At 44.9% G+C, this 49,372-nt stretch carries 27 protein-coding genes and 1 pseudogene; 11 read left to right on the forward strand and 17 right to left on the reverse strand.

Annotated elements, in window-relative coordinates; all coding sequences use genetic code 11:
- Positions 1-23: 23 nt before the first annotated feature.
- Positions 24-338 (reverse strand): hypothetical protein, encoded by a 315-nt coding sequence (locus tag AB4493_RS02565; protein ID WP_372154464.1) that lies wholly within the window; start codon positions 336-338, stop codon positions 24-26.
- Between the two features lie 363 nt (positions 339-701).
- On the opposite strand from AB4493_RS02565, the gene AB4493_RS02570 reads away from it, so the two are divergent.
- A complete protein-coding gene (locus AB4493_RS02570) occupies positions 702-2,084 on the forward strand; it encodes an MATE family efflux transporter (RefSeq protein ID WP_371980136.1) in 1,383 nt (460 codons plus the stop codon).
- Between the two features lie 353 nt (positions 2,085-2,437).
- Here the strand turns inward: AB4493_RS02570 and AB4493_RS02575 are convergent, their stop codons facing one another.
- The 11 genes and pseudogenes from AB4493_RS02575 to AB4493_RS02625 all read right to left on the reverse strand — a co-directional run bounded on the left by AB4493_RS02575 (position 2,438) and on the right by AB4493_RS02625 (position 16,359).
- The gene (locus AB4493_RS02575; protein ID WP_017079164.1) at positions 2,438-3,964 is read right to left on the reverse strand and encodes a methyl-accepting chemotaxis protein; all 1,527 of its coding nucleotides are present in this window, start codon (positions 3,962-3,964) and stop codon (positions 2,438-2,440) included.
- Positions 3,965-4,382: 418 nt separating this feature from the next.
- Positions 4,383-5,438 (reverse strand): DUF1254 domain-containing protein, encoded by a 1,056-nt coding sequence (locus AB4493_RS02580; RefSeq protein WP_017082308.1) that lies wholly within the window; start codon positions 5,436-5,438, stop codon positions 4,383-4,385.
- 440 nt (positions 5,439-5,878) lie between these two features.
- Complete coding sequence (locus AB4493_RS02585; protein WP_372122755.1) at positions 5,879-6,829, reverse strand: LysR family transcriptional regulator; 951 nt, start codon at positions 6,827-6,829, stop codon at positions 5,879-5,881.
- 141 nt (positions 6,830-6,970) lie between these two features.
- Positions 6,971-7,596 (reverse strand): annotated as a pseudogene (locus AB4493_RS02590) (LysE family translocator).
- Positions 7,597-7,831: 235 nt separating this feature from the next.
- Positions 7,832-8,695: a delta-class carbonic anhydrase gene (locus AB4493_RS02595; protein ID WP_372154465.1), complete on the reverse strand. Its 864-nt coding sequence runs from the start codon at positions 8,693-8,695 to the stop codon at positions 7,832-7,834.
- 357 nt (positions 8,696-9,052) lie between these two features.
- Entirely contained in the window at positions 9,053-9,514 is a 462-nt protein-coding gene (locus AB4493_RS02600) for a hypothetical protein (RefSeq protein ID WP_029235242.1), read from the reverse strand.
- Between the two features lie 136 nt (positions 9,515-9,650).
- Complete coding sequence (locus tag AB4493_RS02605; RefSeq protein ID WP_371705855.1) at positions 9,651-10,028, reverse strand: VOC family protein; 378 nt, start codon at positions 10,026-10,028, stop codon at positions 9,651-9,653.
- A gap of 191 nt (positions 10,029-10,219) precedes the next feature.
- On the reverse strand, positions 10,220-12,250 hold the full coding sequence (locus AB4493_RS02610) for a M4 family metallopeptidase (RefSeq protein ID WP_372154466.1): 2,031 nt from the start codon (positions 12,248-12,250) through the stop codon (positions 10,220-10,222).
- A 397-nt stretch (positions 12,251-12,647) separates the two neighbouring features.
- Positions 12,648-13,709, reverse strand: a complete 1,062-nt coding sequence (trpS, locus tag AB4493_RS02615; RefSeq protein ID WP_372154467.1) for a tryptophan--tRNA ligase — start codon at positions 13,707-13,709, stop codon at positions 12,648-12,650.
- Positions 13,710-13,959: 250 nt separating this feature from the next.
- Positions 13,960-14,760, reverse strand: a complete 801-nt coding sequence (locus tag AB4493_RS02620) for a hypothetical protein (RefSeq protein ID WP_017079146.1) — start codon at positions 14,758-14,760, stop codon at positions 13,960-13,962.
- A gap of 267 nt (positions 14,761-15,027) precedes the next feature.
- On the reverse strand, positions 15,028-16,359 hold the full coding sequence (locus AB4493_RS02625; RefSeq protein WP_372154476.1) for a D-serine ammonia-lyase: 1,332 nt from the start codon (positions 16,357-16,359) through the stop codon (positions 15,028-15,030).
- Between the two features lie 133 nt (positions 16,360-16,492).
- Between AB4493_RS02625 and AB4493_RS02630 the strand changes: the two genes are divergently transcribed.
- Positions 16,493-17,686 (forward strand): CynX/NimT family MFS transporter, encoded by a 1,194-nt coding sequence (locus AB4493_RS02630; RefSeq protein ID WP_372055142.1) that lies wholly within the window; start codon positions 16,493-16,495, stop codon positions 17,684-17,686.
- 14 nt (positions 17,687-17,700) lie between these two features.
- Here AB4493_RS02630 and AB4493_RS02635 read toward each other — a convergent pair whose 3' ends face one another.
- A complete protein-coding gene (locus AB4493_RS02635) occupies positions 17,701-18,498 on the reverse strand; it encodes a helix-turn-helix transcriptional regulator (RefSeq protein ID WP_102320430.1) in 798 nt (265 codons plus the stop codon).
- A 56-nt stretch (positions 18,499-18,554) separates the two neighbouring features.
- Entirely contained in the window at positions 18,555-19,088 is a 534-nt protein-coding gene (locus AB4493_RS02640; protein ID WP_372154468.1) for a YbhB/YbcL family Raf kinase inhibitor-like protein, read from the reverse strand.
- Between the two features lie 242 nt (positions 19,089-19,330).
- Here AB4493_RS02640 and AB4493_RS02645 point away from each other — a divergent pair, with 242 nt between their 5' ends.
- From AB4493_RS02645 to AB4493_RS02660, 4 genes are all read left to right on the forward strand, one after another.
- Positions 19,331-20,740 (forward strand): DUF3404 domain-containing protein, encoded by a 1,410-nt coding sequence (locus tag AB4493_RS02645; RefSeq protein WP_372154469.1) that lies wholly within the window; start codon positions 19,331-19,333, stop codon positions 20,738-20,740.
- Positions 20,718-21,365 (forward strand): response regulator transcription factor, encoded by a 648-nt coding sequence (locus AB4493_RS02650; RefSeq protein ID WP_017066451.1) that lies wholly within the window; start codon positions 20,718-20,720, stop codon positions 21,363-21,365. The genes AB4493_RS02645 and AB4493_RS02650 overlap by 23 nt, the downstream gene beginning before the upstream one ends.
- Complete coding sequence (locus AB4493_RS02655; protein WP_372154470.1) at positions 21,365-22,177, forward strand: DUF2861 family protein; 813 nt, start codon at positions 21,365-21,367, stop codon at positions 22,175-22,177. Before AB4493_RS02650 ends, AB4493_RS02655 begins: the two co-directional genes overlap by 1 nt.
- Before the next feature lie 103 nt (positions 22,178-22,280).
- Complete coding sequence (locus AB4493_RS02660) at positions 22,281-24,677, forward strand: glycoside hydrolase (RefSeq protein ID WP_372154471.1); 2,397 nt, start codon at positions 22,281-22,283, stop codon at positions 24,675-24,677.
- A gap of 68 nt (positions 24,678-24,745) precedes the next feature.
- Here the strand turns inward: AB4493_RS02660 and AB4493_RS02665 are convergent, their stop codons facing one another.
- Positions 24,746-25,648 (reverse strand): LysR substrate-binding domain-containing protein, encoded by a 903-nt coding sequence (locus tag AB4493_RS02665; protein ID WP_372154472.1) that lies wholly within the window; start codon positions 25,646-25,648, stop codon positions 24,746-24,748.
- 128 nt (positions 25,649-25,776) lie between these two features.
- Between AB4493_RS02665 and AB4493_RS02670 the strand changes: the two genes are divergently transcribed.
- The 5 genes from AB4493_RS02670 (at position 25,777) to AB4493_RS02690 (ending at position 31,911) form a co-directional block, all read left to right on the forward strand.
- Positions 25,777-26,841 (forward strand): HlyD family secretion protein, encoded by a 1,065-nt coding sequence (locus AB4493_RS02670; protein ID WP_017066726.1) that lies wholly within the window; start codon positions 25,777-25,779, stop codon positions 26,839-26,841.
- 3 nt (positions 26,842-26,844) lie between these two features.
- On the forward strand, positions 26,845-28,395 hold the full coding sequence (locus AB4493_RS02675; protein ID WP_372154473.1) for a DHA2 family efflux MFS transporter permease subunit: 1,551 nt from the start codon (positions 26,845-26,847) through the stop codon (positions 28,393-28,395).
- Between the two features lie 289 nt (positions 28,396-28,684).
- On the forward strand, positions 28,685-30,274 hold the full coding sequence (locus AB4493_RS02680) for a response regulator (RefSeq protein WP_017064673.1): 1,590 nt from the start codon (positions 28,685-28,687) through the stop codon (positions 30,272-30,274).
- Complete coding sequence (locus AB4493_RS02685; protein WP_017060508.1) at positions 30,268-30,600, forward strand: Hpt domain-containing protein; 333 nt, start codon at positions 30,268-30,270, stop codon at positions 30,598-30,600. The genes AB4493_RS02680 and AB4493_RS02685 overlap by 7 nt, the downstream gene beginning before the upstream one ends.
- A 414-nt stretch (positions 30,601-31,014) precedes the next feature.
- On the forward strand, positions 31,015-31,911 hold the full coding sequence (locus AB4493_RS02690; protein WP_372154474.1) for an RNA polymerase sigma factor RpoD/SigA: 897 nt from the start codon (positions 31,015-31,017) through the stop codon (positions 31,909-31,911).
- A 215-nt stretch (positions 31,912-32,126) separates the two neighbouring features.
- On the opposite strand, the gene AB4493_RS02695 is transcribed toward AB4493_RS02690, so the two are convergent.
- Positions 32,127-32,480 (reverse strand): hypothetical protein, encoded by a 354-nt coding sequence (locus AB4493_RS02695; RefSeq protein ID WP_017060510.1) that lies wholly within the window; start codon positions 32,478-32,480, stop codon positions 32,127-32,129.
- Between the two features lie 206 nt (positions 32,481-32,686).
- Positions 32,687-49,372: tandem-95 repeat protein (locus AB4493_RS02700; RefSeq protein WP_372154475.1), on the reverse strand; the 16,686-nt coding region annotated here is incomplete at its 5' end.

Raw genomic sequence — 49,372 nt, forward strand, 5'->3', positions numbered from 1 at the left:
ATCCTTATTTGTTATACAAGTGGTTAATTGTGCTCTGCAGTTTCTTTAAAGAGCAGGTTCAGAGGTTTAACCAAAGAGTAAATCCACAAGCCAAATGCTACAAAGCACCACATAAATAATGTTAGAATCAAACTAAATATTGGCCACATAGCCAAGGCGAGCAGCAGGCCTGATATGCCCGTTACTGGTGTTTCATCCCACTTTACAGTCTCCGCACCAAATATAGATGCGATACCACATACTAAAAAGAAGACAAAGAAGCTCAGGCTAAAGCCGATAAAGAGCATTTTGAAAAGAGACCTTTTCGATATTTTCTTAACTGTAATTTCCATTTTCATCCCTGTATTTGTATAACAGCTGTGCTACAGAAAATTCTGCCTAGTTCATTAGTCACCAATTGTACTAGCCTTTGTCTTTCCATAACAATCACTTATACCACAACCTTAGTGATTAGCGTGGCAAATATAGAAATTATCCAACTAGCATGATTCCCACGAAATCATGAACTTACGCGCGTTAAACCCGTGTTGTAACCATCAGAACCTATCCGTACCTCGGAGCAAGTGAAACTCTATAAATCCAAAGCTTGACCCTATACGGTAAGGTGTTTATATTGTCGCCCGCCCAACGGGGCACATCCTAAAATGCACACCGGCCATCCTGCCATCATTCGTGTATTTATATTGGTGTTGTGAACTTCCATGCTAACGAAATTTCGTCCTTTTACTCGTGAATCGGGTGCGCTTATGCATCTTTCGGTTCCAATCATTTTGACTCAAATAGCTACCCAAGCGATGGGATTTGTCGATACGACAATGGCTGGCCAAGTAAGCCCTGCCGACCTCGCCGCTATTGCACTCGGCACAAGCCTTTGGATTCCTGTATTGCTGCTACTACGTGGTGTGATTATGGCCTTAACACCCGTTGTTGCTTACCACCGCGGTGCACGCGACTTTCAAAGTATCTCTGTTGAATTCTTCCAGATGGTTTGGTTGGCATTAATTGCTAGCGTATTACTTATCGCTTATTTAGTGAGTGCGAAACCGATCTTAGAATGGATTGGTGTTGCCGCTGAGATCATTCCAATTGGCAGTGATTATGCGTTCGCCCTCGCCTTTGGTGTGCCGGGTATTGCCCTGTTCTACACCTTGAATGGCTTCTGTGAGGGTATGAACAACACCAAAGTGCCGATGATCATTTCTGTGGTTGGTTTGTTGGTGAATATTCCGGTCAACTACGTGCTTATTTACGGTAAGTTTGGCTTCCCTGAAATGGGCGCTGTGGGTTGTGGCTGGGCGACAAGCTTGGTTTATTGGTTAATGTCAGGAATGCTGTATTCCTACATTAAAGGTCATCACCACTACAAAACCATTATTAGTTTTGCAGACGCTAAACCAAAAGCAAAAGAGATGCTTCACCTTCTAAGATTAGGTTTACCTATCGGGATGAACATCGCGGTGTGTGGCAGTATCTTTGCGGTAATCGCACTGATGATTGGTCGTATTGGTGCAGAGAACGTGGCAGCGGCACAAATTGCACTTAACATCTCAAGCCTAACTTACGTGATTCCTATGAGTATCTCATTTGGCATTACGATTCGTGTTGGACATGCATTAGGCGAGAAAGACGAACTCGGAGCGATTGAGCGCAGCAAAGTCGGTATCTTGGTTGCAGCGTTAATTTCATTGCTTTCGGTTGCGATGTTCCTGCTGTTCCCTGAGTGGATCATTAGACTTTACACGACCGACCCTGCAATAAGCGCTACGGCAGCGGTATTGTTGACCTTTACGGCGATGTATCAATTCAGCGATGCATTGCAAACGTCTGCTAACGGCGCACTACGTGGCTATAAAGACACTAAGATCCCGATGATCTTAGCTATCGCTTCATACTGGGGCTTAGCACTACCACTCGGCATGGTGTTGGGCTTAACAGACCACATTGTTCCTGCAATGGGTGAAGAAGGCTTTTGGATTGGTATCCTAACGGGCTTGAGCGTTTCAGCGACGTTGATGTTAATTCGCTTGCGATACGTGATTAAGAAGCGTGACTTGCCACCAGCAAGTGCTCCATTGGTAAACTAAGATAGAACATTAAACTAAGACAAATCATTAAGCTAAGACAAATCATTAAGCTAAGACAAAATAGCGCGTTATTGCTACTCGGCAATAACGCGATTTTTTATTGAATTTCTATAAACCAGATGATGTGCTTGGTTTAACACTCATCGTTCACAACGCGAATAGTACATTCATAACTTGTGTAGCGCATTATTGCTACATCTACTACAAATATAGTCTCATCTACGATGAATCGTTTAAACCAATGGTGGATTTCGGCGTCGGCATATCACAAAAAAATAGCGCTCATGTATGACATAAGCGCTATTAAATTACTGGAGGCTCAACACATCTCTTAATGAGATATGTTGGGAGTTCTAGATTTTAAATGAACCGACATAACGATCGAGAACTTGTGATAACTCTGCCAACTGCTGGCTTGATTGCTCTAACTTCTCACTGGCGCTCAAACCATTTTTGACTGAGCTATTAACCGTATCCATGTTCATATTAATTTCATTCGCTACCGCTGACTGCTGCTCCGTTGCCGTTGCGACTTGCGTATTAATATCGAGAATAGCCAAAACTTGCGTTGAAATCTTTTCCAAAGCTTGGCGAGCCATTTCAGTTTCAGTCGTACCCTCTTCAATTAGGTTCTTACTATTACTCATCGAGCTAACAGCGTTCTTAGCTTCGGTTTGAAGTTGGTTGATCATAGTGTCAATTTCATCGGTCGACTGTGCTGTTTTTGTCGCAAGGTTACGAACTTCATCAGCAACAACCGCAAAGCCTCGACCAGCTTCACCAGCACGTGCAGCTTCAATCGCAGCGTTGAGTGCAAGCAAGTTTGTTTGCTCAGAGATACCTCGAATAACGTCAAGAATAGTACCGATCGACTGAGTATTATCAGCAAGGCTCACGATGATGTTAGAAGCACTATTCATTTCGGCTTCAAGGTTTGCAATCGAATTTGTGGTCTTCTCGATCGTCTTATGACCTTCTTGAGTTTCACTTGCCGCCATGTTTGCCGCGCTTGCAGCACCAGCCGCGCTAGACGCAATTTCATTAACCGTGGCGATCATTTCATTCATAGATGTCACGACCAACATGGTTTGTTCGTTCTGCTCTTGTCCTCTTTGCAATGCTTGCTGCGACTGTTCACGAAGCCCAATAGCGGTGCTATTTAATTCAACACCCGTATTCACTGTTTGAGTAATAATCTCGTGCACCTTGCCAACGAACACATTGAAAGCCGATGAGATTTGAGCAACTTCGTCATTCCCTTTGATAGGCAAACGTACCGATAGGTCACCATCACCTTCAGAAATATCGTGTAATGTGTTTTTCAATACTAAGAGAGGCTGCATCAGTTTGCTAAGAAGAAGCGATAGAACAACGAGACAAACAACAAAAATGAAAACCATTGAAGCTAGCTGGTAGCTAATAATACCGTTCGTTGCTTGGCTAACCTCTGTGATAGGAATGCCGATATCAAAGGTGCCGTACAGCTCACCGTTGACGTAGATAGGTGCCATGATGTCAAACACCCATACTTTTTGAACATCAGCGTACCATTTTGAATACTGTTGTACGCCTTGGGTTGCACCTTTAACGGTATAGCTATCTTCGTAAACCTTATTAAGTTTATTTTTATCGCTGTGAGCAATAGCACTTACGTTACTATCAATAACAATGGCATAAGTGACATCAGATCGCTGTTTCAGCTCACCCACCAGCTTTTGTAAATCTTGAACTGGGTTGTCTGAATTCTCTAAGATATACCCAGCATTTCCAGCCAAGAATTCGGCTTGAACTTGAGATTTGTTCAATATTATCTCATCGATTTTTTCACTTGAAATGAAATAGGTTGACGCCATACTCGCAGCGACTGCAATGCCAAACATAATAAAAACGGCAAATAGGATTGTTTTCTTCATTTAGGTTGTCTCGACGCAAGTTTGTTAAAAATTCTCTGAAGGTTTCAATAACTGAAACCAAAGCTCGCACGTTCTGTCTCGTGTTAGAGCTCCCACTAATCCTTTATCTGTCAAAATCTCGATAACTTTAGCTAAATTATATGAAAAGCATATGTTAGTCACACTTGCATAACATATGGCGTATCTAACGCGGAATCTACACTGGGAAATCTGATTAACAACTAATAAAGTCGTTTAGAAAAACATGCGCGAATACACAGCAATAGGCCAGAGACACTGCTATCGAACAAATAAAAAAGCGCGTTACTGCCAGTGGCAATAACGCGCTTCATGAATCGATATTTTGCGATATCGTTTTAAGCTATTCCGTTTAAGCTATATCGTTTTAATTAATCACTTTCACATAAGGAAGCACTCGGAATCCATCACGTACTTTTTGGCTCGGAATGTAATGGCGGAAAGCCAAGTTAAACACACCAGAGTCGTTCGCTGTTTTGATGTTGTTCACCGCATCATCGCCACAACCAAAGCTAACAGTGTAAGTACCGTCTGCATTTTTCTCAGCCGTGTTTGAGCTTACGTTCGCCACTTCACCAAACATAAAACCTTGTTTGTTGTAGACAGTTACCGACCAAAACGCTTGGTTTTTAGGGTCATCAAAGGTTGCCTGATGACAAGTGTCTGCTGGGAAGTTGCCAGAGACTTCGTAGATATTGTCATCTAACTGCGCGCCACCCCAACCGATAGCCGCACCCACCGCGTACTTCTCTTTGGTAAACATCTCTTTTGAAGCATCTTCAGGGCTGGTAAACATACCAAACGTCGCCTGAGCACCATCGCGTTTCAGTAGTTTTGGCATTTCCATCTTAAGGTTTTTCTCGACCTTCTCGAATGATTTCTCATCCACTTGCATTGCCATGAATTCGGCGTCTGCTTTTGCATCTATGCTCATCTGATCTTGGATTTTATGAACTTCATCTTTGGTGAACGTCGCGTCGGTACGAACGATTACATACACGTGGTCACCACTGTGAGTAGAAAGATCAAACGTACCAGGACCGTATTGCATTGGCTGAATGCGGTGGTCTTCTGTAATCACTTCCATCGACATGTATTTGCCTTCAGGAATCTCAGGTAGCGTAATCGTCGCGCCCTGTGAAACGTTAATCACAGCCATTGAGTAGTAAGTGTCTCGGTTCATTCGAACCACAGGCTGTTTATCAGTTGGCGTTAGCTCGCGTTTGTGTAGGAATTTATTAACGCCAACAAGCTCTTGGTTTTTCAAATATTGGCGTGACGTTTCGTACACCGCGTAATTGTCGACGGTAGTAACTTCACCATCGGCATTGAAGAACTCTGTCAGAGTTGAAACTTCTTCAGCTGCGTAAGAAGAAAGAGAAACTGCGCTTAAACCTAAAACTACTAATGCTAATTTTTTCATTGTTGACCTCTAATAAAATCGATAACGCTAAATCAATACATAGTCCATTTGTTTTTGTTCGAACAGTTAGTTCGTTAACCGCTCAACTTGTGAACAATGTTATCAAGGCAGCATAAATTCACAAATGACATCGCCGTATAAGAGATATGCATGAAAGTTATGTCACCACTATCGATTTATTCTTAAGATGAACGATTACCTTCAACAGGCTCACTGCTTAACAATAGACAGGTAGGGTAATTAATCCAGTTTAGGGCTGTCGTTGAAATTGGCTGAGCGCAAACCAACTGATGATTAGAAATAATAAAGCTGGAAAGGAAGACGTCATGTTATGAATCACAGGCGCTGAAGTATCTAAACCAGATCCATATGAAAACTGGAGGTCGGTTATTGCTCTAGCTGGTTATTGCTTAGGCCAGCTCTAAAGTCCGTAGCCTTAATCAACTGTCACAAACAACGTCTTCAATCACCGACACGACTAAGTTCTTGAACCATTGATGGGCTGGGCTAGTAACAGTTCTTTTATGCTCAATTAAAAACAGCTCGAACATTAACTCGGGAACATTATCTAGAGAGAATATCGGCACTATCTTGTCGCTTATTCCCTCTAGTTCCGTCAATTTGTGGGTCGCAACCAAAATTGTATTCGAACTCTGCATCACTTCCACTAACGTAAGAAGCTGTCCGCTTTTAAAAGCAATGTCTCTTTGCATTCCATTCTTAGCTAAAAAAGAGTCTACAGGGTGTTGCAGTCCGTAATTCGAGCGAATATCGAGCGTGAGATCGACAAAGCGAGATTCAAGGCACTGCTCAAGTGTGACATTTTCAGCTTTGGCTAAAGGGTGATGTTCAGAAACGTAAAATACTGGATAGATCTGCCCAAGACTCACGTATGGAAATTCGATTGGATTGCTCGGGGCTTCGATGTGAATCGTAAAATCCACATCTCGTGATAACAGCTGGCTAGTAGGCGTTTTTGCAATCGGATATTCGATAAGACTGGCGTTTGGAGCATCGTGCATGAACCGTTCAGCAAGGGGCACAGAAAGCATCCGACTCATTAATGGCGGTACAGAAACAACAAAGGTTTGAACACACTCAGCAGGATCAAACGCAGATTTCGTTACTAGGCTTCGCATCGCCAATAGCAACTCTTCTAAAGGTGCTTGCAGTTCTAACGCTTTTTGCGTGGGCACTAAGCCATTAGACTCTCGATAGAACAGTGGGTCATCAAACAACTCTCGCAAGCGACTTAAGGTACGACTCATCGCAGGCTGAGACAGATACAAGGTATTGGCAGCTCGCGTTACGTTCCTCTCTTTGATTAAAACACTTAACGACACCAATAAGTTTAGATCCAGCCGAGAAAGCTGTTGTTCGATAGTCATCATAAGACATGCATCTGAGTAATATCACTCGTTAAATAATTGCACCATTGTGACTAACAAACAAGTCTCTGTTTAAACGATGGCATTTATATCCAACTAAAAAGGCGAACCCATCGGTTCGCCTTTTTGTTTAAAGATTCGTATTTATCGATTGATCGCCAAATATGAGCCAGCAGCAATCATTATTCCACCAGCACTTTGGTTTAACCTTTTATGTGCGCGTGGCGTTTTTAACAAACCTGCCATTCTGCCCGCACCCATCGCAATCAGCATTACACCAGACATCAAAGCAACAAATGCTAAAACGGAAACCAAGACGATATCTTGTGAGCGTAAACCGTCAAATCAATGAAAGTCGGCAAGAACGAAATATAAAACAGAATCACTTTAGGGTTTGATGCTGAAATCAAAAAGCCTTGCGCGAAACTCGCGAGTTCGGATTTCTGACTCTGTTTGGCGGCGAGTTCAGCTGAGCCTTGCACTTCAGGTAAGATCTTAAACATCTTATAGCCCAAGTAAATCAAATAAGCTGCACCAACGTAGCGAATCACCTCAAACGCAATCGACCAATTCTCGGCAATCGTTGCTAGACCGAAACAGGCAAGCGCAAGGTAAATAAGATCACTGCATATCATACCTAACGAAAGCGTGACGCACTTTCGCCATCCTTGAACCATAGCACGAGCTAAAATGGCAAAGACGCCAGGCCCCGGAGTAATACCAAATACAAACATGGCAATAAAGAATGTAATCGCACTTTCTAATGACATTGGACTGTCCTTTTCTATAACCCAACATAATTGATCATGAACGTATCATGGAGCTTCGATTCTGGTAAAGAACGTTTTTGACTAAGTTCTATTTACACAACTCATGTTTTGAATAAGTGTCGCACGTAATTTACCCACCAGACTTAATTAAACCTAAAACCTAAGTGCTTTTCGTTAGGGCATAAAAAAGGCGAACCTATTGGCTCGCCTTGATCATTTTATTCGTCAGAACCGTTTAGTCATTACGAATAGGTGATAACAGCTCAGGGTTAACCACCAAGTTTCTCACACCGTGGGCGTGATCTTCGTTAAAGTCATTGCCTTCACACCAGCTACCTACTGTCGCGATATTTACTTTCGCGACTTGTGGTCTAACGCTCCATGTTACTTGGAAAGGTGAACCTTGCTCATTGTAACCAGGGCCCGTTGTAGAGCCTGCGTATTGGATCGCTGAGCCAGTATCTTGTGGGATGTTTGGTGCTTGGTGTAAGCCGTTCACTTTTGAATGTTTAGCGAGCGCTTCAAAGTCGAGTGCTCTGTCGTCATTCACTAATACGTAAACTTGGGTTTCTACACGCAGTTGCGGGTTGGTAATTGCGTCGTTAAAACAAGCACCCAATGTTTCACCCGGTTCAACTTGCGCCGTTGAATAAACATAGTGAACTTCAATGGTGTCACCCGAATGCAAAGAACCATGCTCGCTCGGACAAACCTTGCTCTCAAATGGTTTCAGCTCAGCAGAACTCAGCTTGCCTGTGTATTTAAAGCCACTCTGGAATCCCTTACCATCACCGTTACCAGCGTATTGAGTAAACTCGCCGCCTTTATGCTCAGCATTTTTATGGAAGTGAATATTACATAAGTTCATCGCTGTTGAATCAGGGGCATCCGAGAACAGCCTGGTATTGGTTCCTTCTAATGAACCCAAATCTCGTGGGGCTTGCGGGCCAAAACCTTTTCCTTGGGTATTTTCAGAAAGCTTAGCTCTTTGTTCTGCGATAACACCATCTGATACAGACTCATGGCTCGCGTCTGATGCATTTGCATGAGCTGACAACATCACCAATGCGGCACTTAAAAACACACTCTTATTCTTCATTTTTCTTCCCTAGAATATTGATAACTAAACCCAAACCGACTTAACAGCAAACATCTTACTATGCTCGTAAGTGAATATAAGACTTGTCTTTGTAAGATTAGATTTCATTACTTACTTTGGGATGAGTATTAGAACCCTTGATACATATAACAAGTCAAACAGGGTAAATTCGGCGACTCCCTTCCAGAACTAATAATTTCCTATTTTCGTTAACCGTCGCCTGACTCAGCGCTCAGATAAGTGTGCATGATTCTTAGGAACAACGGTGGCCAGATTTAGAAGATCAAAAAAGGCGAACCATCTGGCTCGCCTTCACGTTTCATTCTATCTATTAGGTTGTGGTTCTAAGTTAACGATTTAACCGTTACCGGTGGCAAATATCCCAAACGTCATGACGTTCAATGCATCTGTCACGCCCTCTAGTGATTTAATCACCGTCTTAGTCGGTTTATTATGACGAATAAAATAGCTTCCGATGCCTTTTTCACCGCCACTCTTAGCATCGCTTTCAGTTGTTTCTGTCGCTTCTATTTGAGAAGGCTCCACTGATTCTGGCTCTGCATTGGCGTGAGCTATCGTGTCTTTATTTGAATCAAGGTTAGTGAGTGGTTGATGATTAACGATTGAATCATGGGAAGAATCAACGCTGGTCTCAGCGTTTGTATCCTTTGAAGTCTCGAGATTACTCTCTCCCTCTATACTTTTCGACATAGCGTCTTCGTTGCTCAATGTCTCGTCGTCTAGCTGATGATTACTCGTTGAAGAACAGGCTGTTAAGAAGAACAGGCTAACGATGAATATGAGTAAGTTTCTCATTATAATGATAAAGCACGAATTAATAAAACATTGTTCGATTGTATTTTATTTGGCTGACGACATCCAGCACCAAGCAGCGTAAAAGTGAAATGTCATGTACTTGAAGAGTAAAGAAAAGCGTACGATTGTAGGTCTAAAACTAATAATTCGAGACTTCAATGAGGTTGCCATCAGGATCTCGAATATAAACAGAGACAATTTTTCCCGTCGCACCGGTTCGCTGTACTGGTCCCTCTTCTATGACGACGCCTTGTGCTTTGATATGTTCAGTGGCTTCAGCAATTGGCATATTGGTAATAAAGCAGAGATCTGCACTACCGACCTGCACACGCCTTGCCTTTGGCTCGAACTCGCTACCTCTGAGGTGTAAATTGATCTTCTGCGTTCCAAATGACAACGCCAACCTGCCCTCGCCAAATTCGATAGGCTTCATTCCAAGTACCCGTTGGTAAAAGTCGACCGTAACTTGTAAATCTTTCACGGTTAATACCAAATGATCTAAATGACTGATTTCCAATTTAATCGTCCTTGTCTCGTCGTTACTAAATGTTGAATATTAAATGCTGAATAACGCTAAGTTACATACTCTAATGTTAGATTTACTAACACAAGATAAGCGTACATCTTCACTTCTCACTTTGAACGAATAAAGGGAGCACTGACTGCGCTCCCTTATCATAGGTATTACGTCACTTTAAACCGTTTTAACTAGTAACAAGCACCTTCAAATACCCAATACCAATAATTATCGAACGGATCTGCACCCCAATTGTCCGCCGATGCGGTGAATCGGTGGCCATAATATTGAACAGCCGCACCAGTAGGATAGTAGTAGTTTGGATTCCACTCTTGAAGGTTGTCACACAAGGCTTGTGGTTCTGGTTCTGGCTCAGGCTGAGGAGTTTCTAAGTCAGCACTCACAGCAACATACGCATCCATCGAACCTTGAGTCCCAGCAGCCATCACGTATACGTCACTTCCCTGTATCCCACTAAAACCACAGTATTCGCGGTTACCCTGATTGGTCGAAGAACAATCATAGTCATTGATCGTTGCTGGTCGACCGATTGCAACGTACATATCTACATCGCCGTAGCCATTATAAGTCTGAATCCACACTTCATCAGCCGGCGCGTTCTTAAGCACAAATTGTTGTTGATTCTCACTTTCGCCTTGTATAGGCGTTGGTGTATTGATCTCTAGCTCTACAACACCCGGAGTTGGCGGGTTAGGATTTGGATTTGGCTGGCCCGCACCACAGTTTTGAACATCAATACCTACCTGACTAAACGCTGAACTTACAGCTGAGGTTTCATAACCAAGATCTTTAGCGGCTTTGCAGACACCGTCAGCACCTTGTTGAAAATCCGAGTTAGGTGTCCAGTAAAGCTGGTTAGCCGTCGCGTAGGCCTTAAACGCTTTTTTAATACCCCAGTTATTACTTGTCGACAAATGGTAGAACGCTTTATTAAAGACCCCTGAACTGTGGTGTACATCAATGCCGCTATAGTATTGGTTGACGTGGTCAATAGATATACCATCTTGGCTTGGTTGAATGAAGTAACGCATTGCATCACTATTTTTCATTACATGCTCGCCCATCTTCCAATTGAAGCTACCGTGCACAAATTCACTTAATGCGGCAGCGGCCACATCTGAGAAAGATTCATTCATACCGCCTGACATTCCACGGTACTCAAGTCCGGAGTTTTGTTCAGTAAAACCGTGGCTCACCTCATGGGCAATTACATCCCATGTCGCTAACGGGTACATAGATTGGTCGCCATCACCAAATGTCATTTGGCGACCATCCCAAAATGCGTTCCCATAGTTTGAACCATAGTGAACACGCATCGTGAGTTTTTGCTTAATCGGACGTGTATTTAGCCAATCTTGGTACATGTCGAATACACGTTGTCCAAAATAATGAGCGTCATTCATAGGCGCATAAGCACCATTCACTGCGCGATAATTGTTAACGTTCACGCCATTGTTACCGTTACAACTAAACCGATGTATTTGTCCTGAACTCTGCTGATTGTTCATGTTCAGAGTGACAACATTCTGGCTGTCCATTTGGCAATTAGAGTTAACTTGAAATCCTCCAAATCCCGTATTTGAACCAAAATAGTAACGACCGCTTTTCTCGTTTCCACCAGGCCCCTCAGCTTCAATGAAAGCAATGCCTTCCCACTGATCGAGTAACTCTCCCGATTTCGCATCAACAAGCGTAATTGGTCTTGAAGGCCCCATTCCTTTGGTTTGTAAGAAATCAATCTTGTAGATGAGGCGTGCTTGTTCCTGTTGATCAAGCCAGATAACAAGCTCGGTATTAGGGTCACGAATGGTCGCTGCTGCAATACCTTTGTACTTTGATTTCGCAATTTCAACGGCTTGTTTAGCGTTAATCAGCGGTAGTGTTGAACCAATATCAGACTCGATGCCTGTTAAGACTTGGCCATCAACGGCTGTTGCAATACCTTGCCTAGAAAGATCCACGACCACAGATTGTCCGTAAACAGGTACTCCATAATGGAATTGCTTCTTACGTAACAGCGTTGTTGTATCTATGTTGACTTGGGTTATATCTTGATAAGAAAGCGGCTCACTTACGGCTGTAAACCCTTGTTTTGTATTATTAAGTACTTTAGACAAGTCAAGTTTTGAATAGTCGACAACGTTGGCAGCTTGAGACGTGAAAGCTATCGGAAATAGCATTAGTAAATGTGTACTACGCATACATCACCTTTATAATTATGTTTTATAAATTCATCAAATCGATGAGCGCACATCTTAACGATAGATATTACACATAAAGAAACCAACTAAGTTGCATATGTGAGATTAATTCAAAACATAATTAATGATGTATTTCGAACTGAGATATACAGCCAAAATTTATTTAAAATCTTATAGTTAGCTAAATATTGAAGTGTTATTTCTATAAATAGGGAGTGATAAATCGCACAGTAACAAGCATTAAAACCAATCCAAAGAAGTCACGTAAACGATAGCCTCTTTGGTGGTTTCACACAGGTCGAGTATCCGATGGCGAAATCAGATCGCTATCGGGCACTCGACCGATGAATAGGTGAGCATGAAAGGGGGAAAGATGAATAATAATCGCTGAAGAGACCTACAAGATGTTCAGGCCAAATAGTTCTTTAACATCAAACAACACGGTTTCTGTTCTTTCTCTCGATACTTGTGTGCCTTGGCGCAAAATATCGATGAGTTGCGCTTTATCATCCAGTAACTCAGATCTTCTTTCACGAATAGGACGAAGCATCTCTTGCAGGCACTCTTCCAACACTTTCTTAGTTTGTCCATCACCTAGCCCACCTCTTTGGTAATGCTCTTTTAGTTGACTGACATAGTTAGCGTCACTGTGAAAAGCATCAAGATAAGTGAACACGATATTCCCTTCTACCTTGCCTGGCTCTTCAATTCGAAGATGATTTGGATCGGTATACATGGATTTAACGGAAGCTCTGATCTCTTTCTCTGTTGCACCCAAATTAATGGCGTTGCCCATCGATTTAGACATCTTACTTTTACCATCGGTACTAGGGAGGCGAGATGCATTGCTGAGAAGCGGCCTGCATTCATTCAAGATTGGTTTGCCAGCGAGCGAATTCACTTTCCTTACTATCTCATTGGTTTGTTCTAACATCGGCAATTGATCATCGCCAACAGGCACTAAAGTCGCGTTAAAAGCAGTGATGTCTGCCGCCTGTGAGATTGGATAAGTGAGGAAGCCTGCTGGAATTGAACGTCCAAACTCTTTGTTCTGAATTTCGCTTTTGACTGTTGGATTCCGTTCTAAGCGAGCGATAGAAACAAGATTGCTGTAGAACATGGTGAGCTCAGCTAACACCGGCAACTGTGATTGCAGACAAATCGTGGTCTTGGTCGGGTCGATACCCACCGCAAGATAGTCAGCGACTACATTGAGAATGTTGGAAGAAACCTTCGAAGGATTATGGGCGTTGTCGGTAAGCCCTTGCATGTCAGCGACCAATATCGTTTGGTCGTGAATATGCTGCAAAGAGACTCTTTGTTTAAGTGAACCGACGTAATGACCCAAGTGCAAAGGCCCAGTAGCTCTATCGCCAGTCAGAATGATTTCAGGCTTGTTGGTATTGTTCTTACTGCCAATATTATTGCTGTCGGTATGGCTGTTTGAGTTGGTATTCATGGTGTATCTCCAAGTTAAAAAGGCTACTGGAGATAAAAAGAGGCGACATTTTTGATGACATTCTTAGCTACCGTCCAGCAGCTAAAGAATGTAAGTATTCCGTGCTGCTCTATTGAGAGCACCACCAAAAGAAAATTGAAGTTGAAGCAGAATTAAATTTCATGGTTAAAACCTATCAACAATACAGACGAGCGACAACTGTTATTTACGCACACCAAGAAAATAGGTTTAAGATTAACAGTTTATAGGCTTAATCTTTACTGGAACACAGTTCAGTGATTCGGTCACACATGGCTTGGTTGACTGTGAAGTGGGTGTTGAGAAACACTAGTTGGGCAAGTGCCGATTCAGCCGTGCGCTCGTAACCTTGGGTAAAGGTTGGTAGCAATTGAGCAAACTTAGGAAAGCGCGCTTCTAGTCTTCTATCCGACATAAATTCATCAACGAATTCAGGCTCAGAATGCTCAGTTTGATCCACAAGATCGATCAAACGATCAAGTGCGTAAGATTGAACGAACCGACTGCCCGACAGCTTTTCGCCTCGATTATAACGAGACATACCCACATAAAGATTGGTTAATGCTTCGCCTATGATCCACTCTTCGGAGTTAGTATCTGCCTCCCCTTTTACTGGTGGGATACAGCACTGAGTATCAAATTCAGGTTGCTGCCAAACAATGCGCCCTTCAGCAAATGGAATATGCGCTAACTCGTGGGATTCAAACACCGCAAATTCGCAAAAGATTCCGTCAGCGTATAAGACTTTATAGCCATCGACGGTGTTTCTCACCGCGTAGTCGATTGGGTGAATATCAGATAGCCAATGCAAGCTGTCTAAGAAATACTGCTTATGCCCCGTTTGTACTATCGCGAAAAAATCGACATCTGAATACTGATCAAGTCGTTCTGTTTCAATACCTACCGAGCCCAATCCCAGTAAAGCATGAGCCTTACCCGATGCTTCCAAAGACTCCCCAATCGCATCTAAACGCTGGAGTAATTTTTCTGGTGTATTTATGTGTCTTGTCTGCATCACTTTATCCGTTTGCATTGCTCAATCCCTATCAAGTTGAATGCCACTCAACCTAACTGATAGTTAGAACATCTAAGAAGCTTAATTTATAAAATGTGTGTTTCGGATAACGATCTGCGCAAGTTATTGTTTGAATAACGACTGGATTTAGGAGTAAAAAAGAGTGCGTTCAACCGATAAACAACACTCTTCTATCATGACTTATCTTTTTAACGCTGATATTTACAACAGCTTATACTTGTAAACACCTAGTTTACAAACAGCTAGCTTATAAACGCTTTAAGGTTAAAACGACGATTTTTCCAAGTAAGCGGCCATTTCTTCTTTCGGCACCATGCCTCCGCCAGTCGCCCACACAAGATGCGTTGCATTCGCTAGCGTCGACTCATCAATATCTAGGCGATCAAGATATTCTCTATTCTGCTCAACATGAATCACACCCGGCATACCTGCGAGTGCTGAAGGCTCAAGTTGAATACCCTCAGCTTGGTTCAGTTCGCCTAGCAATTGATACATGCGTTCATCAGTTAATGTGTAATAACCATCAAGCAAGCGCTCCATCGCGCGACCCACGAAACCAGAAGCCCGACCAACCGCCAAGCCATCCGCAGCTGTTAAGTTGTCGATACCAAGATCTTGTACCGCAATCTCATCATGCAACCCCGTATGAACACCGAGCAACATGCAAGGCGAATGGGTCGGCTCAGCAAAAATACAGTGCACGTGATCACCAAAGGCCATCTTCAAGCCAAATGCTACACCACCGGGGCCGCCACCCACACCACAAGGCAAGTAAACAAACAAAGGATGCTGTTCATTAACCACAATCCCCTGTTGCTCGAATTGCTTCTTGAGCCTTTCTCCAGCCACAGAGTAACCAAGGAACAGCGTTTGCGAGTTTTCATCATCAATGAAAAAACAACGCGGGTCTTGCTCTGCCTCTTTACGTCCTTGTTCTACTGCAACGCCATAATCTTGTTCATATTCAACAACGTTGACGCCATGCTCACGAAGTTTGCTTTTCTTCCAAGCTCTCGCGTCTGCCGACATATGAACAGAGACCGTAAAGCCTAATTTTGCACTCATGATACCGATCGACATACCTAGGTTACCCGTTGAACCTACCGCAATGCTGTATTGTTGGAAGAAGTTACGAAACTCAGGTTCGAGCAGCTTGCTGTAGTCATCGCTCTCACACAGTAACCCCGCTTCAATCGCAAGCTTCTCGGCATGTGTTAGTACTTCATAAATACCACCACGCGCTTTGATTGAACCTGAAATCGGCAAATGGCTGTCTTTCTTCATCATCAAACGCCCTTTTATTGGCTGCTGATAATGTGCTCCCAATGCTGATTTCATAGATGGAATGTCAACAAGCTCAGACTCGATGATGCCATTGGTCGCTTGAGTTTCAGGAAACGCCTTGGCTAGATAAGGAGCAAACCTTTGCAGCCTCATGCTCGCATCGTGAATATCTTGTTCGCCTAAACCCACATAAAGCAAACCGCGCTCCAGAGTCGTCACATTTGGGTTAAACCAAACCACTTCTTCCAATGCAATCAATTGTTGAAGCAGTGGGAAGTCCGAGATGAGCTTGTCGATATTTAATACAATCATGGGTGACCTTTTCTGGCTAAGCGCGTACTGCGCAGGTTCAATCATTAGTAAACCTATTTAAACGGTATTTGTGTAATCATTCAATGATCTGTAGGCTAGCCTGTCTTCTCATAAGCAAACAGTAGAACAACCTATGAGCGCCTCTCTTCGTAATAGCATTTTCGTCATGTTAGGGATTCTATTCCTAGCACTTAACCTTCGTGGGCCTTTTACGAGCTTGGCTCCTGTGCTTTCTCAGGTTATGGAAGGCCTCAACCTTACGTCGTCGGCTGCTGGCTTCTTAACAGCTTTGCCACTGTTAACTTTTGCCTTATTTTCACCATTAGTCACCAAGATATCCCAACGAATTGGTCTAGAACCAAGCTTGCTTTTAGGCTTAGTTTTGATCACTACGGGTATTACACTGCGCTCTGCTGGGTTAACCCCAACCTTGTATATCGGCACGGTGATGATCGGGCTTGGTATCGCGATTGGTAATGTGTTGTTGCCTGTAGTAGTGAAAGTTAGCTTCCCGACACGCATCGCTACTGTGACTTCTCTGTACATCTTTACGATGGGCATCGGGTCGACGTTAGGCTCAAGTTTGATGGTGCCGTTTTCAAATCTAACCTTATTTACGATCACGGGTTGGCAATTAGCACTGTTAATGAACCTAATATTCCCAATATTAGCTTTGATGATCTGGTTGCCTAAAATCAGAAAACGCTCACCTTCAGCCAACAATAACAAGCAACAAGACAAACCTCTGCCGATGAAACAGATGATTAAAAGCGGCGTAGCGTGGCAAGTAACGTTAGCGCTTGGGCTTAACTCATTTACCTTCTACTCTTTGGCTGGCTGGTTGCCACAGATATTGAACGATCTTGGCTACAGCGAAATCGACGCGGGCTACATTTATGGATTTCTGCAATTTTCGACTATGGTTCCGGGGCTGCTGTTACTGCCGTTCTTAGCCAAAAGTGACAATCAACAATGGCTCATCACTCTATGTGCATCGAGTGTATTTGTTGGATTGATTGGTCTTCTGTATTTGCCTGAGTTTGCGATCTTTTGGGTGGGACTGTTTGGATTAGCCAACTGCTCGACATTTATTATCGCGCTCTCTTTTGTTGGCTTGCGTACATCGAATAGCAGCCAAGCCGCATCATTGTCGGGTATGGCTCAGGGAATCGGTTATGCGTTGGCAGCCACTGGTCCAACGCTGGTGGGTAAGCTTCATGCTCAGACAGATTCTTGGAGTGTGCCGATTCTGTTGATCGCATCTGTTGCCTTTGCGTGCACGATTTTCGCGGCATTGGCAGCACGAGATAAGAAAGTGAGCGTTTAAGCCAAACATAATGACTATGGCGTCGCGACTCTATGGCTGACGACGGTTTTGATGTATTCACTTGGCGACAAACCAAATTTGCCTTTAAAGCGCTGACTAAAACGCCCTTCCGATTGGTAACCGCAAGACTGAGCCAACATCGCCACATTCTGCTGTCCGTTTTGCATCAGATAAAGCGCGTGACTCAAGCGAACTTCAGCCAGTACCTCTCGATATTGCATGCCTTCCAGTTTGAGCTTCCGAATCAATGTGGCTCGGCTCATCGCAAAACGCTCCGCCACCGACTCTAATGGATGTTTCTCATCTGGTGAATGTGAAAGGTAATGGCTGAGCTTTTGGCTAAACGAGACGTTGGCACTGACAAACAATAGATGCAACACCCCTTTTTCAGCTAATTGCTGGTACAAGCCCTGCAACCAAAACTGTTGAGTCTCTTTGCTCATGCTCTGTGTATCAAAAGAGAACAGAGCATTGAGTGAGTCTTGTAAGTTTCGATCCACTTTTACTGTAGGCAGTCCCAGATCATTCGACCGTTCCTCACTTAAATCAAGCATCGCCTGAGAAGGTTGGAATTGAAAGCTGAACACTCGCGACAAGAAGCGCCCTTTGTGGGGCATGTTCTCAAAACTTAGTGAAGCTGATGCCTCACAAAACAACAGCTCAGAATGTGAGAGCTCTGCCGCTGAATCTTTCCAAAACAGGCGCTTACTGCCTGTAATAATCTGAATGATACTAGGGGATAGAATCCTCACATTACGCAGTTTTTGTAACTGCTCTGCACGAAAGATCGTCACTTGATATTGATGATTCATCTCATCCCCTTGTTTACTTATTATGTACGTGTATAAGCTTTAACGTACATAAGCTATTAACGTGTATAAGTTGCGGTCAGTTTAGCTTTGTCTAAAGCCATGCTGTTCAACGTGAATCCAACCACAGCCGACGGCGTATTTTCGTCGAGGTTAAGTTTGTCCGTTGGTAATGCCCAAACCGTGAACTGGTAACGGTGCATACCATCTTTTTCTGGAGGACAAACGCCACCGTAGCCAACTGTACCGTAATCAATGCGACCTTCTTTGCCACCGACTTTAGAGATGTCGACACCGCGAGGTAGCTCGTTCACAGTTGCAGGGATATCAAACGCAACCCAATGCCAGAAGCCACTTTCAGTCGGTGCATCTGGATCATAAGCTGTGATAGCAAAGCTTTTGATACCTGCTGGTGCATCTTTCCACATCAATTGTGGTGATTGATTATCGCCGTCACAACCCCAACTAGAGTATTCAAAAGTCTTTGCCATTGGGTGACCTTCTTGAATATCGTTGCTGGTTAATTCGAACGCATGAGCAGAGCCTGTAGCCAAAATACTGATTGCCAATACTGATTTGATGATGAGTTTCATGATGGTTCCTCTTATTAGGTATGAGCCCAGTATAGTCCCCTCACTTCGCCCAATAATGACAGTAAGTACACAATTATCTATTTTATTCAAATAAATGATACTTACTGTATTTGTACTTTATTATTTAAAAGCATGACCCACTCGACAATTTGTTGTTAAAAGAACACTTGTTGACATTCAGGTTACAAATCGCGCCCAAAACTCTTTAGACTCGCCCCACGACTTTTAACGAGAATGATTGGATGCGCAGGTTTACATTAGCTCTTTGCTTGATCTTTTGGCTCCCAACCCTAGTCAATGCCCAAAGTTTGCAAGATAAGTGGCAAACTCTGTATCAACTGAGCTGGCAATCATCCCCACTCTTAGTATCTCAACAAGAGTTGGCTCAGTATCCGAAAGTTCTGCTCCATGAAAATAGCCGCTATCCTGATTTCAACCAATTCAGTTGGGACGACATCGCAGCGTTAGCGTCAATACAAGATCACTGCCAAGCGATTGAAAGCAGTAACCCTTCATTACATGAAGCCATCGAGTTCGAGCTCGCTCTGTGTCAGCAACAAACATTGGATTCGATTTGGTTTGCAGCACACTCCAAACGTCACCCTGCCGGTGGCAGCTTTGCTGGTCGTTATTTAGCCGCTTACCCAGATGTGACCGAGCAGATACGCCCATTTTTGAGTCTTACCAACCCTCAGCACCCTTTATATAACAAACTAGAAAGCCTAAGTGCACAAGGCAGAGAAGCACTGCTCAATGGATACCGCGCTTGGCAACAAGATGATGTGCTTTGGTTAAGTGGCGAACAAGGCTGGAAAGCTATTCCCTTAGATGTTTGGCAACCTATCGCAGAGCAGCAAGAGGTATCTTTGGCAGGTGAAACCTGTACTTTTTGTTACAGTAACGTGTGCTTAAACGAGCCTAGCAATGACAATCTGATCATGAAAACGTTGATCTTTACATTGCTGCTAACGTTGCTTCCCGGGCTCGCTAGAGTCTTATACCTAAGAACAAAACAACGAAAAGAGAGGCAGTTCGTTTTACAGCTTCTTACTCATGAACTGCGCACGCCTATTACTAGCCTAGGCTTAACCGTCGAAATGTTTAGAAATCGCTACGATGACTTTTCTGATGAAACTCAAAGTGCGGTTTGGCGTTTAATATCTGACTATCAAAGGCTTTCTCAGCTCACCGAAAACAGCAAAGTGTACCTAAGTTCGGATCAGTCAGAGCCTTTGTTGAAGCAAAACGCTTCATTAGAAGAGTGGCTCGATCATGTCTGTGAAAAGCACAATATTTCTTATCAATGTGAAGCGCGTGAAGTTGAACTGAACCTTCCCTATTACTGGCTAACCATCTGCTTGGATAATCTAATCAAGAATGCCAAACAACATGGTAAAGGTGAGGTTTTGGTAAAGGTCGAACTCGGTGACAAGCTGACGATTGAGGTACAAGACGAGGGGCACTTCCCTTCACCGATACAACGGCTCATGTCTGGTGTCACGCCAAGTGAAACGCACGAACTGGATAACATGGGCATTGGCCTGACTATTGTCGAGCACTTGATGAAGCAAGCGAATGGCCGCCTCATTATTCTTCGTAACCCAACCCGATGTATTTTGGAAATTGCTTATGAACACCCTACTGCTGATTGAAGACGACCAACTGCTTGGACAAGGCCTCGTCAGCTTCTTTGAATCCAATGGTTACCAATGCCTTTGGGCGAAGGATTCAGAGAATGCCAGTAAGAAATGGTTTCGAGCCGATCTTGTGATACTGGATCGACAGCTTGAAGATGGGGACAGCTTGCAACACCTTCCAAACTGGTTGCTCCTCAAAGCGCTGCCTGTGATTGTGTTGACCGCTAAAGTAGAAGTTCAACAACGTGTTGAAGGTTTAATGGCGGGTGCCAATGACTATGTGACTAAACCATTTTCGAACGACGAATTACTCGCTCGAGTCATTACCCAGCTACGTCCGTTAGGTGTGAGCCTCTTAACTTACGCAAATATCCAAATCAACTTGTCGGAACGGATCGCTTATCTGGATGAAAGCCCTGTAACACTAAAACCTAAAGAGTTTCAGCTATTGGTACTGTTTGTTCAGAACCAAAGTCGTGTGTTTCACCGAGATGAATTACTCAATAAGATTTGGGGATATCAGGCTTTTCCTAGTACCCGAACTATTGATAATCACATACTGCGCTTACGCCAGAAGCTGCCAACATTGAATATAGAAACACATCGTGGCGTTGATTACCGCTTGGCCGGGGAATCATAATGAAAGTTACTTCGTTAACCGCACTGATCTACACATTGCCGCTCGCAAGTCATGCGGCATGGTTTACCGACACGCCATTGCAGCACACCTATCAATCTCTACTTGATGACCAACCTCAAGTTGCGTGGCAAGAGCTGCAAATCGCACTCGATCACAAATCACTCGATAGTGAGCTTTGGCTGCCAGTCAAACAAGAGATCCTGAGCCAGACTCAATGTGGAACCTTACTCAAACAAAGTGCTGAGCCAAAACACCACATCCAAGTCAGCTTCATTCGACGCTATGGCCTGTCGTCGCACGGTTATCAAATCAAAGTCTCTGCCGAGCAACTCAGCAAAGGCTCAGAAACTCAAACTCTTTCTTTGGTATCGCCTAAAGGTAAAGTCCTTCTCGATGGACAACTCGCTTCCAATAATGAGTATCAAGAGATTGAAACCAATGAAATGTTCATCAAACCCGAATCTGGTGTTTATCAACTAAAGATAGGTTCAAATCACTACCCTATTATTGTCGCTTTAAATAACAGTAATCGATGGCTGACGCTCGAAAGTAAACTCAGCGAACCACATATCGTGCTCTCGCCTCCAAAGGTGATCGACAACTGCCCTGACGCTAATGTGAGTTGGCAATGGTTTGATGAAAACTACAACCTGCTGGGTTACAAAGTGCCAATCAAAACAGCGCAAGCACCCGTTCCCACAGAAAGTCCACAGGGAATTAAAGCCAAGCACTTGAGTGCTTCGGTTGAAATGCTTGAATACCAAGGCACAATTGAAGTCCAATATGTGCAACGCGTCGCCGTGCCTTTCTAATGGAACACCACTAAAGCCAAACAGAAAATAGAGACATATAGGTGACAAAGCACTAGCGCTGCTTAGGTGTAATAACTGTACTTACCCTTTACGGAATCTAGATATGCTCAGCGTACGTTACCCACTCAATCTTTTCACTTGTGCCATTGTGGCTTTAGCAACCGCTTGTCTGTTTTCATCCAATGCACAAGCGAGCCAAATAACGCTCACAAGTAATAGCAGCGTTAGCGGCAGCAGTATTCGCGACAACGCTAACGCCACTACCAGCAATGCCATCTCTATATCGTCGAATACTCTAGAGATAGATTGGAACGGCTTAAGCGTTAACAGCGGTACTCTCACCGTTGATAGCCAACCACAGAAAACGACCAATCTGGTTATTGGCTTTTCCGATAAAGCTGACTCAGTAAAAATCGCCACTTGGACCTTAGTGCCCAGTGGGATAAACCTTGAGGCAGAGCTTAATCAAGACCAGCTCACTTTTCAGTTCAGCTTACCTTCAAATATACAGGTGAAACGAAACAAACCCATCGAATTGACGTGGTTTGATCTTGCCGAACAACAAACTCAGACACTATTTCTTCCGTTTAGTGAAGGTATGCGCGTGCCTACTGACAACAAGCTTTGGGCAAGTTATCTCGTCGGTAACCATTCTGGAAGTAACACTACTCAAGACTTGAAGATGCCTTTTTGGACAGTACAGCAAAACAATCATTTCATTAGCTATCAAATGGTTAATGCAACCAACAATCAACTGCTCTTTTCAGATGCATCCTCTAATGCTTCCTCAAATACAAAAACCAAAATTGATATGAAGGCAGCACACCAATTTACGATGCTCAATCAGTCACAGCCTTTTATTGTTCGTATCACCCTCGGAGACTCGTGGTTAGATGGTGCCAAACAATACCGAGATTGGCGCATCAATAATGACCAGTCTGAAACGCTTGTAGCAAAGCAAAAGCGCAATCCAGATGTGACTAAGTTGATCGGCGCGAGCCACGTTTACCTATTTGGCAAAGACCCATTAAGCATCCAAGATGTGAGTGACTGGTGGGGATTGAAAACATGGTATCTAGAGGGCTCTAAACTCAGTGTTTCTGCGGAAGCGAAAAGAGAGCTATCATCACTCTCCAAGGGGAAAGATTGGTTCAGTCAGTACCACAAACAACTATTGTTGGACTCTATTAGCCAGTCATTGCAGGTGTTATATCCTGTTGGTAATCCGACACTCGAAGACAACACGATTAAAGCGCAATATAAAGCAGCACAGGATAAGAAGAACTGGTTGCTAGAGCACGCTTCCCCTTACCTAAACTCGTCAGAGACTTGGGGACAAGCGTTGTCTTCAGACATGGTCGCTAATCTAAATAAGGCAGGCTTAAACAAACTGTGGCTTGGATTCGATAATTGGATGCCAGCATTCTATCAACCTAACGCTGTGGGTCTGGCAAAACAGTCCGGATATCTGGTCGGTACTTACGATTCCTACAACACCGCAATTCCTGCGAAGCTCAATGACAACTGGCTAACCGCTCAATTACCAGAGCCGATGCGTCAAAGTTGTGCGATTGAACTAGCGGATGGGAGTTTGAAAAAAGGATTTCGTGGAAACGGCTTTTACTTAAACCCGAACTGCCATTTAGAATACGTAAAACAGCGTGCTCAAGACATTATGAGATTCGGCAACTTCAACAGCTTGTTCTTAGATGTTGATGCAACCGCCATGGCACGTGAAGATTACCGCGTCTCTATAGACAGTAATGGCAATACAAACGACGAATCAGACATGCTTTCTGCGTTCAACAACCGAATGAAGTGGCTTAGCGAGCAACCTTCGTTAGTATTAGGCTCTGAAGACGGCAACAGCCTAACAACAAAAGGCATCGCGTTTGCACACGGCTTAGAAACGGTTGGTTTTGGTTGGACAGACAAAGACATGAAAGAGAACCGCCAATCTCCCTATTACTTAGGTCGTTGGTACCCAGACCAAAAGCCCGACTTCTTCTTTAAGCCGGCCGAGGTTAAAGAGCCCTATAAGTCGCTACTATTTTCGCCACAATATCGAATTCCACTTTACCAAGCCGTTTTCCATGATGAAGTAATCAATACGCACCATTGGCATTCAGACAGCCTTAAGTTCACTAATGTACAAACAGAACGTGACTTAACCGCCATGCTGTACAACACACCACCGATGGTTCACTTGACCAGAGATGAAGCTTTATCAAGTTCAAGCCAGAGAATCAAAGCACTCAAACACTATCAAGATGGCTTTGAACCAATGCACGAACAGTTATGGGATAAACAGTTAGTCGATTCCGAATGGTTAGATAAGAGCGGCGATGTTCAACAAACTGAGTTCAGTGACGGGAGTAAGATCATTGCTAACTTTTCTAACAAGGCATTTCGTTACAACGGTGTCGATATTGCTGCCCTATCGGTCAAAGCTATATTGGCGAATGGGCAAGTCGTCGACTGGCAGCCCGATCATAGTTAGCTTCGATACGGTTTAGACAATAACGAATAATAGGAAGCCTAAGCACTTAACCGCTAAGGTTTTCCCCGTTACTTTTGCTTCCTATTTTGAAAGGCAGTCAGTAGATAGTCGATAAAGACCTTTTTACGTTTCGGCATCAACTGCCTGTCTGCATACACTAGGCTTACTGAAACTTCTGGCATCTCATATTCAGGTAACAGACGAATCAGCTTACCTGTCTTAAAGTGTTCCCGACAAATGAATTCAGGAAGCACCGCCAAGCCGAGCCCATCCACACACGCTGTTAGGCATGCCGTGATGGTATTCACCCGCAACTGACACGGCAGATCGATCAAAATCGACTCTCCGCCTTCTAATTGTAAATGCCACTTGGGTAGACGCGCGGCCTTGTTCACCACCTCAATCATTCTGAATGGCGGTTCAAGATCATCGGGTGAAGAGACGTCATCGAACTGCTCTAAATACTCAGGGCTGGCTGCCAATACACGCTTTGATGTTGTGAGGTAGCGAGAAACCAAGCTCGAGTCCACTAGCTCACCAATTTGTGCGTAAAGATCGATCCCCTCCGCAATGATGTCGACTTCTCGATTCGACAGTTCTAAGTTCAAAGTCACGTTTGGGTGCTCTTTTAGGAAGCTGTGGATGTATTTGGCTAATACTTGATGCCCCAATTCGACAGGCAACACAACATTCAACTGCCCTCGGATCAAATCCTGATTGGCTGAAACCTCTAGCTCAGCTTGGTTCATGATCTCTTGCATCTGCATGCTCGACTGATAAAAGCGCTCACCCTCTGGCGTTAAGACTAAACTTCGTGTCGAACGAGTGATCAACCTCACACCTAGATGCTGTTCCAGCTCGTCTAGCTTTCGGCTGACGGTCGACTTGGTCATGTTCAATGCTTCAGCTGCGTGCGTGAAACTCCCACAATCAACAGCTTGTGTAAAAACAGTCACAGCATTTAAATCCATCGTACTTCTCCCAAAGCGCCATTAGTTAGATTTTTGCAACAGTATTTCCCTTTTTTCCTATCTTATCAATCAATCGAATTCATTTACAATTCGTTACATCTAAATAAAAACAAAATGAGAAAGAAAAAATGACAGAGAACAACAACGCTTCGCAAACAGTAAGCACCAAAAAACGTAAAAAAGCTCCGCTTATTGCTACTGCGATCATGCTGTCATTGGGTTTAGCCGGTGCTGGATACTGGTACGGCTATGGCCAGTACTTTGAATCTACCGACAATGCCTACCTACAAGGCGACATCACGAATATTAGCCCTAAGGTCTCTGGCTATATTGTTAAGTCTTATGTGAGTGATAACCAATCGGTTAAAGAAGGTGATTTGCTGGTTCAAATCGATGACCGTGATTACCAGTCAGCACTCGCTCAAGCAAACGCCCATTTAAGCGTCGTGCAATCAGACGTCAAAAATCTAGTGGCACAACAAACGTTACAACGTAGCAAGATCAATCAAGCAGAAAGCCGCGTTGATTCTGCACAAGCTGAATACGAACGCGCGATTCAACAAGTGGTACGTTCTCGTAGCTTACTAAAGCGTAACTACGCGTCTCAAGATGAAGTCGATAGCATGGTTGCACAACAAAAAGTAACTCAGGCAGATTTAGAAGAAGCAAAAGCAAACCTCGTTGCAACCAATGACCAATTAACCGTTATCGCTAGTGAGATTGAGCAAGCAAATGCATCCGTGACCGAAGCTCAAGCCCAGAGAGATCAAGCACAGCTTAACCTTGATTACACCAAAGTTTACGCGCCAGCAGATGGCGTGATTGGTAAACGCAGCGTACGTGAAGGCTTGCTGATTCAAGCAGGCGCACCACTGATGAGCTTGGTACCAAACAACCAAGTGTGGATTGAAGCCAACTTCAAAGAGACACAGCTAAGTGGTATTCACAAAGGTCAGACGGTTGAAGTAGAGCTGGATGCGTTCCCGGGGCAGCCTCTTGAAGGTGTGGTAGACAGTTTCTCCCCTGCGACTGGCGCTAAATTTGCGCTCCTACCACCAGAAAACGCGACCGGTAACTTCACTAAAATCGTTCAACGTGTACCGGTTAAAATTACTATTCCAGATCAGCAAGAGTTGAAAGGTCGACTGCTTCCTGGTTTGTCTGTGGTAGCGACCATCGATAAACGAGGCTAGACCATGAGTAACGCTGGTGTTGTCACCCAAACAAATGATGATGACGAGGTTTCGAGACGCCATTGGATCGCCCTATTTGGCGGCTTGATTGGCGCGTTTATGGCGATCTTGGATATTCAGATCACCAACTCGTCTCTCAAAGATATTCAAGGTGCGCTATCAGCCACCTTGGATGAAAGCTCGTGGATCTCTACGTCTTACCTAGTCGCAGAGATGATCGCTATCCCACTCAGTGGTTGGCTTTCTAAAGCGCTCGGTAAACGCCGTTATATCACGTGGACGACAGCCATTTTCACCATTTCATCTTTGTTGTGTTCGTTCTCTTGGAACATGACCTCGATGATCGTGTTCCGCGCGATGCAAGGCTTCAGTGGTGGTGCTCTAATCCCGCTTGCTTTCTCGCTGGTGATTCAGTTATTGCCGGTCAACAAGCGTGCTGTGGGTATGGCACTGTTTGGTGTAACCGCGACCTTTGCTCCATCGATTGGCCCTACCTTTGGTGGCTGGCTGACGGAGAACTTCTCGTGGCACTATATTTTCTACATCAATATTCCGCCAGCTTTGCTTGTGATCACCATGATCCGATATGGCTTGGACGATGAAAAACTCGACCTTGGCACGCTGAAAAAAGCCGATTGGTTTGGTATCGCCACCATGGCATTAGGGCTAGGTTGTTTGGAAGTGGTGTTAGAAGAAGGTAACCGTGAAGAGTGGTTCAGTTCGAGCTTTATTATTGGCTTGAGTATTCTGTCGGCGGTGAGTTTGGTTTACTTCGTGATAAACGAACTCCAACACAAGAAGCCATTGGTTAACCTGCGGCTATTGCGGGATGGGCAATTTGCGATGTCTTGTATCGCCTATTTGATTCTAGGAATGGCATTGCTCGGCTCTATCTATGTTCTACCGATGTATCTCACTCAAATTCAGCAATATAACGCGATGGAAATTGGTGAAGTGCTAATGTGGATGGGTTTCCCACAGCTTCTGATATTCCCAATTGTGCCAAAGCTAACACAGATCATTAAGCCTAAGTACTTGGTTACCTTTGGCTTCGCGATGTTCGGTTTTAGTTGTTACGTAAATACACACATGACAACCGATTTTGGCGGGCAACAGCTGATTTTATCTATGGTTCTGCGTGCTATTGGTAGTCCGTTCATCATGGTTCCGCTGTCTTTGGTTGCCATGAAGAACATCAGCAAAATGGACACGCCAGACGCATCAACGTTAACCAACGTAATGCGGAACTTAGGGGGCGCTTTCAGCATCGCGATTATCGCTACGCTATTGGATAACAAAACCCGTGAGCACTTAGCACACATCAAGGAGTCGCTACCTTCAGTGAGTCAACTTGGTTGGCAGACGCTTCAGCAACAACAAGCGTTTTTCATTCAGTCAGGAAGTGATGCCGCAACTGCGATGCAACAAGCACAAGCAAGTTTGCTCGGCACAATGCAACGTGACGCAGCCATCATGGCTTACAACGATGTGTTCTTAATGATGACGGCGTTCTTGGCTCTAGCGGCAGTATTGATTCTAAACATGCGTGATTAACGCTAGAGTTTCGGTAAATAAAACTTCAAGCAAAGAACAACATTTCGAATAAAAACTCGAACAATAAAACAGAGAGGTGAGCTTATCGGCTTGCCTCTTTTTTATTTCTAAAACACGTATAACCCCACTAAAATCAGGTAAAAGTCACCTGCGTTTGAAGGCTTTCATAAATGTTATCTAATACTCTTTAATTACCAATAGTTTATTGAGTGTTTGTATGTGATATAGGCACCTTGACAATGTGCAACTTGACACCTAAATTAAAAAATAACATTTGGTATTAAGGAAAATGGATTTGACCTTACCAACAGACCTTCGAATTTTGATCGTCGACGACTCTAAAAGTGCAACAATACTTATTAAGCAGCAACTGGCTAGTTTGGGAGTTTCGCGCGACTGTATTTTTATTGCGACCGACTATCGAAAAGCAATTAAAGCGGTCGAGACACACTCTTTTCATGTACTCCTCATTGACTACCACTTAGAACAGTCTTTTACTGGCTTTGAGCTGTTGGGCATTCTGTATCGAAATCGCCTCATCGATCATACTGTGGCGACAATCTTGCTCTCTGGGGATATGCGTCAGGAAACAGTATTAACCGCCCTTTCAGGTGAAGCACACCACTTCGTTTCTAAACCGATTAATACTCAAACGTTGGGTAAAAAGATCCAAAGTGCCGTGTCCGTTTCAAAGAAACTCACCCAACTGAATGATTTGTATCCCATTGCCAGTCAAGAGAGATTAGCTCAAGCTTTGGCGATCTCCCCTAATGGTACTAGCGTTCAGTTCGAAGCGACATTGATTGAACATTTAATTGCAGGTAAGAAATGGCAGTTACTCTCTAGCGTCATTAACAACTCCAAAACCAACATGCACCCAACCAAATTGGTGGCTGAGGCGCTGATTCTCGACAGCTTAGGCAAGCCAAATTTAGCCATAGATAAGCTCCACAATTTTCTAATAGCACAGCCACTCTCATTGAGCGTGATTGACTGCTTAAGCTGTATCTATGAAAAACATAAAATGCTGCTGCCTGCTCTTAAATTAGCGATTCGTGCATTTGAGATGACTCCCAGCATCAGCCATCGTGCAATCAGGGCCATCGACTTAGCTGAGAACGCAGATAACACACATATGATCATAAAGTTAGGTGAGATGTATGCAACCCACATTTCAGCTGCTGACATTGATGTCATCCATTCCATTGGTGCGCACTTTAATTCCTTAAAAGCAACGTATCAGCGCGAGACGCAACTAAAGTACAAACGTATTTTGCTTGAGCACGCCAACCAATTCACCGAGTTGGTAAACCTGAAACTTCCGGTAAAACAACAGCAGCAAGTTTTGGCCAGCCTTGCCCTATTTCAGAGCAGCATATTGCTCATCGAAAATAGCCCTCAGATTGCCCACAAAAAAGTGATTAGAGCTTCGACACTGTTAGCGAACAATTTCCACAGCCAACCGACTTATTTGCTCACTCAGTTATTACCCATGCTCGCCCACTTTGGTGAGTACTCTCTTTATCATTTAACAGTGGAATGTCTCAAATCTCGTGGAGAAGCCATAAATCACCAACTTGAGTCCAAAAATGTCGACCCTTCAACGTGTATAAACATTGAAAATTTGGGTTCGATCCAAGAAATAAAGGACTACATTCACAGTTACCCATATTCAGTTGCCGCCAAACTTGACTATATATACGCCGTCAATAAAGCTCATATAGATGAGAAACTTAGCGACGACTATCTAGAAGAAATCTTACAGTTAGAACTTCCTCCAAAATGGAATCAATGGATTAGTGATTCATCAAGGTATGGTTTTTCCACTAAGCCGCCTAGCCCATTTTCAACATTCAGCCGACAGGAGTCCACATGCTAGACTTTGATGCTTTAAACGCCTATTTAGACAATGACAGAGACGTCATTTACGCCGTTTTGTCTACATATCAAGAAGACCATGGCAATTCGCTACAAGAGATCGAAGAGTTGGTTCAACAACAAGATTGGGGCAAGCTTCATTTTACCGTGCACACCTTAAAAGGCATTTTAGCCAGCTTTGGTGAAGAAACGGCCACAGTTGCATTGGAAAGAGTAGAACAAAACACACTCAATAAGCTTGCGCCGCAAGATGATGATCTTTCGGTTATCTACAGCGAAATGAAGATCATTAATCAGCAAATCGATGAGGTTCTTAGCACTTATTAGTCGATAGAATTAAAACGTGCATGGCGATACTTAACAGCCGACACAGCTAAAAGAGTTGAGGTGCTTGGAAACATTGAACCTCGACTCTTAACATTTTTCTCATCATTTCTCCTCTCAATTATAGTTCTAACCCACACCTATAAATTCACGTCATTTATCTAGATAAACCGATGTATAACACATGCTTTATAAACTATCCGTCTTAATGTTTTAAACGAAAAACCAACACACTTGATGAGATGCAAAATAGTTAAATATTTGTAGATCTTTTTGTGACATAAACATACGAAATTGCATTTTATTTATTGGTAAAGAAGAAATTGTTACCTACACTCTAATGAAACCAAGCGTTAATCACTTGGTGGCATAATAAAAAAAACTAAAACGTTCAGTCGGCTAGATAAGGACAAGGAAATGAACAACGATAGTTTTGCTGCGTTTCAGGGGCTCACGGATGAAACACCCATTACCGAATCATTTTCTACCAGTGCAGACCCTTATGCTCATTATCTGAAAGATATTGTTGGCATTGATCTGCTGTCGCGTGAAGATGAGGTGTATTACGCAAAATTGAATCGCGCGGGTGATAAAAAAGCGCGTGATGTCATGATCGAATCAAACCTGCGCCTTGTTGTGAAAATCGCAAAGAGTTACCTAAAACGTAAAGGCAATAATTTCACCCTGCTCGACCTGATCGAGGAAGGCAACATTGGCTTGATTAAGGCCATCGACAAATACGATCCAGAACCAGGCTATCGTTTTTCAACCTATGCTGTTTGGTGGATCCGCGAAAACATTGAAGCCGCACTCATGAACACGGGTCGAACCGTTCGATTGCCAGCTCACGTGTGTAAAGAAATAAACAGCCTCGCCTCAAAAAAGCTCGATGCAAGCAAAAAAATGAGTAAAGAGGTTTCAATTTCTGAGCTATCAGACAGTTCAGGTGTAAGGGCCGAACGCGTCGATCAACTGGTGGCGTTAAGCGGGTTTATTGACGTGACGACAACGGTTGGAACTAGCCATGCGCCTATGGTGCTTGATCAATGCGAAAGTGAATATATCCCAGACCCTCAACAAGATTGTGAGGATCAATCCTTTACCCAAGCTCTAGAACAAATCATCTATACACTTCCTCCAAAATTACAAAAGGTGCTCATCCACCGTTTTGGTTTCTTTGATAACAAGGTGAAAACGCTGTCTGAGGTCGGACAAATGTTGGATGTGAATGTTTCTAATGAACGTGTTAGACAAATGCAGAAAGAAGCGGTCGAAAGAATTCAAAAACGACTCAAATTTGATGGTTGGGTGTAAGTCGTAGCCCAGTTGAGAATTAGTTGAAAATAACGTTAAGCCAAAACAAAGACCTTTAGGGTGAGCCTCCAAGCTTGCCCTTTTTGTTTGCTGATTCGTTAGAAAAATAAAAAAATCGTAAGCACACGAACCCTAAGTCGCTAATGCCTAATGCCTAATGCCTAATGCCTAATGCCTAATGACAAATGACAAATGACAAATGCCACACCATTAACTTACCTTAAAGAAGTGACTCGCTCACTGCGCAAAATGAGATAATTGATATAAGTGGTTTCAAGACAATCTTGTTCCCACACTGATAAAATCCGTTTAGCCGCAAAATAATAATCTTTGTTTCTCAACAACATCCCAACGGTGCGGCTAAGCTTTTCAAATCGAACGTGATCGCTCGCAGAGATGTAGTCATCGTCACTTTCAATAATGGGCGCTAAACCATCAGCAAACCAATTATTCAATATTTCTCGCATCTCTAATTCAGACTCAGGCACATCCACACTCGACAACTCTCGATGTTGAGGCGGTGGCACTATGTACTTCGACGCTTGCGGTGAACTGACATAACGATACATGTCGTCCCTCCTGTCTAACGGACCCTTCTAATAATTAAGGACATATTTACCTGTTCTCAAGTTTATTTAGCGAAACAAAAAAATAAATAAAAAAAAGCCATGTATCAATAACTCTACATGGCTTTAATGAGGGCAACTTTACGCTGCCCTATCTACTTGTCGGTTTAGACTAAATGTCGGTTCAGACTAAAACCAAGCCCTCTCGATTAAATCGAGCTTTGGTCGAAGTCGTTGCCTTGATCGGTTCCAGTTTGAGAATCTGAATCGAAACTTCCAGAGTCGTCCGTGAAGTCGACACCTTGGTCTTGACCTCCCGCACTTGTCCAGTCGCTGCCACCAGATTCCATACCTGCCATGTCCGGTTGCTGTTCTTGCGTAGAGCCTTGCATGGTGTATTGATCATCGACCTCAACTTCAACAGAACCGCTAGCACCGTCTATTGAGCTACCCAATTCGTCGTAACCTTGGAATTGGATCTCGCTAGTACCTTCGTAACCTTCTGGAAGTTCAACAGATACAGGCTGCTCTAAGTTGCCACTGATTGTGAAGCTACCATCACCGTTATCCAGTGCGTTACTTACAGTAGCGCCCTCAGGTAAGCCAGACATATCAGCGTAATCAACCGATTCGTTACCACTCACCTCATCTGGAATCGAGATAGAGATAGTATCGCCCGGCGCCGCAGTTACATCTGCTGCGCTGTCTTCAGTTTCAGCATCTTGTGCTTGGTCATCAGCTTGTTGAGCCACTTCCACTTGTTGCTCTTCTGTTGCTTGAGCAGCTTGGACTTGTGGTTCATCACTTTGTACTGAATCATCTTCAACTTGGATGCTTAAGCTGTGACTTGATACTTCACCGCCGTCGTTAACTTCAACATTCATCGCTAAATTGCCACCGAAGTCTTCGTTCGGCCAGTAAGTCCACTCACCTTCACCTGATTCGGCAAAGAAGCCAGCATCGTTCGCGTCTGCAACATCAACAACTTGTGCAGAATCACTGACGCCTAACTCATCCACCAGCTGTGCATCCGTGATAGTTAGTGAACCATCATCAGCTAAGGTATAACCTTCGCTCGCCGCTGCTTCATCGCCACTTTGGATATCCACATTGAAGAAGCTTTCGATGCGATTTTCGCCATCGGTCGCTATAAACCCAACTTGAACATCGCCGGTGTAGTCTTCAGCAGGAGTGAATTGATAGTTACCTTGGTTATCGCTCTCAATTACGCCCTGACCTTCCATCAAACTTACTGACTCAATGCTCAAGCTGTCGCCTTCTGCATCGCTCAGATTCGCTAACATGTCTTCATCAGTGAACGACAAGGTGGCATCCGCTGCGATTTCCGTCGTTGTGATGCTGTTAACTTCTGGTGCTGCATTCCCTTGCGCGTCACCTTCTTTCACGACTACGCCAGTTTGCTCATCATGAAGCACGCCATCTTTATCAACCACGTAAGCTATATCTGCTTCGCCAGTGAAGCCTGGTGCTGGTGTGAAGGTCCAAGTGCCATCGCCATTATCGACAATCTCACCTTGGCTGCGGTCGGCAAGATGAACCAGTTTCACTTCATCATCACTGTCAGCATCCACATTCTCAGCCAAACCGATTAGGTCGTCCGCCGTTAGGATGATGGAATCACCCGCTACGGTTTCGAAATCACCAGAATCGATGCCATCTTCAAACGCTTCCGGCTCATCTCCGTAATCAACCGTTGTTGCGCTAACCGTTACGAAGAACTCACCATGGAAGTCTTCAGGAGGCGTCATTTGAATGTTTGAGATATCCCAGTCGAACAGGTCGATGTATTGACCCGGCTCGGTGATCATCACGGTATTCACACCATCTGTTACCTCGAATCCAACAGGGAAACCTGTCATCACTAGGTTACTCAGTGTCTCTGAGTCATCGACTAGGCCAACATTCAGTCCTAAGTGACCGGTTTCATCCTCACCGAACACCAATGGACCGTCATGGTCAGTTGAAATAACCGCGCCATCTGCGACAGGACGTACGAACACAGGAACATCGAGAACGGTTTCAAACTCACCGTCACTCACGACAACTTGTAGGTCAGAAACACCCGCAAAGTCGCCTGTTGGTGTGAATGTCCAAGTACCATCACCGTTGTCTGTAACTTCTCCGCCATCTTCACCGTCTGCGGTGATAATGCGAGAAACAACAAGGTCTGCGGTATCAATGTCACCGAACAAGTTCATCAAGTCGCCAGCATCGAAGGTGAACGCGCCATCTTCGTCTGTGGTCATCATTGCGTTGCCGACATTGAATGGTGCGTCGTTAACCGGAATGACATCCACATTCAGCGAGCCATCAACCACTTCTTCACCGTCAGTAGCTTGATAACCCAGTTCCACTAAGCCATTGAAGTCTTGAGTAGTCACTAAGTGATACATGCCGTCTGGTTGCTGAGTTAAGGTCGCGTTCGCTGGAGCTCGAACTGTGATGCTCTCAATGCTGATCTCGTCGCCATCAAGGTCTGTCACTTGATCCGCGATGTAAGCTGGGTCAATCACCATGACCACATCTTCTTCGCCTTGCATCTCAATCATTGGCGCTTCAGGTGCATCATTCACTGGCGTAACATCGATGTTGCCGTCGACTGAAATTGTCTCTTGGCCATCGCTAACGTTAAACGTCATTGGCACATCGCCGTTGAAGTTTTCGTTTGGCGTAAATGACCAAGTACCATCTTCGTTATCTAGCAACTCACCTAAGCTAGGGTCGATTTGTAGACCCGAAGCTGACAGCTCATCTGCGGTGTTATCGATGTCGGTAGCTTGAGCTAACAACATGTCTTGTGTGATAAGGATGGTGCTGTCTTCGGCTGTGGTTAGTTTCACTTCCTCAGATTCTGGTCCATCGTTCACAGCCAGAACTTCGATTCCTGCCGTTGTTGTTGCAGTTGCACCGTCATCATCGGTCACAACCACATCTAGGCTGATATCACCATTAAAGTTCTCGCTTGGCGTGAAGGTCACAGACCCATTATCGTTTTGAATCAAGGTGCCGTCAGAGCCTGAGTAAGTCACGCTTTCAAGCGACACTTCGCCATCAACGTCAGAGCTATTAGCAATTAACTGCTCAGGGCTGATTGTGATGGTGCCATCTTCGTTCATTTGGTAAGACGTAGAACCCGCTACTGGCGCATCGTTAACATCCGTTACCGTCACACCAATATTCGCATCGACTGTCTCAGTGCCATCAGTCACTGTGAAGCCAAGGTTTACATCGCCATTGAAGTTCTCGTTCGGAGCAAAGCTATAAGTGCCGTCACCGTTGTCAGTGAACACACCCTCTGCACCCGTGTAAGACACATCCGAGATAGACAAGTCATCGCCGTCAATGTCTGCAGCGCCTGCTAGTAGGTCTGCATCCGTGAAGATTAGCGTTCCATCTTCCTCAACGGTAAAGTTTTGGTCTTCTGCTGTTGGTAGGTCATTGACTGGGTTAACCGTTAGGTCGACGCCAGCTTGAACAGTTTCAAGGCCATCTGAAACATCGAAGCTTAGGTCTATGTCTCCGTTGAAGTCAGCATCCGGAGTGATAGTAAATGAACCATCTTCGTTCGCTGTTACAGTCGCATTGTCACCTGCAGATAGGTTGCTTGCGGTCAGTGCATCACCATCAACATCGGATGCGTTAGCCAGCAACTGCTCTTGAGATAGCGTAATTGAACCATCTTCATCAACCGAGTAAGCCACGTTTCCGGCCACTGGTGCGTCGTTAACTGCAATGACTTCAATACCAGCAGTAGTCTGAGCCGTTGCACCGTCGTCATCAATAACTGTCACATCAAGGTTGATGTCGCCGTTAAAGTTTTCGTTTGGTGCGAACGTTACCGAACCATCTTCATTTTGAACCAATATACCGTCTGCACCTGAGTAGCTCACGCTATCAAGCGACACTTCACCGTCCACATCGGAGCTGTTAGCAATCAACTGCTCAGGGCTCAATGTGATGGTGCCATCTTCGTTCATTTGGTAAGACGTTGCGCCTGCGACTGGTGCATCGTTAACGTCTGTTACCGTTACGTCGATATTTGCGTCAACCGTATCTGTACCATCAGATACTGAGAAGTCCAGACTTACGTCACCATTGAAGTTCTCGTTCGGTGCAAAGGTGTAAGTGCCATCGCCATTGTCAGTGAACACACCTTCTGCGCCAGTGTAAGACACATCAGCAACTGAAAGTTCGTCACCATCAATATCAGAGGCACCCGCTAGCAGTTGCTCGTCTGTAAAGGTAAGTGAACCATCTTCTTCAATGGTGTAAGCGACATCTTCTACAACCGCGATGTCATTCACTGGATTCACAGTAAGGTCGGCCGTTGCGACAACCGTTTCAGTACCATCAGAAAGGTCGAAGCTTAGGTCAATATCGCCATTAAAGTCGGCATCTGGGGTAATGGTAAATGAACCATCATCGTTTGCCGTAACTGTAGCGTTATCACCCGCGGTTAGGTTGGCAGCGCTAAGATCATCGCCGTCCACATCCGATGCTTGAGATAGCAACTGCTCTTGAGTCAGAGTAATGGAACCATCTTCATCAATGCTGTATGCCAAATCACCCGATACAGGTGGATCGTTAATTGGAAGAACATCAATACTTGCGCTAGTGGCTACTGTCGCACCTTCTTCATCTGTCACCACTACATCTAGGCTAACATCGCCATCGAAGTTTGCGTTCGGTGCAAAGCTGAATGTGCCGTTGCCGTTGTCAGTAAAGATACCGTCAGCGCCTGTGTAAGTAACACTATCAATCGCCACTTCACCTTCAATATCAGAAGAGTTCGCCAACAGTTGCTCTGCACTGATGGTGATAACTTCATCTTCGTTGACTGAGTAACTGGTTGAGCCTGCGATTGGCGGATCGTTCACCTCAAGTACAGTGATTCCCGCGGTAGTCGCTTCTGTTGCCCCTTCTTCATCGGTAACAACAACCGCTAAACTCACATCTCCATTGAAGTTCTCGTTTGGAGAGAAGGTGTAAGTGCCGTCACCGTTGTCTTCGAACACACCATCACTGCCAGTGTAAGTCACGCTATCAATCGCAACCTCACCTTCAATATCTGAAGAGTTGGCTAATAGCTGTTCGTTACTGATCGTGATTGAGTTGTCTTCATGCACAGTGTAAGACGTGCTACCCGCCACTGGTGGATCGTTCTCAGGCGTCACGCTCACATCAATGTTGGCTTGAACCGTATCCGTGCCATCTGACACATCAAAGCTGAAGTTCACATCACCATTGAAGTTCTCGTTTGGCGCAAAGCTGTAGCTTCCGTCACCATTGTCGGTAAGCACACCATCAGCACCAGTGTATGTCACACCTTCGACTGTTAGGTCGTCACCTTCAACATCCGTTGCACCCGTTAACAGGTCTGCGTCAGTGAAGTTAAGAACCCCATCTTCACCAATAGTGAATGCTTGATCTTGTGGCTCTGGCGCATCATTGACAGGTGTTACCGTCAAGTCTAGGCCAGCAGCGACCATGTCCTCTCCATCGGTGACATCGTAACTAAATTCGATATTACCGTTGAAGTTTTCACTCGGTGTAATGGTGAAACTGCCATCGTCGTTCATTTGAACGGTCGCATTTTCATCATTGGTGGTTAGGTTGATTGCGGATAGGTCATCCCCATCAATGTCAACAGCGTGCTCTAGCAACTGCTCTTGAGTTAGCGTGATGCTGTTATCTTCGGCTGTAACGGCACTAATATCACCGTCAACTTCTGGAGCATCGTTCGCAGGTGAGATGTGAATCGTCACGTCTTGCGTAGCTGTTGCGGTTGTACCGGTATCAACATCTGTTGATGTTGCATTCACAGTTAGAACCACATCACCATTGAAGTCACCTGAAGGGATAAACTCTAGCCCTTCTAGCTCGCCTGGTTGCAATGACCAAGTGCCATCACCGTTATCGGTACCTGCAGAAAGCGAGCTGCCTTCTGGCACGTCTTCAATCAAGATAGCAAGGTTTTCTGAGCCATCGGTATCTGTTAGAGCTGCATCAATATCAAGTGGTACAGGTGTGTCTTCAGTACCAATGATTTGGTAATCCGCGTCAGACACTGTGATTTCGATGTTGTCGATACCAAACGCCTCGTCATCGACGCTTTGATTCAGGGTTGAACCGAAGCCAAGTTCAAGTTGGCCGTCTTCTACTGGTACCGTTAGGTTGATTTGATGTGCTTGGTCATTCCAACCACTGAAGCCCTCACCTTGCGATACGCCGTGAACCACTTCGCCGACTTCATTTCCTTCTGAATCGTAAAGCGTTGTTGTGCCATCTTGAGTACGGAACGCAGAATTATCTAATGTCGTTAGCTCTTCGCCGCCGACAAAGATTTGGAACGACTCACCATCCCAAGAATCAATTTCGTAGAAGTTGAACGAGATATTAACTTCGCTCACATCACTTGGAATGTCGTAAGTTTTGCTGACGGCTTCATCACCGCCCGTTCCACCAATACGACCTAGCATGTCACCCGACTCGAAGCCTTGAGAGCTTTCTGTGCCTGTATTCCAACCGTTTGAGCCAGACTCGAAGTTGTCTGAAGCAATCACTAGGTCAGAAGCAATCGACAGCTCTGGCATATCAACCACAGATTGAACATCAATCGTCGCTTCTGCTGGTACTGTCGCGGTACCGTCATTCACGTCGAACGTCACATTCACATTGCCGTCGAAGTTTTCATTCGGTGCGAATGTGTAAGTGCCGTCGCCGTTATCAACCAAAGTACCGCTATCTGAAGCCACATTTTCAACCGATAGGTTATCACCATCAATGTCGCCCGCATTTTGCAGCAGTTGTTCTTCTGTGAAGGTAAAGCTGGTGTCTTCTTGAGTCACAAATTGTGGCTCACCGACTGTTGGCAGGTCATTAACTGGGTTAACCGTTAGGTCAGCCGTTGCTTGAAGCGTCGCATCGCCATCGGTAATGTCGAAGTTCAAATCAATGTCGCCATTGAAGTTAGCATCTGGCGTGATAGTGAAACTACCATCATCGTTTGCTGTAACTGTCGCATCACCACCAACGGTTAGGTTAGCCGCTGTTAAGTCATCGCCATCAACATCACTCGCTTGAGCAAGTAATTGCTCTTGGCTCAAGGTAATTGAGCCATCTTCGTCCACGCTGTACGCCAAGTCGCCCGATACCGGAGCATCGTTAACAGGCAGAACATCAATGCTTGCGTTGGTCGCTACGGTTGCGCCTTCTTCATCAGTAACGACAACATCAAGGCTTACGTCGCCATCGAAGTTAGCGTTAGGTGCGAAGCTGAATGTTCCGTCACCATTGTCGGTAAAGATACCGTCTGAACCTGTGTAGTTAACGCTATCAATCGCCACTTCACCTTCGATATCAGAAGCGTTTGCCAACAGTTGCTCTGAACTGATGGTGATAACTTCGTCCTCGTTGACTGAGTAGCTGGTTGAGCCTGCGATTGGTGGATCGTTCACCTCAAGTACAGTAATACCCGCGGTGGTCGCTTCAGTTGCGCCCTCTTCATCAGTTACGACAACATCAAGGCTAACTTCGCCGTTGAAGTTTTCGTTTGGTGAGAAGGTGTAAGTACCGTCACCGTTGTCTTCAAAGACACCGTCAGCGCCAGTGTAAGTCACGCTATCGACTGCCACATCACCTTCAATGTCAGAAGAGTTAGCAAGTAACTGTTCGTCACTGATGGTAATTGAGTTGTCTTCATGAACGGTGTAAGACGTGCTACCTGCAACCGGTGGATCGTTCTCTGGTGTCACGCTGACATCAATGTTGGCTTGAACTGTATCCGTGCCATCTGACACATCAAAACTGAAGTTCACATCACCATTGAAGTTCTCGTTTGGCGCAAAGCTGTAGCTTCCGTCGCCATTGTCAGTAAGAACACCGTCGGCACCTGTGTAAGTCACGCCTTCAACCGATAGGTCATCCCCATCGATATCGGTAGCACCTGTTAGCAAGTCTTCATCTGTGAAGTTCAAGATGCCGTCTTCGCCAATGCTGAACGTTTGATCTTGTGGTTGTGGAAGGTCATTGACTGGGTTAACGGTTAGGTCAGCCGTCGCAACGAGCGTGTCTGTACCATCGCTAATGTCGAACGTTAGGTCAATGTCACCATTGAAGTTCGCATCTGGCGTAACGGTAAAGCTGCCGTCATCGTTAGCAACAACCGTCGCGTCTCCATCAACAATCAAGTTAGAAGCAGTAAGGTCGTCGCCATCTACATCACTCGCTTGCGAAAGAAGTTGCTCTTGGCTCAAGGTAATCGAACCGTCTTCCTCAACACTGTATGCAAGGTCGCCTGATACTGGTACGTCGTTGATTGGTAATACATCAACCGTAATAAACGTATCAACTTGAGCGCCGTCTTCATCTTGAATGGTCACATCCAACTGCACTTGGCCGTTGAAGTTTTCATTCGGAGCGAAGCTACATGTACCGTCACCATTGATAGAGAAGATACCGTCTGGACCGTCGTAGTTGATCTCAACAAGCTCAACATCACCTTCAATATCAGAAGCGTTCAACAGAACTTGAGACTCATTGAAAGTCAGTACTGAATCTTCATCGATGGTGTATGACGTTGGGCCAGCAACTGGCGGATCGTTCACCTCAAGGACTGTAATACCCGCCGTTGTTGCTTCAGTCGCGCCATCTTCATCCGTCACGACAACATCTAGGCTAACTTCGCCATTAAAGTTCTCGTTTGGCGAGAAGGTGTATGTACCGTCACCGTTGATTTCCAGAACACCGTCGCTACCACTGTAAGTCACGTTATCAATTGCGACTTCGCCTTCGATATCCGAAGAGTTCGCTAGCAGTTGTTCGTTGCTGATTGTAATAGAGTTGTCTTCATGAACCGTGTAAGACGTACTACCCGCAACCGGAGGATCATTCTCTGGCGTCACGCTCACATCAATGTTAGCGGTTACCGTATCGGTTCCATCTGATACATTGAACGAGAAGTTCACATCGCCATTGAAGTTTTCATTCGGCGCGAAACTGTAGGTGCCATCGCCATTATCGGTTAGGACACCATCTGCGCCAGTGTAAGTTACACCTTCAACACTTAGGTCGTCCCCTTCAATGTCCGTTACACCTGTTAATAGGTCTTGGTCATTGAACGTTAACACGCCATCTTCGCCGACTGTGAATGCGTGGTCTTGTGCTTCTGGACCGTCATTTACTGGTGAAACTGTTAACTCAAGGTTGGTAGAGACAACATCATCACCATCAGACACATCAAACGTAAAGCTCACATCGCCATTGAAATCAGCATCTGGCGTTAATGTGTACGTACCATCACCGTTATCGGTAATCGTAACGCTCTCATCATCGGTTGCTAAATTCAGAGCCGTCAACTGATCGCCATCTAAATCACGCGCATTAGCCAATAAGTCTTCTTGCGTAATGATGATTGAACCATCTTCTTCAACCGTTGCAGAAACCGGAAGTGCTTCAGGTGCGTGCTCAATGTGCGCGCCTGTCGCGTTAATGTAGATGGTTTGAGATACCGTTTCAGAATCATCATTCGATAACTCTGTCGCAGTTGCGGTTACATGAACTTCAAGCTGCTCATTGAAGTCTTCTGGTAACTGGATTTGTAACGCATTTTCGATAGCCGTTGTTGGTAAGTTCACCGTACCATCAGGGCCAACCGTTACTTCACCGCTGTAGATTTGGCTGTTCACTTCACCGACATCGATTGTGAAGTTGAAGTCAGAATAGTCAGCATCACCGCCGCCATACAAATCTTCAAATCCGTAAACCAGCTCGCCGTCTTCATTAACCGTAGTACGAGTATGTTCGATACCATCTTGGTTTAGCTGAGAGCTTGAACCACCATGGAAGATCGCGTCACCATTTTGGCCTTGAATCACTGTCTCGGTTCCATCAGCAGCCACAAAGACAAGTTGAGGATCAACCGTATCCATGTTCGCAGGCGAACCATCCTCAGCACGGAACTCGTACTGACCGTCTTGCATCGCATCAAAGTCGTTGTGCTGATGTCCGTTTGGAATTAAGAACAGGTTAAAGCTTTCGCCTTCCTCGACTTGGAAGCTGAATTGATCTTGCCCTGGAACAAGGTCGCCGCCACCACCAACTTGTGATGCGTTTTCGTAAACAACTTCAACACCTGTGATGTTGCCGTCTTCGTCTACTTTGTAGTAACCCGCAGCGTTTTGGTAGCCAGCCGTCTCACCTTCAAACGTTACTGTGATTTCAGTGTCGTTGTAACTGGTGATACCGTTCTCTTGGTCATTCAGAACGCCTTCGTTATCGTATTGAATAACCGAACCTTCTGGCACACCATCTACTGTAACAGTGAGTGTTTCAGACAAGTCTTGGTCGACAAGTGCCGCAGCAATGTTCAGTTCAACAATACCGCCTGGCTCAACCAAAATCGCCTGGTCGTCGACGTTAACACCATCACCATCCGTGATAACTAAGTCAGGCGCATCAGCAACTGCTTCAATGTGAACATTAATGTCTTGTTCAACTTCATCCGTACCGTCTGTCACAGTAAAGCTGAACTGCAGATCACCACTGAAGTGCTCTTCAGGAACGAAGCTGAACGTGCCATCGCCGTTGTCGGTTACTGTGCCTTCATCACCAGAGTAATTGATGCTGGTAACGCTTAGGTCGTCGCCATCAATATCAATTGCAGCACTCAATAGATCTTCTTGAGTGAACAGGATGCTGCCATCCTCTTCGATGTGGTACATTCCTGGAGCAACAATTGGAATGTCATTCACCGGATTAACGGTCAATGTCATATCATTAGACGTGCTCAGCTCACCGTCGCTCACCTCATAAGTGAATGCAATATCGCCATTGAAGTTCTCTGAAGGTGTCACTGTGTACGTGCCATCACCATTGTCTACAATGCTGGCATTTGGATCGTTAGTTTCAAGCGCGCTTGCAAACAACTCATCGCCATCTTGGTCGCTCGCGTTCTCCAACAACATTTCTTGTGTAACGAGGATTGAACCATCTTCGTCGACATCTGCCGCCATTGGCGTCGCTTCTGGCGCATCGTTGACGAACTCAACTTTTAGGTCGATGTTTGCGGCAACCACATCAGTGCCATCGCTCACATCAAACGCTAAGTCAACGTTACCGAAGAAGCCCTGCTCTGGTGTTAATGTGTATGTTCCATCGCCATTGTCTGTGACTTCTACCGTGTCGCTTGCACTCGTCACATTCACAACTGACAGTTCGTCGCCTTCAATGTCTGTCGCTTGTGCTAATAGTTCAGCTTCGGTAATGGTAATCGCTTGACCGTCTTCCGTAGTGAAAGACATGTCAGGCACGTCTGGAGCATCGTTGATAGGGTTTACGGTTAGGTTGAGGTCAGCCGCAACAGTTTCGATCGCGTCAGTGACATCATAAGTAAACTCAATCTCACCAAAGAAATCTGCACTTGGTGTAATAGTGAAGCTACCGTCTGGGTTTTCTACAACAACCGCATTTGGATCGTTGGTCGCTAAGTTAACGGCTTCAAGGTTGTCGCCATCGACATCCGTCGCATTCGCTAACAGATCCTCTTGAGTGATAGTGATTGAACCATCTTCATCAACAGCGGCTTCAATTGGACCACCAACCTCTGGGCCTTCATTGACAATTTCAACGTCAACTCTTGCTGTACTTGGTGCGCTTGCTTGGCCATCACTGATATCGAAAGTCAGATTCACTTCACCGTAGAAGTCTTCTGCAGGTTCGAAGGTAAAGGTATTATCACCGTTATCCGTTAACGTACCTTGCGTTTGGTCTGCAAGTAATAGGTTTTCGACATGAAGAATGTCGCCATCAACATCGGTAGCACCAGACAATAGGTCTTTCGCTTCGATGATCATGGAGCCGTTTTCAAGCATTTGGGTGTGCAATGGTTCACCCGGAACCGGCACATCATTGACTGGTACGACCGTTAGGTCTAGATGCGTTGCAACTTCATCAGTTCCATCAAACACCTTGTAGTCGATGTCGATTTCACCATTGAAGTTTTCATTCGGCATGAAGGTAAACGTACCATCGCCGTTATCAACTAGCTCACCGTTATCACCACCGTAAGTGATGTCAGAAATAGACAGCGTATCGCCTTCCACATCTGTGGTGTTCGCTAGCAAGTCATCTGCACTGAACGTGATACCTTCATCTTCATCTGTCGATAGAACAATCGGGCCAGAAACGATTGGCGCATCATTTACTGATTCGAAATTGATATTGATGATATTGCTGTCTGTCAGCTCACCATCGGTAACTTGGTAACCAAGTTCGATTTCACCATGGAAGTTTTCATCCGGTGTTACCGTCCAAGTGCCATCACCATTATCGGTGAGTGTTGCATGCTCTGAGTTTTCACCCACTAGCTCTAGATTTTCAATATCAAGGTCGTCGCCATCAATATCAGATGCTTGCGCCAGTAGTTGCTCTTCGGTAATCACAACCGAAGCAAACTGGGCAGAACCATCGGTATCGACAGTAATATTCGGAAGATCAGCCGTTAACTCGATTTCGTTGTCACCCGCATGGATATTCAACTCAACCGTTTCAGTAATCTCTGAACCATCTACACCAATCGATGTAAACACCGCTTCATCATGACAAGTTTGTGACACTGTCATGTTTTGAACGACGTAAGTACCATTACCTTGCACGGTACCAAGCTCAAAGTAGGACACTGGTTGATCAACCGTTAGCGTGTAATCTGTCTCGAAAGTACCACGGTCTTCTTTGTGGTAAGTCATCGAGTCAATTAGGTCGCCATCCTCATTGAACGCTTTGATTTCTACTTCTGTAAAGTGACGAGACTCTTCCATGAACCAGCCACCCAAACCATCTAGGTGGAAACTGATTTCATTGATGTCTTGACCTTCAACTGAAACCGTCAGTTTCTCATCACCACTTAAGCCTTGGCGGTCAGTATCACCGATACCATGACCAATGTGGGTGTTGCCATTCCAGGCACCAAGAGGGTCATCGTTACTTTGAACAGTTACCGTTAAGTCACCATCTGAGAACTCACGCGTATAAGGGTCAACTTCTGTACCCCAATCATCCACACTCGCGTTATCGTCAAACGTACCGATTTGTGTGGTGTGTGTACCTTCAGCAAGAGCATCTTCACTTGGAACAAAGCGCACTTCGGTATCTGCAGGAACTTCTTGTCCTACTTCCAGTACCACCCATTCGTCATTAACATTTGCTTCAATGATGCCGTTTTCTGGCGCTTGGTCTAAACGTAGTGCTGGTTCTTCACGAAGTGTCACACCAACTGTTTGGTCTTCTTGCGCTTGGATGAAGATTTCATCGCCCGCTTCTGGCGCATCGTTGACAGGGTTAACCGTCAAGTCGAGTGTCGTCAGAACTTCATTCTCACCATCACTGATGCTGTATGTGAAGTCCAACTCGCCATTGAAGTTTTCTGTGTGCGTAATAGTGAATGAACCATCGTCATTAGTAACAATTGTCGCATCTGGATCGTTGGTTTGTAGGTTAGATGCCGTTAACTCATCACCTTCAACATCGGTCGCATTAGCGAGTAACTGCTCTTGAGTAATGGTGATTGAATTATCTTCATCGACTTCAGCCTGAATGCCCGAAGTTTCAGGTCCATCATTCACAGCAATAACATCGATGCCAGCGGTTGTGGTTGCGGTTGCACCGTCTTCGTCAACGACAACAACGTCTAGTGAAATATCACCATCGAAGTTTTCATTTGGCGTAAAGGTGTAAGTACCATTGCCATTATCAACAAATGAGCCGTCATCACCGAAGTACGATACTCCAGACAGTGAAACATCGCCTTCTACATCGGAAGAATTTGCCAATAGTTGCTCATCACTGATCGTGATTTGGCCATCTTCTTGGACTGTGTAAGATGTCGAGCCCGCTACCGGTGGATCATTCTCAGGCGTTACGCTGACATCAATAACAGCTGATGTTGAATCAGTACCGTCAGAGACATCGAATGAGAATTGAACATCACCATTGAAGTTCTCGTTTGGAGCAAAGCTATATGTGCCGTCGCCATTATCGCTAAGAACACCATCTGCACCTGTGTAGAGTACGTTTTCAATCGACAGTTCATCACCATCAATATCCGACGCACCTGCAAGCAGGTCAGCATCGGTGAAGAGTAACGTACCGTCTTCTTCAATCGTGAACTGTTGATCTTGCGCTTGTGGCAAGTCATTAACCGGATTCACGGTAATGTCTAGGCCAACTTGAACTGAACCACCATCGTTATCGATGATATCGAAGTTCAGATCTAGGTCACCGTTGTAATCTGCGTTCGGTGTGATGGTGTAGCTGCCATCATCATTGTGTTGGATGGTCGCATTTTCATCAGTAGATAGATTGATAGCTTCTAAGTTATCGCTATCGATATCACCTGCTCTTGCTAGCAATTGCTCTTGGCTTAGCGTGATGGAGCTATCTTCATTGATGGTGTAAGCCAAATCGCCCGATACTGGCGCATCATTGATTGGCAATACATCAACGTTAATGTGTGTTTCAACCGTTGCGCCATCTTCATCTTGAATGGTCACACCCAGTTGAACCTGACCATTGAAGTTTTCGTTGGATGCAAAGCTGCATGTACCATCACCATTTACAGTGAAGATACCGTCAGAGCCATCGTAGTTAATGCCAACAAGTTCTACATCGCCTTCGATATCCGAAGCATTCACAAGAATCTGAGATTCACTGAACGTCAGAACCGAATCTTCGTCAATGGTGTATGACGTTGGACCCGCAACTGGTGGATCGTTCACTTCAAGAACGGTAATACCTGCTGTGGTTTCATCAATTGCACCTTCTTCATCTGCAACAATCACATCAAGGCTGATATCACCGCTGAAGTTTTCATTAGGAAGGAAGGTATAGCTGCCATCGCCGTTATCTTGGAACACACCATCAGTGCCACTGTAAGTCACAGTATCAACCGACACCGCACCTTCAATATCCGAAGAGTTAGCTAGCAACTGTTCATCAGAAATTGTGATGGCATTGTCTTCATTGACCATGTATGAGGTTGAACCCGCAACTGGCGGATCGTTCTCAGGAGTCACACTCACATCAATGTTAGCGCTAACGGTTTCTGTGCCATCAGACACATCGAAACTGAAGTTCACATCGCCATTGAAGTTTTCATTTGGCGCAAAGGTATAAGTACCATCACCGTGGTCGGTCAGTACGCCATCACCACCTGTATAGCTAATACCTTCAACGGTTAAGTCGTCGCCATCAATATCGGTGGCACCGGTAAGTAAGTCGGCGTCTGTAAATTGAAGCGTACCGTCTTCTGCGATACTGAATTGTTGGTCTTGAGGAACCGGCAAGTCATTAACTGGGTTAACAGTAAGATCGGCGGTTGCTTGAACCGTGTCAGTACCGTCAGTGATGTTGAATTGAATATCAATGTCACCGTTGAAGTTTTCATCTGGCGTAATCGTGAAACTGCCGTCATCGTTAGCTACAACCGTCGCATCACCACCAACTGTTAAGTCACTTGCGGTTAGATCTTCGCCTTCTACATCGGACGCTTGAGACAACAGCTGATCTTGGCTCAGTGTGATTGAACCATCTTCGTTAACGTTGTAAGCCAAATCACCAGACACTGGCGCATCATTGATTGGTAATACGTCAACATTGATGACGGTTTCCACTTCTGCACCATCTTCATCACGAATGGTGACATCAAGCTGAACTTGGCCATTAAAGTTCTCATTTGGAGCGAAGCTGCAAGTGCCGTCACCATTTACTGAGAAGATACCCTCAGGGCCATCGTAGCTAATACCAACAAGATCAACATCCCCTTCTACATCTGAGGCGTTAAGCAACACTTGAGACTCACTGAAGGTAAGTACTGAGTCTTCATCAATGGTGTAAGACGTAGGGCCTGCAACCGGCGGATCGTTCACTTCAAGAACATTGATGCCCGCGGTCGTTGAGTCGGTCGCACCATCTTCATCAGCAACAACCACATCCAGTGCAATTTCACCGCTGAAGTTCTCATTTGGCGAGAAGGTGTAAGTGCCGTTACCATTGATTTCGAGGACACCGTCGCTACCAGAGTAAGTCACGCTGTCTATCGATACATCACCTTCAATATCTGAAGATGTTGCCAATAGTTGTGCATCAGAAATGGTAATCGAATTATCTTCATTCACCGTGTAGGACGTTGAGCCCGCAACAGGCGGATCGTTCTCAGGAGTCACGCTAACATCAATGTTTGCAGACACGGTATCGGTACCGTCTGACACATCGAAGCTAAAGCTCACATCACCATTGAAGTTTTCGTTTGGAGCAAAGCTATATGATCCCTCACCCAAGTCAGTCAGTACGCCATCAGTGCCTTCATAAGTGATGCCCTCAACCGTCAGGTTATCACCTTCAACGTCTGTCGCGCCTGTAAGCAGATCCGCGTCTGTGAACTGTAAAGTACCGTCTTCTGCAATACTGAACTGTTGTTCTTGAGGTACTGGCAGGTCGTTAACTGGGTTAACCGTTAGGTCAGCTGATGCTTGAACCGTATTGGTACCATCTGAGATATCGAAGCTGATATCAATGTCGCCATTGAAGTTCTCATCTGGCGTGATGGTGAAACTGCCATCATCGTTAGCTACAACCGTCGCATCACCACCAACCGTTAGGCCGCTAGCAGTAAGGTCATCGCCCTCTACGTCAGATGCTTGTGATAGCAACTGCTCTTGGCTTAGACGAATCGAACCGTCTTCGTCGATTGAGTACGCTAGGTCGCCTGACACAGGTGCATCATCAACTGCCGTAACGCTCACATCGATGTTTGCAGAGACTGTATCGGTACCATCTGATACATCAAAGCCAAAGTTTACGTCGCCATTGAAGTTTTCATT

Source organism: Vibrio sp. 10N.222.55.A1, from assembly GCF_041473835.1.
Lineage (GTDB): Bacteria > Pseudomonadota > Gammaproteobacteria > Enterobacterales > Vibrionaceae > Vibrio > Vibrio crassostreae_C.

What these genes read in the sequence shown, in the direction of transcription:
- AB4493_RS02565 (WP_372154464.1), bottom strand. Translation starts at nt 338, where the DNA reads ATGAAAATGGAAATTACAGTTAAGAAAATATCGAAAAGGTCTCTTTTC.
- AB4493_RS02570 (WP_371980136.1), top strand. Translation starts at nt 702, where the DNA reads ATGCTAACGAAATTTCGTCCTTTTACTCGTGAATCGGGTGCGCTTATG.
- AB4493_RS02575 (WP_017079164.1), bottom strand. Translation starts at nt 3,964, where the DNA reads ATGTTTGGCATTGCAGTCGCTGCGAGTATGGCGTCAACCTATTTCATT.
- AB4493_RS02580 (WP_017082308.1), bottom strand. Translation starts at nt 5,438, where the DNA reads ATGAAAAAATTAGCATTAGTAGTTTTAGGTTTAAGCGCAGTTTCTCTT.
- AB4493_RS02585 (WP_372122755.1), bottom strand. Translation starts at nt 6,829, where the DNA reads ATGATGACTATCGAACAACAGCTTTCTCGGCTGGATCTAAACTTATTG.
- AB4493_RS02595 (WP_372154465.1), bottom strand. Translation starts at nt 8,695, where the DNA reads ATGAAGAATAAGAGTGTGTTTTTAAGTGCCGCATTGGTGATGTTGTCA.
- AB4493_RS02610 (WP_372154466.1), bottom strand. Translation starts at nt 12,250, where the DNA reads ATGCGTAGTACACATTTACTAATGCTATTTCCGATAGCTTTCACGTCT.
- trpS (WP_372154467.1), bottom strand. Translation starts at nt 13,709, where the DNA reads ATGAATACCAACTCAAACAGCCATACCGACAGCAATAATATTGGCAGT.
- AB4493_RS02620 (WP_017079146.1), bottom strand. Translation starts at nt 14,760, where the DNA reads ATGCAAACGGATAAAGTGATGCAGACAAGACACATAAATACACCAGAA.
- AB4493_RS02625 (WP_372154476.1), bottom strand. Translation starts at nt 16,359, where the DNA reads ATGATTGTATTAAATATCGACAAGCTCATCTCGGACTTCCCACTGCTT.
- AB4493_RS02630 (WP_372055142.1), top strand. Translation starts at nt 16,493, where the DNA reads ATGAGCGCCTCTCTTCGTAATAGCATTTTCGTCATGTTAGGGATTCTA.
- AB4493_RS02635 (WP_102320430.1), bottom strand. Translation starts at nt 18,498, where the DNA reads ATGAATCATCAATATCAAGTGACGATCTTTCGTGCAGAGCAGTTACAA.
- AB4493_RS02640 (WP_372154468.1), bottom strand. Translation starts at nt 19,088, where the DNA reads ATGAAACTCATCATCAAATCAGTATTGGCAATCAGTATTTTGGCTACA.
- AB4493_RS02645 (WP_372154469.1), top strand. Translation starts at nt 19,331, where the DNA reads ATGCGCAGGTTTACATTAGCTCTTTGCTTGATCTTTTGGCTCCCAACC.
- AB4493_RS02650 (WP_017066451.1), top strand. Translation starts at nt 20,718, where the DNA reads ATGAACACCCTACTGCTGATTGAAGACGACCAACTGCTTGGACAAGGC.
- AB4493_RS02655 (WP_372154470.1), top strand. Translation starts at nt 21,365, where the DNA reads ATGAAAGTTACTTCGTTAACCGCACTGATCTACACATTGCCGCTCGCA.
- AB4493_RS02660 (WP_372154471.1), top strand. Translation starts at nt 22,281, where the DNA reads ATGCTCAGCGTACGTTACCCACTCAATCTTTTCACTTGTGCCATTGTG.
- AB4493_RS02665 (WP_372154472.1), bottom strand. Translation starts at nt 25,648, where the DNA reads ATGGATTTAAATGCTGTGACTGTTTTTACACAAGCTGTTGATTGTGGG.
- AB4493_RS02670 (WP_017066726.1), top strand. Translation starts at nt 25,777, where the DNA reads ATGACAGAGAACAACAACGCTTCGCAAACAGTAAGCACCAAAAAACGT.
- AB4493_RS02675 (WP_372154473.1), top strand. Translation starts at nt 26,845, where the DNA reads ATGAGTAACGCTGGTGTTGTCACCCAAACAAATGATGATGACGAGGTT.
- AB4493_RS02680 (WP_017064673.1), top strand. Translation starts at nt 28,685, where the DNA reads ATGGATTTGACCTTACCAACAGACCTTCGAATTTTGATCGTCGACGAC.
- AB4493_RS02685 (WP_017060508.1), top strand. Translation starts at nt 30,268, where the DNA reads ATGCTAGACTTTGATGCTTTAAACGCCTATTTAGACAATGACAGAGAC.
- AB4493_RS02690 (WP_372154474.1), top strand. Translation starts at nt 31,015, where the DNA reads ATGAACAACGATAGTTTTGCTGCGTTTCAGGGGCTCACGGATGAAACA.
- AB4493_RS02695 (WP_017060510.1), bottom strand. Translation starts at nt 32,480, where the DNA reads ATGTATCGTTATGTCAGTTCACCGCAAGCGTCGAAGTACATAGTGCCA.